We start from the raw sequence: 57,396 nt of genomic DNA on the forward strand, positions 1-57,396 counted from the left end.
CCCCGCGCGTGCCGCCTGTTCCGCCTGCCAGGGCACCGGGCCGTCGAGGGCCCAGTCGACCTTGAAGGTCGCGAAGTCCCACTGGAAGCGCCGCAGGTCGGCCAGGAGCTGGTCGGGCAGATGCTCGGGGGCGATGAGCTCGCCGTAGAGGGCGGGTACCGACACGTCCGCGAGGACCGCCCGGCGGGCCGCGATCGTCTGGCCGTCGGTCGTCCGCACACCCACCGCCCGCCCGTCGCGGACGGTGATCGACGTGACGCGCTGTCCGCAGCGCAGCTGTCCGCCGACGGCCTCCAGGCGCCTGGTCAGGGCCTGGGTGAGGGCTCCCGATCCGCCGACCGGGACGGGAAACCCGTAGGTCTGGCCCAGCATGCCCATCAGCCAGCCGAAGCCTCCGCTGCCGGTCGCCTCGGGGGCGAGGTCGGCGTGCAGCGCGTTCCCGGCGAGCAGCAGCCTGCCGCCCTCCCCCTCGAACTCCTCCTCGCCCATGCGGCGCACCGGCAGTGTCAGGGTGCGGGCCATGCGCAGCCCGCCCGCGGCCCGCAACCGGAGCGCGAGCCTGGCCGTCGCCTTGATCGGAGGGAAGGGGGTGAACAGCGCGCCCAGCAGATCGGGCCGTACCTGCTCCCAGATCTCGTGCAGGCGGTGCCAGGCGGCGCCGTCGCCCGGCGCGAAGGCGTCGAGGGAGGCGGCCGTGGCGTCGATGCGCCGATCCAGCACCGCGCACCGGCCGTCGGTGAGTGGATGGGCCAGCACGCTGGGCGCGTGGCTCCAGCGCAGCCCGTGGTCCTGCAGCCGGAGGGCGGTCAGGACGGGGGACGCGGCTGCCAGAGGGTAGAAGGAGCTGAACAGATCGTTGACGAACGCAGGGTCGACGCCCCGGTCGTGCCGTACGGCGCCCCCCGGCTCGGGCTGTTCCTCCAGCACCAGCACGCTCCAGCCGGCGTCCGCCAGGAGATTGGCGGCCACCAGACCGTTGGGGCCGGCACCGACCACAATGGCGTCGGTCACGTCACGGCCCGCCTTCCGTCACCGCGTCGACCGGTGCCGAGCCGGGGGTGGGCCGTTCGTGGCCGGTCCGCTCTTCGCACAGCCGGGCGAGGCGCGCGAGCATCGTGCGATGGCGCAGCTGGATAAGGGCTTCGAAGGCGAAGTTGTGCCACGTGCCGCCGGCTCCCTGCAAGGGGTGTTCGTCGACGATCACCAGGCAGTACTCGCCCCAGGGCCGTAGCTCGATCGCGATCCGTGCCGTGCCGAGGATGCCCGCGTACGCCTCCAGTTCGAGGCGGGCGCCGGGGTCGCAGAAGCGGACGGTCGTCTCGTTGGACAGCAGCATCGGTCCCAGGCGGACCTGGTAGCGGATCGCCGCCCCGGTCCGCGGCCACGCACCGCGGACGGGGCGGGAGCTGGAGGTGCCGACGACCCATTCCGCGTACCGGGTGGGGTCCGACAGCAGGTCCCATACGACCTCGGGCGCGACCTTGATCAGGCGATGGCGTATGGCCACACGTGCCTCCCGTGCTTCGTCGGCCGACTGGGGCAAGAGCCATCGCCGGGTGCCCTGGATCAGGGGAGCTCAACCGGCGGAGGTGACGGGTCGTGCCGCGGATCGGATTCGTGCCGGTGGATCACGCGGACGGGGGTACACGGGGCGCATGGCATCCCAGACTGATCACTTCACGTCGCTGCCGGCTGCGAGGCAGCTGCGTCGTATGCGGGCCTTCTACACGGCGGGCGTCGTGTTGTGGGCCGCGTCGAGCATCTGGACCGGGTGGGTCTCTCCCGGCAGCCGGCCCATGTGGACGTCCCTGTTGCTCCTGGCCGTGTTCGCCGTCCTGCTGGGGCTGGCCTGCCGATGGCTGCGGGGTCTCAAGAGCGACGGTGAGACCGGGCCGGCACATCGGGCGGCACCGCGGCGGGCCCCCGCGATACGCCACACGAGCGCCTGAGCCCCGTCGGAAACCGGGTCGTCCCTCCTGGGGGCCCGGTTGCGCGTGCCGCCGCCCCGCAGTCGTCGTGCTCGACTGCGGGGCGGTGCTGTGAGGGCTTGCGGACGTTCAGTTGGTGTAGACGGCCGGGGAGCCGCTGACGCTGCTGTCGACCACGGGGGCGTAGGTCGCGGAGAAGTAGCCGTTGGCCGCGCACAGCCCCGATCCGGACACCTTGCTGAACGCCTGGTTGGAGAAGGCCAGGCTGTTGTTGCCGTTGGAGCTCACCGCCGACAGGCTGGGTGCCTGGTAGACGCAGGTGACCGAGCCCAGCAGGGTGGAGAGCACCACCGTGGTCTGGATCGTGCCGCCTGAGGCGGGGGTCACGGTGACGGTGCCGTCGGAGGCGGCGGAGGTGGTGTAGGGCAGGCCGTTGACGGTGATGCTGCGCACGCCCGTGACGCCGAAGACGTTGCTGGTGCAGCCGCTGAACGTCTGCGAGGTCGCGGACTCGGTGGCGGTGCCCGGGGCGGCGGGGTTGTCGGTCACGGTGGCCGAGAGGGTCGAGCCGGTGCAGCTGATGCCGGAGGAGCCGCCGCTGCTGGTGGCGAGGGTGGCCTTCGTGCCGGAGGCGAGCGAAGAGGTGAGGACGTCGCCGACGGAGACGGCGTTGCCGCCGGCGCTGCCGTAGGTGAGCACGGAACCGTCCGCCGAGGCCGAGGTGGCCGGGAGGAGGGCCAGGGTCGTCAGGGCGGTGGTGGCGAGGATGGCGGAAGCCATGTGTCTGCGCATGGAAGGTCCTCTGGTACGGGGGGTGGCGAAGGGGGCGGGGTGCCGCTCCGCCACGGGGCGGGGGAGCGGCACCCCGCACGGCCGTTCCCGGAGGGTGGGAGCGGCGGACCGGTGCGGGTGTGTGTCCGGCCCGGCGTCGGGGACGCGGGCGCACTTGTTGCGGCCTTGCGGGTGCGTGAAACTGACGGCCCCGGTGGCGTGTCGCCGTCGGTCCGGCCGAGTGGAAAACCTGTGAAGGTTGTAAACCTGACGGGTATTCAACGTCAAGGCTGTGCACGCGAGTTGGTGAGGAAGAAGGGTGCGCGATGGCAGAAAGCCCCACGATGCCACCTGTGTTGGTGCTGCCAGGAACGCGTACGGGACGCGACCCGCAGCGCTCCCTGCGGCCCGGACCGCGCAGGGCCTCCGCCGAGGCGGTGGCCGCCAACCAACGCGACCGGCTGCTCGACGGATTCGTCCGCACGGTGGCCCAGGTCGGTTACGCGGGCACCAGAGTCAGCGACATCTGCAAGGCGGCGGGCGTGACGAGGCCGGTCTTCTACGAGCTGTTCAAGGGCAAGGAGGACGTCTTCCTCGCCGCCCACCACCACGGCACCTCCCTGGTCTTCAACGCGATGGAGGAAGCCCACGGCCAGGGTCCCGACTGGCCTGGCCGGGTACGGGCCGGGCTCGGCGCGTTGCTCGGCATCCTCGCCGAGGCGCCGGCGTTCGCGGCCATGGCCATCGTGGAGATAGACGCGGTCGGCCCCGCGGGGCGGGCGGCGCGCGAGGAACTGCTCGCCCGATTCCGGTACTTCTTCGCCGACGCGCCCGAGACCGAGCTGCCCGTGCCCACCCAGGAGGTGGTCGACACGGTGGTCGGCGGTGTCTACTCCGCGATCTACCGGCACATCGCCGCAGGCCGAACCACCGACCTGCCGGCTCTCCTGCCCGTCCTGACCTTCTCCGTCCTGGTTCCCTTCCTCGGCCCGGAACGCGCCGCCGCCCGCCTGGCCGACCCGCCGCCCTCCACCGGCCCGCTGCCGTCCTGCCTCACACCGGACGCTTGATCCGAAGGCGGGGTGCTCCCGCTCGCGATGTCGTCACGACGGCGGCGAGTGCGGCAGCGGGGTGTCGGCGTCGAGGGCCGCCGCCCGGAGGGCTGCCGCCACCCGGCCGCTCGCCTCGGTCGGTGGGTGGGGGAGACGGGCCAGGAGCAGACGCCGCTGCTCCTGGGGACCGCCGCGGACGGGCAGGACGCGGACGCCCGGTGGCGCGACGGAGGCCAGCACGGCGGGCACGGTGGTCAGTCCGCAGCCCGCGGCGACCAACTGCAGCCTGGCGAGCCAGTCGTGCACGGTGTGGGCGATCTCGGGCCGCTCGTCGAGCCCCGGCCACACGCCCATCGACGTGTCCTCCCCCGACGCGGAACCGGTGATCCACCGCTGGCCGCGCAGATCGCCGACGTCGACGAAGTCGCCGCGGGCCAGGGGATGGGTGGCCGGCACTGCCAGGCGGAGGGCGCGCTCGGTGAGTGTCTGCAGAGCCAGGGGAGGCGACTCGGCGTCCGGCGGCCGGAACGGCGGCGCCGAGGCGAGCAGCGCGAGGTCGAGGCTCCCGGCCCGCAGGGCGCGTACCAGCGCCGGGGTGCTGCCCTCCCGGCCGACCACCTGAAGGCCGGGGTCCGTTCGGCGCAGGGCGGCCAGGGCGCGCGGCACCAGCACGGCCCCCGCGCTGGGAAACCAGCCGAGGCGGACGGTCCCGGCCTGCCCGGGCAGGCCGGACAGCTCGCGCGCGGCCGCGTCGATCTCGTCCAGCACCACCGTCGCACGGCGCATGACGACCCGGCCGGCGGAGGTCAGTCGCACGCCGTCGCGCCGCCGCTCCAGCAACTCCGCGCCCGCGGCCCGTTCGATCGCTGCGATCTGCCGGGACACCGCGGACTGGGTGTAACCGAGCGAGACGGCGGCCGCGGTGAAGGTCCCCTGCTCGGCGACGGCACGGAAGACGCGCAGCGCGGTCAGCGACACATCCCTGAAGTCCATGACGTTTACGCATACCACGCGTGCCGAAGTTTCGTTGGACTCATGGATGCGGTGTTCCTAGCGTTGCCGGCATGAACACTTCGCGCATCGCCCTCGTCACAGGCGCCAACCAGGGACTCGGCCGCGCCCTCGTCGAAGGACTGGCGGCCCGCATGAACCCCGACGACCTGGTCCTGCTCACGGGCCGCAGTCGGCAGCGCGTGACGGACGCCGCCGAAGAGGTCGCCGAACTGCCCGGCACCCGGGCCCGGGTCGAGGGCCGGGTCCTCGACGTCACCGACACCGACGCCATCGGCCGGCTCGCCGAGGAGCTTCGATCCAGCCACGGAGGGATCGACGTCGTGATCTCCAACGCGGTCGCCCGCGTGCTGCCGCAGGAGTCGCAGGCGGCGCGGGCGGACGAGTTCATCGACGTCTCCAACACCGCGACGCACGCGATCCTGCGCTCCTTCGGCCCCCTCCTGCGACCGGGCGGCCGGCTGCTCGTCGTGGCCAGCAGCCTGGGCACCCTCGGCCACCTCGACCCACGGCTGCACCACCTGTTCGACGGGGCGAGCCTGGAGCAGGTCGAGAAGGCGGTCGAGTCGTGGCGCAGCGCCATTCACGACGGGACCGCCCAGGAAGCGGGCTGGCCGGTGTGGTTGAACGTGCCCTCGAAGGTCGCCCAGGTCGCCGCCGTCCGCGCCGTCGCCACCGAACGCCGTGACGGCGACCTCGCCACCGGCACCCTGATCGCCGCCGTGTGCCCCGGCATGGTCGACACCGCCACCTCCCGCCCCTGGTTCAGCGACTACAGCCAGGCCCAGTCGCCGGCCCGGGCCGCGGGGGCGGTGCTCGACCTGATCTTCACCGAGCACGTCGATCCCGCCGTGTACGGGGAGCTCGTCCGCTTCGGCAAGGCCCTCGACTGGTACGAGGGCGCACCGCTGCTGGAACAGGACCGCCTGCTCACGCCTTGAGCGCGGCCCGACCGCGCCGGCTCGCGGGTCGGGAGAGGGGGGCGTATCTCAGCCAAGAGGAGACGGGCAAAGACGAAGGAGGAAACGCCTCACGCCTACTTAAAAGGTGCAAACCCAGGGACAGTTCGAAGGCGGAGCAGGGGTGCGCGGGTTCTCGAACCTAAGGGCGATTTTCAGCCAGAGGCGCGAACCTGCATCCGAAACTGCGTTACATCGAGAATCCGGGGTATTCGGCAGCGCGAGCGGCTGACCGGCCGTATCGAGGACGAGGGAGAGACATTCATCATGGCGGCGGCGTTGACCACGGAAGTCGGCACGGGACAGCTGTCGGAGGGCGTCGATGCCTCCCGTATCGCCCCGAAGGACGCCCGCGAGCTGACCCGTCAGTTCCTGGCGCGGCTCGCGACCCTCGAAGAGGGCACGGCGGAATACCAGTACGCGCGCAACACGCTGATCGAGATGAACATCTCGCTGGTGCGGTACGCGGCCGCCCGGTTCCGCAGCCGCGGGCCCCAGGAGATGGAGGACATCGTCCAGGTCGGCGTGATCGGCCTGATCAAGGCGATCGACCGGTTCGAGGTCTCGCGCGAGGTGGAGTTCACCTCCTTCTCGATCCCCTACATCGTCGGCGAGATCAAGCGGTTCTTCCGTGACACCTCGTGGGCCGTCCACGTGCCGCGTCGTCTGCAGGAGGCCAGGGTCCAGCTCGCCCAGGCCACCGAGGAGCTCAGCAGCCGTCTGGGCCGCACGCCCACGGTGGCGGAGCTGTCGCAGCTGATGAGCCTGTCGGAGGAGGAGGTCATCGAGGCCCGGCTGGCCTCCAACGGCTACACCTCCTCTTCGCTGGACGCCGCCATCTCCACCAGCGAGGACGGCGAGAGCGTCCTGGCCGACTTCATCGGCAACGAGGACAACGCGCTGCAACTGGTCGAGGACTTCCACTCCCTGGCGCCGCTGATCGCCGACCTCGACGAACGCGACCGGTTGATCCTGCACATGCGCTTCGTGGAGGAGCGCACGCAGGCCGAGATCGGCAAGCGCCTGAACATTTCCCAGATGCACGTCTCACGGCTGCTGAGCCGCCTGCTGGAGCGGCTGCGCGCCGGTCTGCTGACGGTGGAGTGACACACACGGCTCACACCGATCGATCGCTTTTGAGCCGGTGAGCGTGGACGGCCACGCTCACCGGCTCAGTGCTGCCCGCAGCTCAAGCCCCATGGGGTCACCGTGCCGACCGCCCCTCACATGACGCGTTCCATGCAGACGAGCTGCTCCCTCTCCTCCCAGGACGCGGAAACGGTGAAGCCGAGCCGCTCGTACAGGGCGATCGCGCCGGTACGCCACTTCCACACCGACAACCGCACCACGCCGACCCCGCCTTGCTCGGCATGCGCGAGCGCGGCACTGACGAGGCCCGAGGCGACACCCAGGCCTCGGTGGTCCGGGTCCGTCCAGAGCCTCTTGAGCTCGGCTCGTCCGTCGACGGGGGCGGTGAGCACCAGACAGCCCACCGCCGCGTCCCCGCTCAACGCCAGCAGCACGACATCGTCGACGAACGCGGCCCGCGGATCCAGCACTTCGGCCCTGTAGCGCTCCGGCAACTCGTCCACACCGGCGACGCCCTCGCCCTTCTCGGCCTGCGTCCGCAGATGGTAGGCCGTCAGCAACCTCGCCGGCCCGTCCTGGGGCAGAGGGTCCGGCCCCGGCCAGCGGACGACGGAAACCCCGTGGTGATCGGTCATGCCGTCAGCATCACATGACGCATGAGCTCACCTGTGTGAGACCGTCATCCTTCAGCTGAGCTCCTCAGCCAGTCCGACCACGATGTTCTCGGGGCCGCGCACGTAGCACAGCCGATAGATGTTCTCGTACTGCACGATCTCGCCCACGAGTTCGGCGCCGTGGGTCCGCAGGCGGGCGACGACGTCCTCGATGTCGTCGACGGCGAACATGACGCGGCGGAGGCCGAGGGTGTTCGCGGGGGCGTCGTGCGGCTCGGGGGTGATGGGCTTGGGCCGGTGGAATCTCGCGAGTTCCACGCGCCCCTGGCCGTTCGGGACGCGCAGCATGGCGATGTCCTGCTGGACGTCCTGGAGGCCGATGACCCGTTCCGCGCCCGGCCAGTCGAGTGGGCCCCTGCCCTCGAGTTCCATGCCGAGTTCGACGAAGAACGCGATGACCGCGTCCATGTCGTCGACGACGATGAGGACGTTGTCCATCCGCTGGATCGCCATGTCGTGTCTCCTTCGCGTGGCACGGCCACCGTAGACGCTTCCGCATCCGGGACGGGCCCGGTGGCGGGTCCTCGACATCCGCGGCTCAGGCGACGGCTGTTCGGGCCGATTGCAAAGAACTTCTTACCCAGAAAGCCCCGTACGCCTCGTTGACACGCCATCAGCACTGGCGTTTCACTCGACACTTGTGCATGGCAACGTTGTCAGGCCGTCGCCGAGGCGACCCGGGACCGTTGCCTGTGGCCGGTGCTCCGTGGTTCTCGGGGCGCCGGCAGTTGATGTGCGAAGCACGAACTGCCGCGGAGGCGACCGATGGTGAGACCCCGACGTTCAGCCGCACAACGCAACCGTAAGAGACTCCGTCAACGCCTGGCCGTGGTCTGCGTCCTGGGCATGGCCGCCCTGCCGCTCACGACGGCGGGCAGTGCTCAGGCCGCGGGCACCACGACGCCGGCCCTGGTGAAGGACCCCGCGTCCCTCGTCAACCCGCTCATCGGCACGTCAGGTGCCGTGGACACCTTCCCCGGGCCCGACATGCCGGCCGGCATGGTGCAGTGGGGCCCCGACACGACCCCCCACCGCCCCGACGGCGGCGGCTACGAATACAACGACAACAAGATCTCCGGCTTCAGCCTCACCCACGTCTCGGGACCCGGCTGCCCCGTCGCGGGCGACCTGCCCGTTCTGCCGGTGACCGGTGCGCTGTCGGGCAGTCTCGGCGACACCTCCGTGGGCTTCGGCCACGACGACGAGCAGTCGGGCACCGGGTACTACAAGGTCACCGACGCGAACGGCGTCAAGACCGAGTTGACCGACACCACCCGTGCGGGCCTGGGCCGCTTCACCTTCCCGGCCGGCCGGCAGGCGAACCTGCTGTTCAAGCTCAGCGGCGGTGCCACGCAGGTGGACGGAACGCGGGTCCAGGTGGTGAATGACCACGAGATCAGCGGTGCGATCGACAGCGGTCACTTCTGCGGGGCGAGCAACAGGTACACGCTGCACTTCGACGTCAAGTTCGATCAACCGTTCACCGCGAGCGGCACCTGGGTCGGCGGCACCATCAACCCCGACGCCAAGTCACTGAAGGCGGGCAAGGTCCAGGCCGCCCCCGAGGCGTCCAAGTCGGCGCCGCGGAAGGAGAAGCACTTCACCGTCCCGGCGAGGCCGGCCCCGACGATCCACGGCAGCGGTGACAAGGGCTCGGGTACGCCGTCCCCGGCGCCGAGCGCGGCCACCGCGCACCAGCCCTCCGCCAAGGCCGCCCAGCCGCCCACCACGGGCGCCAACGGCATGTACCTGACCTTCGAGACCTCCTCCACCCCCACGGTGAACGCGAAGGTCGGCATCTCCTACACGAGTGACGCCAACGCCGCGAACAACCTCGCGACCGAGATCAAGAAGTGGGACTTCGACGGCGTCGAGCAGGCGAACCACGACGCCTGGAACGCCGTGCTGAAGAAGGTGCGGATCGGCGGCGGCACCCCGGACCAGCAGGTGCAGTTCTACACCGCGCTCTACCACTCCCTGCTGCACCCCAACGTCTTCTCGGACGCCAACGGGCAGTACATGGGCATGGACAACCAGGTCCACAAGCTGGCCAAGGGCCAGAAGGCCCAGTACGCCAACTACTCCGGCTGGGACACCTACCGCTCCCAGACCCAGCTGATGGCGATGGTCGAGCCCAAGGTCGCCGCCGACGTCGTCACCTCGATGCTCAACGGGTACGACCAGACCGGCCTGCTGCCCAAGTGGGCCTCGAACAACGGCGAGAGCTACGTGATGGTCGGCGACCCGGCCGCCGGCATCATCGCCGACGCATACGCCTTCGGCGCGACGGACTTCGACACGGACAAGGCGCTCGCCGCCCTCCAGCACGAGGCCACCGTCCCGAACAACGACCGCCCCGGCGAGTCGGTACGCGACGCCAAGGGCTACCTCCCCCTCGACGAGAACGACTACGGCTGCTGCAACTTCTACGGCCCCGTCTCCACCCAACTCGAGTACGACTCCGCCGACTACGCCCTCGCCGCCTTCGCCAAATCCCTCGGCAGGACGGACGTGTACGAGAAGTTCGCCGCCCGCGCACAGGACTGGATGAACGTCTTCAACCCGCAGACCGGCTACCTCCAGGCCAGGAACAAGGACGGCCAGTTCGCGAGCGGCTTCACCCCCGGCACCTCCAACGGCTTCGTGGAGGGCACCTCGGCCCAGTACACGCCCATGGTCCCCTTCAACCTGCAGCAGCTCATCCAGGCACGGGGCGGCGCCAAGGCGTACTCGGCCTACCTGGACAGCCTGCTCGACGACATCACCCACCCCGGCAACACCGACGCCGACCTGAGCAACGAGCCCAGCGTCGAGATCCCCTGGGAGTACGACTACACCGGCCAGCCGTGGAAGACCCAGGCGGCCGTCCGCGCCGCCCAGCAGGACCTGTACTTCAATGCCCCGGTCGGCTCCTTCGGCAACGACGACCTCGGCGCGATGAGTTCCTGGTACGTCTGGTCCGAGCTCGGCATGTATCCCGAGACCCCGGGCACCGACACCCTGGCGCTCGGCAGCCCCGTGTTCCCGGTGGCCCAGGTGACCGCCGGGGGCGGCAAGACGGTGCGGATCAACGCGCCTCAGGCCGCGGCCGACGCGCCCTACGTGCAGTCGCTCGACGTCAAGGGCAAGGCGTGGAACGCCTCGTGGCTGACGTACCGGCAACTTTCGGGAGCCGGCAGCCTCGACTTCACGCTGGGCACCCAGGCCAACACCTCTTGGGCGTCCGGCCCGTCGGCGGTGCCGCCGTCGGACACCACGGGCGGCGGCAGGGTGCTGGCCGCCACCGGCCCGTCGAGCGACGGTCTGGTGCTCGAGCCCGGCGCGTCCGGCGACGCCACCCTCGACGTGACCAACCTCGGCGGCAAGCCGGTCACGGTCGACTGGAAGGCCACCGCGCCCTCGGGCGTCACGCTGGACACGTCGTCCGGCTCCCTGACGGTGCCCGCCTCGGGCAGCGCCGAGGCCGCGTTCAAGGTGACGGCGGGCGCGAGCGAGGGAACCTACCCGGTCACCTTCGCGCTGTTCGACCACAGCACCGGCGCGACGCTGAGCGGGGCCGTTCTCCGCGTGGCGGTGGCCAAGGCCGGTGCGCTGTGGCCGTACGACACCAACGAGGGCATCTACCCCGACGGGGCCACCTTCTCGGGCGGCTTCGACAACGGCGGCTGGGCGTTCTCGCAGAACGCGCTGGCGGCGGCGGGCGTCACGAGCGGCTCGACCGTCACGGCCGACGGCATCTCCTACGAGTGGCCGAAGGTGACAGCCGGTCAGCTGGACAACCTGGAGATGGCCGGCCAGACCATCCGGATGCCGGCCGGCACATCGGGGGCGTCGCTCGGCCTGCTGGGCGCGGCGACCAACGCGCCCACCGACGGCAGCGGCGTCTCGGGCACGGTGACCGTCACCTACACCGACGGCACCACCGCCAAGGCGACGGTCGGCTTCTCCGACTGGACGCTCAACGGCGGATCCAGCAAGCCGCTCCCGGCGAACACGACGGCCGTCACGACCGCCTACCGCGACACCGGTGACGGCGGCCGGAACAACGTCAAGACCTACGTCTTCGCCACGAAGGTCCCGCTGGACTCGTCCAAGCAGGTGGCATCGGTCACCCTGCCGGTGACGGGCTCCACGGGCACCGACCACCTGTTCGCCTACGGCTTCGGACAGTAGGGGCCCACGAACCCGTCGACGTATGGTCAGTTGGTCAGTGCACGTCCGCCGAAGGGCGGGCGTGCACACCCGTGAACCACCATGCAGTGACAGGTTCTGGTCAAAGACTCGCCAAGCCGTCGTCCGCGCCCTCCCTTCCATGATCGGGTCTCAGCCGACGGCTATTCGATGTCCGTTTGGGAGGACCTGGTGCCAGCACCGACCCGTAGAAGACGATGGCTCACGATCTGCGCCATCACCGCATCCGCCGGCCTCGTCGCGATACCCGCGAGCGCCGCGCCAGGCGGACACGGCAACCCCTTCGGGGTCCGTGCGCTCGACCGGCTCGCCGCCCAACGCGCCCACCCGGCGGGGACGACGAGTCCGAAGGCGAAGGCCGAGGACGGAGACGGCGGCAACGAGGCGGACGAGATCGCCGAGGGCGCCGACCAGTACGCCGAGGCCCGCACCTCGCCGGGCGTCGTCGCCCCCGGTGCCTACGGCGCCGCGTGGCGCAGCCTCACCAAGCTGCCCAGAACCGGCGGCAGTTGGCGCAACATCACCGACCTGCCCTACAACTCCGACGACTCCCGCTACCGGGACATCGACTCCAACTCCAGCGGCGGCTCGGGCAACGTCACCGGCCGCATGGCGGCGATGGCCGCGGACGACGACGGATACGTGTACGCGGGCAGCGCCGGCGGTGGCGTATGGCGCTCCAAGCGGGGCGGCGGCAACTGGAAGCCCATCAGCGACAAGCTGCCCTCCCAGTCGACCGGCGCCCTCGCCCTGGACGGCGCCGGGCGGCTGTGGTTGGGCACCGGCGAGGCGAACACCAATGCCGACGCCTACCTCGGCAGCGGTGTGTACGTCCTCTCCCACCCGCACCACGGCACCTTCTCCGCCCGCAGCCGGGTCGGCGGCGACGAACTGGAGTCCACCACCGTCCGCCAACTCCGGTTCGGCGGCGGCAAGGTGTGGGCGGCGACCAGCGAGGGCGTGTGGAGCCACTCCACGAAGAAGCTGACCGGCGCCTGGAAGCTGGAGTTCGCTCCCAACCCCGACTACCTGCCGGGCGGTTCGAAGGCGGACGACGACTCGGCCGCGTACAAGAACATCACCAATGACATCGCCGTCGACCCCAAGGACCCCTCGAAGGTGATCCTCGCGGTCGGCTGGCGCAGCGGCGACGACTACAACGGCTTCTACACCAAGGGCGCCAAGGGCACCTGGACGCGGATCACGAGCGGCTTCGGCGATCTGCCGACCGACGCGGACAACGTCGGCACGGTCACCTTCGCCCACGCCGCCGACGACTCCCGCTACTACGCCATCGACCAGTCGCCCGAGCAGATGGCGTCCAACCCGGACAGCGGCCTGGAGGGCATCTACAGCGCCGCCTCGCCGTTCGGACCCTGGACGAAGGTCGCCGACTACAAGCAACTGGCGGCCGACGGCTCGGCGTTGACCTCCAGCGGATACATGCCGGGCGTGCAGGCCTGGTACAACCAGTTCCTGACCGTCGACCCGGCGAACCCCAAGCACGTGTACGCGGGCCTGGAGGAGGTCTACGAGTCGAAGGACGGCGGCAGCACCTGGTCGACCGTCGGACCGTACTGGAACTTCGGCTTCTCCTGCTGGAGCATCGACCCGGCCAAGCAGACCGGTGACTGCAACCAGACCACCCACTCCGACCAGCACGGCGTCGCCATCGGCCGCTACCACGGCAAGAGCTTCGTGTACGTCGGCAACGACGGCGGCGTCTACCGGCGTCCGGTCGACGGTTCCCAGGACGCCTCAGGCCACGCGACCGACTGGACCTCCCTGAACGACGGCACCATCGACGCCCTGCAGTACTACTCGGTCGGCGTCGGCAAGGACCTCGACCACGGCGGCGTCTCCGTCACCGGCGGCCTGCAGGACAACGGGCAGTCCGTCCTGCGCGGCAACGACACCGTGATGGGCTCCAACTTCGGCGGGGACGGCGGCGACACGCTCACCGACCCCGCCAACGGCTGCGACATCGCCGAGGAGTACGTCTACCTCGCCGTCCAGATCACCCAGAACTGCGCCGTGAACGACGGCGGTTGGACCACCGACCCCGCCAAGGCGACCTCGTACAACGTCGCCCCCGCCGACAACGCCACCAGCGAGGCCCGCTTCATCGCCCCGCTCGCGGCGGATCTGAAGGACAGCGACACCTGGGTCGCGGGCGGCCGTCACATCTGGGTGCAGACCCACGGCTACGCCATCCGCAGCGGCTCCGAGTGGAAGAGCGTGTACGACCTCGGCGCCGGCCGCACCGCCACCGCCGTCGCCGCCTCGGGCGGCAAGGTCTACGCGGCCTGGTGCGGCCCCTGCAACAACCAGGGCTTCGCCCGCGGCATCTCCGTCGGCAACGCGGACGGCACCGGCTGGCACGACATCACCCTGCCGGCAGACGGGACCGTACCCAACCGCTACCTGAGCGGTTTCGCCGTCGATCCGAAGAACGCCGACCACGTCTTCCTTGCCGTCAACGGCTTCTCCCGGCACTGGACCGAGGGCCCCGGCGCGGGCGTCGGCCACGTCTTCGAGTCCACCGACGGCGGCACGACCTGGAAGGACATCTCGGCCGACCTCCCCGACGTGCCGACCGACTCGGCGGTCGTCCTGCCGAACGGCGGCCTCGCCGTCGCCACCGACCTCGGCGTCGTCTACCGAGCGCCGGGCCACACCCGGTGGCAGCGGATGGGCTCGCTCCCGGCCGTCGCCGTGCTCCAGCTGAAGCTGAGCCCCGACGGCCGCACCCTGTACGCGGCCTCCCACGGCCGCGGCATCTACACCATCAAGGTCCGCGACTGCGACTGACCTCGCAGACGTCATGAGGGAGCGGTGACCCGTTTTCGGGTCACCGCTCCCTTGCTTGCGAGGCGCGGAACCGAAGCACCGGCTGTCAGGTGTGGCCCTCGGCGGCGACCGCCGCCGCGGCGGCGCGGGCCCGCTCCGGGGCGAGGTAGGAGCCGCCCGGTGAGAGGGGCCGCAAGTCGGGGTCGAGGCGGTAGACGAGCGGTTCCGCGGTGGGGATGTTGAGCGCGCGGACGGCCGGTTCGCCGAGCCGGTCCAGGAGGGTGACGAGGGCGCGCAGGGAGTTGCCGTGAGCGGCGACCAGCAGCGTGGCACCTCGCGCGAGCCCGGGCGCCAGTACGTCGCTCCAGTACGGCTTCACCCGGGCGAGGAGGTCGGCGAAGCTCTCCACGGGCGGGATGGCCTCGCCCGGCAGGGCGGCATACCGCGGATCGGCGCGCACCAGGGCCAGCCGGTCCTCGGACAGCGGAGGTGGAACCGCGTGCAGGGAGCGGCGCCAGCGCTCGTAGAGGTCGGCGCCGGCGTCCCGGCGCATGTGTCGCTTGCTCTGCCCGGTCAGGGCGCCGTACTGACGTTCGTTGAGCCGCCAGGTGCGCCGCACCGGTATCCAGGAGCGGTCGAGGCGGTCGGCGACGATCTGCGCGGTGCGGATGGAGCGGTGCAGGAGCGATGTGTGCACCGCGTCCGGCAGGAGCCCGGCGTCGGCGATCAGCCGGGCCGCGTCGGCGGCCTGCTCCTCGCCGTGCGGACTGAGCCGGAAGTCCGCCCAGCCGCCGAAGACACCGGCGGCGTTGGCCTCGCTCTGTCCGTGCCGCAGCAGGATCAGGGTGCCGCAGGACGGCGGGTCGGCAAAGCGGCTCACGCGCCCTCGACCGCTGCTTGTGCGGCGCGTTCGCGGGAGGCGGCGATCTCCGCGTACGCCTCCTCGCGGCCCTCCCAGTGGGATCCCTCGACGTCCTTGCCGGGTTCGAGGTCCTTGTAGACCTCGAAGAAGTGGGTGAACTCCAGCCGGTCGAACTCGGGGATGTCGGTGATGTCCTGCACGTCGGCGTAGCGGGGGTCGTGGGCGGGGACGCACAACACCTTCTCGTCCGGCCCGTGTTCGTCCTTCATGACGAACATGCCCACGGCCCGGCACTCGATGGTGCAGCCGGGGAAGGTGGGGTCGCCGGTCAGCACGAGGGCGTCGAGCGGGTCGCCGTCGCCGCCGAGGGTGCCGTCGATGTAGCCGTAGTCCGCCGGGTACTGCGTGGAGGTGAACAGCATGCGGTCCAGGCGGATGCGGTGCAGGGTGTGGTCCATCTCGTACTTGTTGCGGGAACCCTGCGGGATCTCCACGGTCACATCGAACTCCACGGCGGTCTCCTTGCGTTGTCGGTGTGATGCGGGCCGGGGCGGCTGTCGTTCACCCTCCTCTCCGGTTACCCGGATATCCACTCCTGGTCGGCGCCCGCGGGCCGGCATCCTCAGTCAATTGGACGTCGTCCGGCCGCCGACCGACAGGGGCCGGACGGGGCAGACCGACGGGGCGGTCAGGGCCGGGCCGGTGCGGGGGCTCCGTCCGGGCGCGGGGAGCCCTGCAAGACCTCGGTGGTGTGCCAGGCGCGATGGCCGTCCGCGACCGAGGGCGCACCCGGCTGCGGGCCGACGAGCGGGCGGCCCGCGAGAGCCGTGACGTGAGTGTGGGCGGCGGGACTGTGGCCGACGAAGCGTTGCGAGACGAGGATGCGGTGGCCGTCGCCTATGCCGAGCACGCCCTTGTCGAAGAGCTTGTGGTGCAGCGAGCACAGGCACAGCCCGTTGTCCACGTCGTCCGGGCCGTCGAACGCCCACCAGCGCACATGCGCGGCCTCCAGCCCGACGGGTACGGCGCCGATCCGGCCGTCGTATCCGCAGAACGCACACCGGTACTCGTACGCGGTCAGCACCAGCTCGCGCATGCGCCGGTCCCGCTGCCTGGGCACGCTCGACATCCGTTCCGTCTCCGCCAACTCCGGCTCCAGGCCCACCGCTTCGCACAGATCGTCGTGCAGGGAGGGAGGAAAGTGCAGGTCGAGCAGCAGCCGCGCCATCCTGCCCAGCAACGAAGGGTCGCGCCGCAGTTCCGCTCTGAGGTCCGGCGCCAGCCGCCCGGCGGCACCGGTCTCCCGCAGGTCCCGCACACCGCTTCCGGGACTGCCGGGCCCGCGGTCGGTCCGCACCTCCCACACGCCGTCGTTGACCAGGTGGTGGAAGGGGTAGGCGGGCGAGGTCCTGCGGGGTGGGCCGAACTCGGTCAGCAGCCGCTGCAGGTCCTCCTCCACCGCGGTGTAGCGCAGTGCGGCGTCGGCGCCGTGCTGGAACCGTCCGAGGGCGTACAGCAGAAGCAGGGGCTTGTGCGGGGCACGGGTGCCGCTTCTGGTCCACTGCCTCAGCTTGGCGGTGCGCTCGAGCCAGTCCATGGCGGATGATCGTAGTGGGCTCTGCCCGTATGCCGTGTCGGCGAGCCAGGGCCCGTCGATGGCAGTGTGGTGTTCACTGGCCGAGCTGTGAGGGAGGCTGACCGAATGGCCGTTGTCGTCTGGGTCGTCGAGGGCACCTGGCCCGCGTGTGTGGACGCCGCGCGTCGTCACGCCGCGGCGGACGCCGACGTCGTGCTGCTGCACGTCACCCCGTCCGACCTGCCGGAAGTGGCGCACGGCGCCTTCGCCGGGCTGCTCGGCCGCGGCCACCGCGAACGGGATCCGGGCACCCGCGTCGAACACCTCGCCGCCGCCTCGGCCGAGCAGCTCCTGCGGGCCGCCGCCGATCGCCTCGACCGGCGCTGCACCCGCACCGAGCGGACCGGCCGCGTCGAACGCGAGGTCGTCGCCGCGGCCGAGGACGCCGACCTGCTCATCCTTGCCCGCGACGGCGACCGCACCCACCTCGGCCCGCACAGCCTCGGCCCGGCCAGCCGCTTCGTCGTCGACCACGCCCCGTGCCCCGTCCTTCTGGTCTGGCCCGAATCCGCACCCGACCTGGCCACCATCCCGCCCCCGCCCCCGCATCCCCCACACCATCAGTAGCCCCTGGATGTCGCGGGTCGGGCCCCCCTTCCACAGACTCTGCCATGACAACGTTGTACAGCCTCTTATCGGCACCCCTGCCCAGGACGTACTCTCACGCCACTCGTGTAGTTCCAACGACCCGGGAACGAGACAGCGTTGCAGGGAAGGGGAGTTGACATGACAGCCGTATCGAAGAGGCGGCGGCTCAGATCCGTACGGCGGCGGCTCGGCGCGGTCACCGCCATGGCGGTCGCCGCCGCGACGGCGTTGACGGGTGCGGGGACGGCGTCGGCAGGAGGCTCGCACGCCGCCCGCATCCCCACGGTCACCTCGGGGGACGCGCGGTTCGAGATCCTCTCGCCGACGCTGATCCGCACCGAGTACGCCGGGGACGGCACGTTCACCGACGCCCGGACGTTCAACGCGATCGGCCGCGACGCCTTCACCCCGGCCGCCTACACGGCCACGACGTCCGGCGGCTGGCTGACCATCAGGACCAGTGCGCTGACCCTGCGCTACCAGGTCGGTTCGGGGGCGTTCAACGCCCGCAACCTGTCGCTGCGTCTGGCGGCGGGCGGCACGCCGGTGACCGCCGCTCCCTGGCAGCGGCTGACCTGCCAAGTCGGCGCGCTGTGCGAGGCGGAGAACCTGCAACTGAACGGTCTGTCCGTGGCCTCGGACCACACCGGCCACACCGGCACCGGCTTCGCCGCGGGATTCGAGGGCACGGGCAGCTCGGCATCCGCTGACATCGATGTCAAGACCTCCGGTGCCTACGAGTTCGACCTGCGGTACGCCAACTCCCGTGGCGGGGACGGCCAGACCCGCACCCGCACACTGACCCTCTCGGTGGACGGCGGCGCTCCGCAGACGGTGTCCCTGCCGACCACGGCCGACTGGGACACCTGGAAGCTGGCAACGGCGCGCCTGGACCTCACCGCGGGCCACCACACGATCGCCCTGACCCGGACCGCCTCGGACAGCGGTGACGTCAATGTCGACAGCGTCGCCCTGGTCCGGCCCGGTGCCCCCTACCCGCCCGTCTCCAGCACGGCGATCACCGACTGCCCCGTGGACACCAGCTGCGAGGCGGAAGCCGGGCGGATCGGCGGTACCGCCGTCACCGCCACCGACCACACGGGATACGCGGGCAACGGGTTCGTCGCGGAGCTCGACAAGGGATCGAGCCTGACGACCCACCTGGTCGGCGTCCCGGCCGACGGCACGTACACCCTGCGCGTGCGCTACGCCAACGGCACCGGAAGCGACGGTCTCCACCAGACCCGTACCGCCGCCGTCTCCTCCGGCGGGGCCACCGCGACCCTGTCCCTGCCCGCGACGGCCGGCTGGGACGACTGGCAGACCGCCTCCGTGCCCATCGCCCTGAAGGCGGGCGAGGACGACCTCACGCTGGACTGTCCCGAAACCGCGAGCTGTCACGTCAACCTCGACACCGTCTCCGTGACCGCACCGCAGCAGCCCGCGCCCGCACCCCACCTCGCGCTCGGCGGCTACCGTCGCGGGCTGGACGGCGTGAACGGCGACGACCGCGCCCCGGTCACCACCCCCGGACTACTGCACCGGGACGGCTGGTACCTCCTGGACGACACCCCCTCGGCGCTCTACGACACCGCGTCGAAGAAGGCCACACCCCGGCCCTCGCACGGCGGCGCGCCCTACCAGGACGGTTACGTCTTCGGCTACGGACACGACTACAAGCAGGGACTGACCGACCTGGCCACCCTGACCGGACCGCCGCAGCTGCTGCCGCAGTGGGCGTACGGCGTGTGGTACTCGGAGTACATCGACCGCACCGCGGCGGACTACGAGAACAAGATCCTTCCGGCGTTCCGCTCCGAACACGTGCCGCTGGACGTGCTGGTGACCGACACCGACTTCAAGGCCGTGAACAACTGGAGCGGTTGGGAGATGGACCCGGGCCGCTTCCCCGACCCGAAGGGGTTCTTCGACTGGTCCGCGGCGCAGGGCCTGCACAACACCCTCAACGTGCATCCGAGCATCCTGGCGTCCGACCCCCAGTTCGCCCAGGCGCAGGCCACGGCCAAGGGCAAGCTGACCAAGGGCGGTTGCGCCGGGGCCGCCTCGGTGGAGAACAACTGCTACACCTTCGACTTCGGCGACCCCGACCAGCTCAAGGCATACCTGGACCTGCACCGGACCATGGACGACCAGGGCAACGACTTCTGGTGGCTGGACTGGTGCTGCGACGCCTCCCAGTCGTCGCAGCAAGGGGTCACACCGGACGCCTGGATCAACCAGCAGTACGCCGACCTCACCGGCCAGACCCTCGGCCGCGGGTTCGTCCTCTCCCGCGCCTACGGTTCGCTGCAGGCCGGCGGCTACAGCGGCCAGCAGGCGCTGCCGACCGGACCCTGGGCGGACAAGCGCACCACCGTCCACTTCACCGGCGACACCGCCTCCACCTGGGGCACGCTGAGATTTGAGGTCGGCTACACGCCGGGGGAGTCCGCCGCGACCGGCATGGCGGCCATCACGCACGACATCGGCGGGCACAACGACACCACAGGGCTGACCGGTTCGGAGACGTACACCGACGGCGGGCAGACCCGCACCACGCACAAACTCCCCGACGACCTGTACGCGCGCTGGGTGCAGTTCGGCACCTTCCAGCCCATCGACCGGCTGCACAGCAACCACAGCGACCGGCTGCCCTGGCAGTACGGCACCCAGGCGCGGAACTCGGCCGACAAGTTCCTCAACCTCCGCGAGAACCTGGTGCCTTACACGTACGGCCTGGCCCAGGAGGCCAACCGGACCGGCGTGCCGATCGTCCGCCCCACCTACCTGGAGTATCCGGACGAGGCGCGGGCCTACGAGACGGCCGGCAGCGAGTACTTCTACGGCTCCGACGTCCTGGTCGCCCCGGTGACCACACCGGGCACGACCGCGACCACCACCGTGTGGTTCCCGCCCGGCCAGTGGACCGACTACTTCACCGGCAAGACCTACCAGGGCGGCACCACCCAGGACATCACCACCGGCCTGGACACCATGCCGGTGTTCCTCAAGGCCGGCACCGTCCTGCCGACCCGCACCCATGACGTCACCGACAACGACCGCAACCCGCTCACCGACGTCACCCTGACCGTCGCCTCCGGCGCGTCAGGCTCGTACCGCCTGTACGAGGACGACGGAGCCACCGCGCGGAAGGGACACGCGGCCACGACGACCGTCCGCTACGGCCTCAAGGGCCGGAACCACACCCTGACGATCTCCCCGGCGACGGGCGTCTTTCACGGCCAGGCGCAGAACCGCCGATGGACCCTGTCCTTGCTGGGAACGGCCCACGCACCCACCAAGGTCACCGCGACCGGCGTCCGGCTCACCCCGCGCGACTACCACTGGAACAGTTCCACCGGCACCCTCACGATCACCCTCCCCAGGCGTTCCGTCCACAGCCCCGTGACGGTGACGTTCCGGTAGTCGACTCGGCGGCGACGACGAGATCGTTGCCGCCCCGGGCCGAACGCGGCACCGGCGGGCCCGACTTGGGCAATCCCGTCGGTGCCGCGTTCGGCTCACAGGAGCCGGCCGAGGGCGGCCTCGGAGGCGCTTCCCGGAGCCGCCTGGTAGGCGATGACGACCTGCTGTTCGGCGCCGCCGACGGTGAGGGCCTGTCGCCGTAGGGAGATTTCACCGACGACCGGGTGCACGAACCGCTTGAGTTCGTCGCGGGAGGGGCGGGCGTCGTGCCGGGCCCACAGGCGGCGGAAGTCGTCGCTCTCCTCCAGTTCGGCGACGAGCGACCGGGTCGCGGGGTCGTGCGGGTCGGCCTCGGCGCGCAGGGCCGCGGCGGTCTGCGCGGCGATCTCCGGCCAGTCCGGGAGGAGCTGCCGGATCCGCGGATCGAAGAACATGTCGAGGGCCAGGTTGTGCCCGGGCTCGTACATGGGGGAGAGGGCGCGGGCCATCTTGTTCGCGGCCAGTACGTCGAAGCGCCGGTTGCGCACGTAGGCGGGCGCGCCGCTCCACGCGTCCAGCAACCGGTGCACGTCCGCGGTGACTTCGGTCTCCGGGGGCCGTACCGGGCGTGGTTGGGCGAGCGCGAACAGGTGCGCGGTGGTGTCGGCGTCCAGTTCCAGCGCCCGCGCGAGCGCCCCCAGCACCTGGGGCGACGGGTGCCGGTCGACGCCCTGCTCCAGCCGGGTCAGGTACGGCTCGCTGATCCCGGCCAGCCGCGCCAGCTCCTCCCGGCGCAGTCCCGGGACGCGGCGGCGGCCGGTGGCGGCCAGGTCGGCGCGGGAGTGCGGCACCCGTCCCCGCCGGGCCTTGAGGAACTCACCCAGGACGTTGTCGCTCGCCATGGTCTCGAAGGGTAACCCTCTCGGGGTGCTGGCTGCCTTCCGGCGGGCCTCGCAGGGTGGAGGCATGACGAAGAAGACATGGTTCATCACCGGCGCGTCCCGGGGCCTCGGCCACATCTGGGCGCGGGCGGCCCTCGACCGCGGTGACCGGGTCGCCGCCACGGCACGCCGCCCCGAGTCCTTGCGGCCTCTCGTCGACGCCTACGGCGACGACGTCCTCCCCCTGCCCCTCGACGTCACCGACCGCGATGCCGCCACGGCCGCCGTGCAGCGGGCCGTCGATGCCTTCGGCCACCTCGACGTGGTCGTCAACAACGCCGGATACGGACTGTTCGGCATGGTCGAGGAGATCACCGAGGAGCAGGCCCGCGCACAGCTCGACACCAACCTGTTCGGTCCGCTGTGGGTGACGCAGGCCGCCCTGCCCTTCCTGCGCGCCCGGCGAGGCGGTCACATCGTGCAGGTGTCCAGCCTCGGCGGGCTGGCCGCCTTCCCTGGCCTGGGGCTGTACAACGCCTCCAAGTGGGCGCTGGAAGGGATGAGCGAAGCACTCGCCCAGGAGGTCGGCCCGCTCGGCATCCGCGTCACCATCGTCGAACCAGGCCCCTACGGCACCGACTGGTCCGGAGCCTCCGCGGTGCACACCCGGCCCATCGCGGCCTACGAGCCCGTCCGCGAGGCACGCCGGTCCGGTGCCACGGCCCGGGCGCCGCAGGATCCGCAGGCCACCGCTGGCGTCATCCTCGAACTGGTCGACACCGACGAGCCGCCGCTGCGCCTGTTTCTGGGCACCTACCCCTATCCGGTCGTCGAGGCCGCCTATCGGCAGCGGCTGGAGACCTGGAACGCGTGGCGACCCCTGGCGGCCAAGGCCTGACGGGCGTCTACAGGCCACGGTGGAGTGAGAGCCGCCCTGCCCCGTGCTCGCGTCAGCCCTGGGTGCCCGTCGGTCGTGACGGAGGCCGTGTGGGAACACCGGCCGTGACCGGGTCGTATCGGATGTGGTCCGGGGGGAGTCCCAGTTCGGTCAGGCGTCGTACGGCGGCGCCGACCAGTCCCGGCGGGCCGCTGACGTACGCCATGTGGCTACCGAAGTCGCCGTGCCCGGTCAGCGCCTCGGTGACCGGCGCCCGGCCGGACCCGCCCGGCCCCTCGTCGATGACGCGCACCACCCGCAGCCAGGCGCAGTGGCTCTCCAGTCGTGCCAGGGCCGGTGCGTCGTACAGATCGTCGGCGGTGCGGGCGCCGAGGAACAGGTGGGCGCGGCGGCCCGGCGGGCGCCGGGCTGCCAGGTCCTCCAGCAGGGCCCTGGCGGTGGCCCATCCGGTGCCGCCGGCCACGACGAGCACGTCGTGCGCGAGGTCGTCCTCCAGCGTGGTCGTTCCCTGGGCCGGTCCCAGGCGCAGGGTGTCACCGACGCCGGTGCGGGTCACCAGGGCGTCGCTCACCCCGTCCGGTCCGGTGCGCCGGATGTGGAACTCCAGTTCACCGTCCGCACCCGGTGCGCCTGCCGGAGAGTACGGGCGCCAGGTGTGCGGCAGGAGCGGCGTCTGCAGGGTCGCGAACTGGCCGGGGCGGTACGGGTACGGCTCCGCGGGCCGGACGCGCAGGACGGCGAGGTCGGGACGGCGGCGCTGGTGGTCGACGACCGTGCCGTTCCAGTACGTCGGCTCGGCCAGCGCCTCGTTCGCCCCGTTGACCATGGCCGCGGCGGCGAACCGCACCATGCGTAGCCACGCTCGCTCCACGTCCGCACCCAGTCGGCCGTCCGCCGTCCGGTGCAGCGCCTGGACGAGGGCCTCCTCGAACAGTCCGTAGTGCACCGGCAGCACTCCGAGTTTGCGGTGGTCGCGGCCGAGCCGGGTGCAGAAGGCGGTCACGTCCTCGGGGCGGTGCAGATTCTCGATCAGGTACCAGAACGCCCTCTCCAGGTGGACCTGTTGGAAGTCCATCGAGTCGGGGAACAGCTTCCGCAGGTAGGGGTGGCGTTCGAACATGGCCTGGTAGAGATGGTCGATGAGGTGGCCGAACGGGGTGACCTGCTCCAGGTTCCGCATGATCACCTCCTGGTCCGCGGCCCCGTCGTAGGCGTCGTCCCCGGGGGAGTCGGCGAAGAACGCGGGACCTGGGGGTGTGCCCTTTCCCGGGTGTGCGGCGGGGGTCAGCAGGCGATCGCGCAGGCGCATGGCCTCCCGGCGAGCGAGCAGGGCGTGGTAGTTGTCGTTCATCCGCGGGCCCCCCTCGTACAGGCAGCGCACGACCCGCTGTCGGCGCAGCCGCCGACCCCCGGCGCAGACACTCCGGAACGCGCCCTGCGGGCGTAGTACCAGGCCATGTTCGACGTCAGGCCGGCGAGCAGCAGCCAGATCACGCCCAGCCAGGATTCCCGGGCGAAGGACATCACCGCGGCGCCCGAGGCCAGGACGCAGACGATGGGAGCGAGAACGGCTGGGCGGACCATCGGCACTGCTTCCTGTCGTTCATTCGGTTTCCGCGAAGCGCGCGCGCCGCCGTCGGTACCGTCGGCACCGGCCTCACCGTCGAGGTGAGGCCGGAGCGCACGTGCGCATCACATCACCGAAGATCGCTCCCGGGGCACGGCCGATGGACCCCACGATGCAGACGAAGGACCCCTTCCGGCGGCGGTCCTTCGCCTCTGTTCCAGACGCATGGTCTGTGCTTACGAGGTCGCTTCCTTGGCTCCCTTGGCTTCCCTCGCTTCCGCGGGGGCATGGAAGCAGGCGATGACCGACTTGCCGTGACGGCAGGACCTGGCCTCCCACTCGTCGGCCAGGGCGTCCACGAGGAACATGCCACGTCCGCCGAGGCGCTCCGTGCTGGCGTCGCGGGGGACCGGCGGCTCGCTGGACGCGTCATGAACGCTGATGTGCAGACACTGTTCGTCCCAGGTCATCACCACCTGGGCGTTGCTGTGGGCGTGGACGTGCGCGTTGGTGACCAGTTCGGAGACGGTGAGCAGTACGGCGTCCACCGTCTCGGGAGCGGTGGTGGTCCACCCCAGCGCCTTCAGATGGTCACGGGCCCAGTCCCGGGCCGCCCTGACCTCACTGTGCAGCGGCAGCGAGCGGGCCCAGCCGACCGCTCGCAGCGACGAACCCTCCTGTGTCGCCTTCCGTTGTTTCCCGATGTGTGCTTCAGGCATGTCCCGTCCTGGGTGAGTGCGCGGCCTCCCGGTGCGGGTCCGTGGCGCCACACGAGCGGGCCGCGTACAGCCCGCTCGTGTGGTGCGCGGGTGACAGCCGGGGCTGTGCAGTGGTGGGCGCTCGGCGGTCAACGGTGGCCACGAAGCTTGCCCAGAAGGCGCTGGGCCTGGGCTCGACGCCGCGGATCGGCCGCGGCCCGCCGCGCCTGCTCGGTCGCGCGCCGGCCCTGGGGACTCCTGGCGAACTGCTTGATGCGCTCCATCATGCCTGGCATGACGCTCCTTCCCTGCGGGGGTTTTGTCCTTCGCTGTCGCTTCGGTTACCCCCGACGGCTCGGCTCAGCCCTGTCTTCCTCGGTGCGGGATGACCGTCGGCCGGTTGTCAGTGCGCCGTGGCACGATCTCCGACGTGACGAAGATCGATGAGGCTTCCGTGCGGGAGTCGGCGCGAGAACACGGCGTACCCGAGCCGGTGGCAGCTGAGTTGGCGCGGCGGCTGCGCCCGTGTGTCTAGCTGGCGCCGCTCGAGGACTTACCTCCCTCCCTCCCTCCGGGACACGGCGCGAGCGGCGGGCCGGGTCGGTGGCCTCCCGCTGCTGCCGAAGGACATGGAATGGCCGGCGGGCAAGGAGCCGCTGGTGATGACCGTGGACTGCGCGTCCCTGCCCCGTGACGTGCTGGACATCCAACTGCCCGACGAGGGCAGCCTGTTGTTCTTCACCCACATCGCCTATCCGCCGGAATCGTCTGCCGTGGTGCACGTGCCGGCCGACGCGGAGACCGAGGAACGTCCCGCGGTCCACGAGATCGACGGTGAGTCATGGCCGATAGAGGTCCACGAACAGCGCACGCTCTACCCGGTGGTGGGGTCGACCGTCGATGACGACTGGACGGACGAAGGCGCGGCCCTGGCATTCGTGGAGGCCCATGACGACGGCGAGGGGCGGCTGGACCGCTTTGTGAAGGCGGTCCTCGACAGCGCTCACGGCGGCACGCCCTTCACGGCTTCATCCAACTCGGCGGATACTCCCGCCCGTGGCAGGTGGCGCCCGACGAGGAGGACCTCGTTCTCTTCGCCCAGATACAGGGCGACGCCGTCGACAACGGCAATCCCTTCCTCAATCTGATCGTCGGCACCCGCGAGGACATCGCGGCAGGCCGGTACGACCTGCTGGAGTACGTCCAGCAGTGCTGATCCGGGGCGCACGGAACGGCACTTCCGATTCCGTCGCCGTACCCTTGCGCCATGCGCATGCGCCCCACCCTGACCTGGACCCCCACCGAGGATCCGCCGCCGAGCACGACGGATCTGCGGCCGGTCGCCGACGCGCTCGGGGCCGGCGGTGTGCTGGTGCTCAGCGGTGCGGGCATCTCCACCGAGTCGGGCATCCCCGACTACCGCGGTGAGGGCGGGAGCCTGAGCCGGCACACGCCGATGCTCTACCAGGACTTCACCGGCAGCGCCCAGGCCCGGCGCCGGTACTGGGCGCGCAGTCACCTCGGCTGGCGGGCCTTCGGCCGTGCCCGTCCCAACGCCGGGCATCGCGCGGTGGCGGCGTTCGGGCGGCACGGGCTGCTCTCGGGCACGATCACTCAGAACGTGGACGGGCTGCACCAGGCCGCCGGCAGTGACGGTGTCGTGGAACTCCACGGAAGTCTCGACCGGGTGGTGTGCCTGGGGTGTGGCGCCCTCAGCCGGCGCCGCGAACTGGCCCGGCGGTTGGAGGAGGCCAATCCGGACTTCGCGCCGGTGGCCGCGGGGATCAATCCGGACGGTGACGCCGATCTCGGCGACGACCAGGTGGGAGACTTCCGGGTGGTTCCCTGCGCGGACTGCGGCGGCATCCTCAAGCCCGACGTGGTGTTCTTCGGCGAGGCCGTGTCGCCCCGGCGGGTCGAGCACTGCCGTGAGCTGGTCCGCGCGGCCGAATCGGTGCTCGTCCTGGGCTCGTCGCTCACGGTGATGTCCGGACTGCGGTTCGTCCGTCAGGCCGCGCAGTCGGGGAAGCGGGTGCTGATCATCAACCGGGACGCGACCCGCGGCGACCGGCACGCCACCGCGCGAGTCGACCTTCCGCTGGGAGCGGCACTCACCACGGTGGCCGACCGGCTGGGCATCCCCCTCGGCGACGAGACGGCGTCCGTGGCCTGAGCCGGTGCGATGCCCGGCCCTACGTGCCCAGCGCCGCCAGCCATGGATGTCCGGGATGCAGGTGCGACAGCCACCCCCCGAGCAGGTCGCGACGCGTCCGGCTCAGCAGGGGCAGGACCCCGTCGAAGTCGGCGTGATCCTTGGGGCGCGGCTCCTTCGCCTTGAACAGCAGCACCAGCTCCGGCACCAGGTAGGGGATGCCGTCCGCCGTCCGCTCGACGATGACGTCGTACGGCAGCCGTAGGCTCTCGTTGCGCCGACAGATCCACGTCCGGCCCTCGTGCGGCTCACGGAAGACGTCGAAGAGGTACCGACCGCTCGCCGGATCCCGCAGCCAGGTCTGGTGGGTGGCCGCGAGCGCCTCGGCTCCCGCCTCCGCCCAGATCCGTCCCCGGCCCACCGCATCGAACGCGTACTCGGGGAAGCGGTCGCGGACCTCGGCGAACCCCGCCGCGGGCACTCCGATCTCCAGATCGCCGTGCGGCCGCGACTGCTCTCCTCGGAACAGGTCCAGCGCCCACCCCGCCACCACGCACCAGGGCGTGCCGACCCCGGCCAGCCGCTCCGTGACCTGTTCGGGCCTCCAGGCGTCGGCCCACCGGGCTTCCAGTTCGCCCGCGTCGACAACAGTGCCGCCGGGCAGCGGGGACTCGGTCATCGGAACAACGTAGTGCCGGAAACCCGTCCAGGTGCGGCTGCGAGACCGGTCCAGCCGGAGCGGAGGTGCCGCGCTGCGGGGGCCCGTTTGAGTCGGGCGCAATCCCGGCATAAGCCTCCAAAACGACGAAACTCGGCACAGTGACGATCGGTACGGAGGCAAGCGGTGGACCTGGAGAGTGTCGCGGACGAGCTGTACGGGCTGCGGCCGCAGGACTTCACCGCCGCGCGGGACGCCCGTGCGGCCGAGGCACGCCGCGCCGGCGACCGCGCGCTCGCGGGAAAGATCGGCAAGCTGCGTCGGCCCAGCCTGGCGGCCTGGGCGAGCAACCTCCTCGTCCGCGAGCGGCCCGAGGAGATCGAACCGCTGCTGCGCGTCGGCGAAGGTCTGCGGCAGGCTCACCACGACCTGGACGGGGCACAGCTGCGCGAGCTCAGCAGGCAGCAGCACCTTGTCATCAACGCCCTGTCCCGTCAGGCCCGCCAACTGACCGCCCAGGCCGGACACCCGGTCGGCGAGGATGTCCAGCGGGAGGTCGAAGGCATCCTCCACGCCGTGCTCGCCGACCCCGAAGCCGCGCGGGAGTGGGCCGCCGGACACCTGGTCAAGGCGTTCGACCAGACCGTCGGCTTCCCGGCCGCACCCGACGGCGCCCGTCCACGACCTGCCCAGGCTCCCCGCGCACGCAAAGAGGCCCGGCCCGCCCAGAGCCGTCAGCAGAAGGCCGATGAAGAGCGGCGCCGACGGCTCGAACAGGCCCGGCAGGACGCGGAGGAGGCCGAGCGCGTCCTCGAAGCCCGGCGGCAAGAGGCCGCTGCCGCAGACCGGCAGGCTGCGGACGCGCAGGCCACCGTGCAGACCGTCGAACAGCGCGTCAGCGAGCTGACCGAGGAACTCGCGAGGCTCGAAGAGCGGCGGCGTCAGGCCGAGACGGCCGCAGGCGAGGCACGCGAGCAGGCCCACGACGCGGACCGGCTTCTGCGGGAGGCGCGGCGTCGTGCCGAAACCACCGCAGCCAAAGTCACCCGCCTCGGCGCACGAGCCGGCGGGCGGCGCACGACGAGCGGGAAGTGAGAAGCCACTACTTGCCCGGTCAGCCGAGACCTCCTCCTGCCGCGATCTCGCCGGACCCCCGCTCGATCAGCCGGGTCGGCACGGTGACGGTACTGGTGGGTGACTCGTCGCCGTCGAGTCGGCGGAAGAGCATCTCGGCGGCCGTCCTGCCCAGTTTCTCGATGTCCTGCGCGATGACCGAGATCCCCGGACTGAGGATGTCGGCCAGGGGGAAGTCGTCGAAGCCCACGTGGGCGACGGTGTCCTGCAGGCCCAGGGCGCGCAGTGCCCGGACGGCGCCGATAGTGACGAAGTTCTGGCTGGTGAAGAGTGCCGTGGGCGGCTCGGGCAGCGCCAGCAGCTCCTTGGCGGCGGCGATGGCGGCGCTCTCGCTGGAGCCGACGTGCCGGACGATCCCGGCGTCGTACTCGATGTGCGCCAGCTCCAGCGCGTGCCGGTAGCCGTCGAAGCGCTGGGCCGCGGTGGAGATGGTCACCTGGTCGCCGAGGTAGGCGATGCGGCGGTGGCCGGACTTCAGCAGGTGTTCGATCGCGGTGACGGCGCCCTGCCGGTTGTCCGAGACGACGGTGTCCGCGTCGAGCAGGCTGGGCTCGCGGTCGACGAAGACCAGGCAGGTGCCCGAGCGCTGCTCGCTGATCAGGTAGCTGTGGTCGCGGCCGGCCGGGACGATCACCAGGCCGTCGACCCGGCGGTCGATGAGAGCCTGGGCCAGCTCCCGTTCGCGGGCCGGATCCTCGTCCAGGCTGCCCACCAGCACCAGGCTTCCGCGCCCGCGGGCCACGTTCTCGACGGTGCGGGTCAGAGCGGCCGAGAAGGGGTTCGCTGCGTCCTCGACGAGCATTCCGATCGTGGCCGTACGGCCGTCCCCGCGGCGCAGGCTGCTGGCGGTGAGGTTGGGCCGGTAGCCCAGCTTGTCGGCCGCTTCGCGCACCCGGGCGGCGATGGCCGGATCGACGGTGGGGACCTCGTTGACCACGCGCGAGACCGTCTTGATGGCCACGCCGGCCAGTGCCGCCACCTCACGCATGGTGGGGCGGCTGCGGGGGGCCCGTGGCGGCGGCTCGCCCTGAGTCATCGTTGTCTCCCACTCGGTTGCGCGTTACCCACTCGTTGCGGACGCATGTCTACCAGTGCCTTGACGGACTCGTCCATACGGGCCCAGTATCCCGGTCAGTCAACGTTGTCTCAGCGTGGACCACGGGACGGCTCCGAAAGGGATCTAGCCATGAACATCTCCTCCAGCCAGGCGTCGAGCCGCCGCAGTCGGCGCACCCGGGCGGCAGCGATCGGGGTCACCGTGTGCCTCGGTGCCACCCTCGCGGCCTGCGGTTCCTCCGACTCCGGCTCCTCCTCGTCCGGTTCGGGCGGCGGCGGGAAGGTGGGTGTCTCGCTGATTCTGAAGACGCTCACCAACCCGTACTTCGTCAGCATGGAGAAGGACGCCAAGACCCAGGCCGCCAAGGACAACGTGAGCCTCACGGTCGCGGCCGGCAACTCCGACGGCGACACCCAGACGCAGATCACCGCCATCGACAACGCCATCTCGCGCGGCGACAAGGGCATCCTGATCACCACCAACGGCGACGCCGTCAACGCCGCGCTGAAGCGCGCCAAGCAGGCCGGTCTGTTCGTGATCGCCCTGGACACCGCGCCCAACCCGCCGAGCGTCGCGGACATCACCTACGCCACCGACAACGAGCAGGCCGGCAAGCTCGACGGCCAGTACGCGGCGGCGGCCCTGAACGGCAAGCCCGCGGTCATAGCGATGCTCGACCTGTTCAACAACCAGGTCGTCTCCGTCGACATCCAGCGCGACCACGGCTTCCTGGAGGGCATGGGCATCGACCCGGGCAGCAAGACGGAGAACGGCAAGGAAGCCAAGTCCGGGAAGTACACCGGCGGCAAGGGCGGCACGTACAAGATCGCCTGCCACCAGCCCACCCAGGGCGCCATCGACGGCGGCCGCACCGCCATGGAGAACTGCCTCTCCTCCAACCCGGACATCAACGTCGTCTACGCGATCAACGAGCCCGCGGGCGAAGGCGCGTACAACGCCCTGAAGGCGGCTGGCAAGGAGAAGAACGTCGCCATCTACGCGATCGACGGCAGCTGCTCCGGCCTGAAGAACGTCACCAGCGGTGAGTTCGCCGCCGACGCCGTGCAGTACCCGGGCAAGATGGCCGCCCTCGGCGTCAGTTCCATCGCGAAGCTGGCCCGCGGCGGCAGCAAGCCCAGCGTCACCGACGGCAAGACGTTCTACGACACCGGCACCGCACTGGCCGCCGCAAAGTCCGTCGGCGGTCTGAAGGTCCAGTCCCCGTCGCAGGCCGCGTCCGCCTGCTGGGGCAACTGACCCCGTCCGTGCCGGGCGCGCCGCCGGTCCCCGACCCCGGCGGCGCGCCCGCGCCACACGTGCCCATGAGTTCGTACGAAGGCCCGCACGCGGAAAGATTCCGGAAGGACCCCCTGTGACCACCCACGTGGACAGTCAAGCCACACCGGCACCGGCGGAGGAGTTCCTCAACCGGCCCGCCACCCCGGCCCAGCGCATCCACTCCGTGCTGCACCGGCAGCCCGCCCTCAGCCCGGCGATCGTCCTGGTACTCGCCGCGATCGTCTTCTCCCTGGTCAACGACCGCTTCTACGCGCTGCAGAACCTGTCGCTGGTCGCCCAGCAGGTGGCCGTCATCGGCTCGCTCGCCGTCGGCCAGACCGTCATCATCCTGACCGCCGGCATCGACCTGTCCATCGGCGCGGTCATGGTGCTCGCCTCGCTGCTAATGTCCAAGCTCGTCGCCGACAACCACCTTCCGGGCGTGGTGGCCCTGCTCGCCGGAGCGGCCGTCGCCGTCGCCGCCCAGGCCGTCAACGGCCTGCTGGTCACCAAGATCAAACTGCCGCCGTTCATCGTCACCCTCGGCACCCTGAGCGTCTTCACCGCCATCACGCTCATCTACGCCAAGGGCCAGACCGTCTCCCTGCAGCCGGGCAACATCCTGATGTGGAGCGGCGAGACGATCTCCATAGGGCAGTTGAACCTGACCTACGGCGTCCTGCTCATGATCGCCCTGTACGTGGTGATCGGTTACGCCCTGCGCTACACCGCCTGGGGACGGCACCTGTACGCCGTGGGCGACGACGTCGAGGCCGCCCGCCTGGCCGGCATCTCCGTCAACCGGGTCCTGCTGAGCGCCTACGTGGTCGGCGGTTTCGCCATCGCCGTCGGTGCCTGGATCCTCGTCGGCCGGGTCGGCGGCGGTGACCCCAACAGCGGTCTCAACGCCAACCTGCAGTCCATCACCGCCGTGGTCATCGGCGGCACCAGCCTGTTCGGCGGGCGCGGAGTGGTGGTCGGCTCGCTGATCGGCGCGCTCATCGTCCAGGTCTTCGTCAACGGCCTCGCGCTGGCCGGCATCGACCCCAACTACCAAGTCCTCGCAGTCGGCGTCCTGGTGATCGCGGCTGTCTCCGTCGACCAGTGGATCCGGAGTGTGAAGTCGTGACGACCACCACCGCCCCCGTGCTCGAAGCCAAGGGCCTGGTCAAGGTCTTCGGCAGGGTCGTCGGCCTCAACGACGTCGACCTCACCCTCTATCCCGGCGAGGTCCTCGCCGTCATCGGCGACAACGGCGCCGGCAAGTCGACCCTGATCAAGTGCCTGTCCGGAGCCCTCGTCCCGGACCGGGGCAGCATCCTCGTCGACGGCAAGGAGGTCGCGTTCAAGCGGCCCCAGGACGCCCGCGAGGCCGGCATCGAGACCGTGTACCAGACCCTGGCGGTCGCCCCGGCGCTGGACATCGCGAGCAACCTGTTCCTGGCCCGCGAGATCCGCCGCAAGGGCGTGCTCGGCTCGGTGTTCCGCATGCTCGACACCGGCGAGATGAAGAAGCAGGCGGCCGACCACATCAAACGGCTGGGCATCAGCACCCTGCAGAACATCAACCAGGCCGTCGAGACCCTCTCCGGAGGCCAGCGCCAGTCCGTCGCGGTCGCCCGGGCGGGTGCCTTCGGCGGCCGGGTCGTCATCCTCGACGAACCCACCGCCGCCCTCGGCGTGCGCGAGACGGGCCAGGTGCTCAAGCTCGTCCGCGACCTGCGCGACCAGGGCCTCGGCGTCATCCTGATCAGCCACAACATGCCCAACGTCTTCGACGTCGCCGACCGCATCCACATCCAGCGCCTCGGCGGGTGCGCCGGGGTCATCACTCCGCAGTCGCACTCCATGGAAGACGCGGTGGCCATCATGACCGGCGCGAAGAAGCTCGTTCCGGAAGCCGGCTGAGGCAGAGGAGCACGACCTCGTGAAGAAGACCCTGTACGCCGAGTTCACCGCCCGTGAGGGGGCGGAGGCCGACGTCGCCCTCCTGCTGCGGGAGTACGCCGCGAAGGTGCGCGAGGAGGAGGGCAACCTCGCCTTCGACAGCTACACCCGAGCCGGCGACCCGCGCGCCTTCTGGATCTTCGAGGTGTACCGGGACGAGGACGCCTTCCAGGCGCATCTGAAGGCTCCCTACGGCGCCCCGTTCAACGCCGCCCTCGCACCGCTGATCGAGGAGGACGCCTCTGTGCTGACGTTCCTCGATCAGCTGGAGTGACGCGGCCCGCTTCGGTCGCATTCGCCAGGGCCCTTCCGGTGTTCCTCCCCGCCCACCGGACAGGGCCCTGGTCCATGTCCGCGACTCCGCAGATCTCCCCACCTGTCTGAGGTCCGATGTATCGGCTTTCATGGGATGTTCAACAGCGCTCAGCTCGAACGCTGTTGGGTAGAATGGATGGTAACGGGCCTAATTGGCAGGGGAATTTGCTGCAGCCCTCTGGACGTCTCCTCCGCTCCGCCTCCAGAATCCATCCGATGTCTCTCGGGTGGTCTCGTCCTGCGGGACGCCCATGGACGCCGCCCCCCACCCCCAAGGAGCCGCTCCGTGTCCGCTGCCCCTCTCAGCAGGCGCTCGCTCATCAAGGCCGCCGCCCTCGCCGGAGGTGCCGTCGCCTTCGGACTGCCGCAGATGGTGTGGCCCGACCGTGCCGAGGCATACACCGTGCCCTCGAAGATGGCCTGGTGGTACCAGGCCCGGTTCGGCATGTTCATCCACTTCGGGTCCTACTCGTACCGCGGTCACGGCGAGTGGGCGTTCTACAACGAGAACTGGGCCAAGGCCGACTACCAGACCCAGGTCAGCGGGCACTTCAGCCCCACGTCCTTCAGCGCCGCCACCATCGCCCGACTGGCCGCGGACGCCGGCATGAAGTACCTGGTGATCACCGCCAAGCACCACGAGGGCTACGCGATGTGGAACACGGACGTGGCGAGCTTCAAGGACACCACCGGCACCAAGGAGTACGACCTTCCGGAGTACAGCGGCTACCAGCCCGATCTGCTGGCGCAGTTGAAGACGGAGTGCGAGAACCGCGGCGTCCGATTCGGCCTCTACTACTCGATCATGGACTGGAACCACTCCTCGCAGACCGCCAACCACAGCACCGTCTACAGCACCATGTCCTCGCAGTCGGCCCGCACCGCCTACATCACCGACATGAAGGCGCAGTTGAAGGAGTTGCTGGACCGCTACGACCCGGCTGTCCTGTGGTTCGACGGCGACTGGTGCGGCAACCCCGCCACCCCTACCCTCGACGACTGGTGGATCAAGTCCGACGGCCAGGACCTGTACGACTGGCTGATCGGCCAGAAGCCCGGCCTCATCGTCAACGAGCGGGTCAAGCGCGACCTCGGTCTCGGTGACTTCCAGTGCCCGGAGCAGACGGTGCCCGGCACGCCGCCGGACCGTCCTTGGGAGACCTGCGCGACCATGAACGGCGCCTGGGGCTACGACGCGTCGAAGGAGAATTCCTACCGTTCCGTTCGGGCCATCCTCCAGGAGTTCATCACGGTCGTCTCCCGGGACGGCAACTACCTGCTCAACATCGGCCCCAAGGCGGACGGCACGGTCACCGCCGGAGCCACGAACATCCTCAACGGCCTGGCCACCTGGATGAGTACCTACGGCGAAAGCGTCTACGGCACCAGCGGCAGCCCCTTGGCCGCCGAGCCGACCTGGGGCAGGTGCACCGCGAAGAGCGGCAGGCTCTACGCCCACGTCTTCACCTGGCCCACCGACGCAGTCCTCCGGATTCCGCAGATCCACAACACGATCAACCGCGTCTACCTGCTCAACGACCCCTCGAAGACGCTCTCCCACACCGTCGGCGCCGGCACCATCGACGTCACGGTGCCGGCCACCGCGCCGAACGCCGATGTGTCGGTGGTCTGCGTCGAGGTCGACGGCATGCCGGCGGTCCTCGCCGACGGCGTCTACCGACTGGTGTCCGCCCGCAGCGGCAAGGCCCTCGACAACGCCAACCGCACCACCGAGGGCGGCGCGGTCGTCCAGTGGACACCCGACGACGGCACCCCGCAGCAGTGGCAGGTCACCAACCTGGGCCACGGCTACTTCAAACTGGTCTGCATCAACAGCAACAAGGCCCTGGACAACGGCAATTCGACCGCCGACGGCGCCACGGTCATCCAGTACACCCCGAACACCGGCACCCCGCAGCAGTGGGCGATCGCGGCGCTGGGCGGAGGTGCCTACCGTCTCACCAGCCGCAACAGCGGAAAGGTCCTCGACAACGGCAACGTCACCACCCAGGGCAGCAGTGTGATGCAGTGGTCGTGGAACGGGGGCTCCCCGCAGCGGTGGACCATGACGAAGATCGGCTGACGTCCCCGGGTCCGGGCGCCCACCTCATCCGGCCGATGTCATGCGGCCGACGCCTGTACTGCGCCCCGCCGCCAGGAGTGCAGCGCCGAGGTCCGCCACCGTATGGGGGTCCGAAAGCGAACGGCCGGTGAGTTCCTCGACGCGGCGCAGGCGGTAGCGGACGGTGTTGGGGTGGACGTAGAGGCGCTGTGCCGCGGTCGCGGCCGAGCCGCCGGCCGCGAACCAGCTCTCCAGTGTCTCCAGCAGGCGCGTGCGTTCGAGACCGGGGAGGTCCAGTACGGGTTTCAGGACCCTGTTCATCAGCTGAGCCGCCTCGGCGGGAGCCGCGGCGACGAGCATGGCGAGCGGATTGTCGTCGAAGCGGGCCACCCCGGGGCCGTCGCCCGGCAGGCCGGCGAGAGCCAGCCGGGCGAAGCGCAGGGCCTGCGGTGTCTCGCGCAGCGAGGAGAAGCCGGGACTGACCCCCACCCGGGCACCGGCACGGCGCAGGATGCGCAGGCCGGTCGGCTCCGCATCCGGTGTTGTGAGGGCGATGAGGCCGATCTGCTGGTCGGGCAGCAGCCGCCAGGCGGACGGCAGGTGGGCCTGACGCAGCGCGGTCTCCACACCCGGCAGGGGCTCCTCGCCGGGGGAGTCGGCCGCCGCCGCGACGACCGCGTAGGGTCCTTGCTCCGGCAGGCCCAGTTCACGGGCCGCGTCCCACAAGGTGATGCGGTCGCCGATGACGCCGGTGAACAGCGCCTCCACCAGTGCCGAGCGGCGGGCGCCGCGCTGCACGGCCAGTTCGGCGGTGGTCTCCCGGTGCGAGGCGGCCACCGCCTGGGCGTAGAGGCCGAACAGCTGCCAGATCTGCGCCGAGCGGTCCACCAGCTGGGCGTCGGGAACCGCGGAGTGGGCGCGGGCCTCTGTGAGGATCTCCGACCAAAGGAACTCGAAGCCGATCCGGTACGCGTGCAGGACGTCCGCCAGCGGCATGCCCTGTTCGGCGCGGATCCGGCCGGTCTCCCGGGCGGGCTCGGCATCGGGCGCGCCGGCTCGGCGCAACTGCCTGAGCACCAGATCGGCGTTGTCGGTGCAGGACCGGCACAGCGAGTCGAACGGGATGAGTGACTCGTTCCGGTAGGCGGGGACGTTCGACCGAATGCGGTCCGCGACCCGCTCACCCAGCCCGGGAAGCTGGTCCTGGATCGCCGCGATCACCTCCGAGAGTTCCATCATCGCAGATTAACGCCCCCTTTTTGTTCCCGGGAACAGATGGAGCCGGGCAATGATGTCACCGCGTCCATAGCTGGAGACATGCGGTCTGAGCACCATGGCGTTCGCGTGTACGACGGATCTCAACGGTGAGTTCATGGAGGCGGGCGTGGCCAATTTGTCGGAGTTCCTGGTGGAGACCGCGGCTGCGCGGCCCGACCGTCCGGCGCTGCGGCTGGGGGACCACACCATCTCCTACGCGGAACTGGACGCCGGCAGCGCCCGCGCGGCCGCGCTGCTGCGCGCCGAGGACGTGCGCCCCGGAGACCGGATCGCCCTGATGCTGCCGAACGTCCCCGAGTTCGTCGTCCTCTACTACGGCGCCCTGCGCGCCGGGGCGATCGTCGTACCGCTGAATCCCCTGCTGAAGGAGCGGGAGACCGCCTACCACCTCACCGATTCCGGCGCCGTGCTGCTGTTCGAGTGGCACCAGGCGCCCGGCGAGGGCACCCAGGGGGCCGCAGCGGCCGGGGTGCGACGCGTGACGGTGGAGCCGGCGTCCTTCGCCGCGCTGCTGGCCGAGCACGAGCCGTCCACCGAGGTGGCGGGCACCGCCGACGACGACGTGGCCGTCCTGCTGTACACCTCCGGCACCACCGGCAAGCCCAAGGGCGCCGCGCTCACCCACGGCGGGCTGCGGCACAACACCGAGGTCATGAAGGTGCACGTCACGCGGATGACGCCGGACGACGTGGTGGTGGGCTGTCTGCCGTTGTTCCACATCTTCGGCCAGATCTGCACGATGAGCGTGGCCGTCCGCAGCGGCGCCTCGCTCACCCTCGTCCCGCGCTTCGACCCGCAGACCGTCCTGGATGCCATCGCCGACGACCGGGCGACCGTCTTCGGAGGCGTGCCGACGATGTACGCGGCCCTGCTGCAGCATCCGGCCGACGCGGACGTGACCAGCCTGCGGATGTGCGTCTCCGGCGGTGCGTCCCTGCCGGTCGAGGTCCTGCACGGCTTCGAGAAGCGCTTCGGCTGTGCGGTGCTGGAGGGCTTCGGCATGTCCGAGACCAGCCCCGTGGTCACGTTCAACCACCTCGACCGTCCTCGCAAGGCCGGCTCCATCGGCACGCCCATCCGGGATGTCGAGGTCCGGCTGCTGGACGACAAGGGCCGGGACGTGGCCGCGGGCGAGATCGGTGAGCTGGCCGTGCGCGGCCCGAACGTGATGAAGGGCTACTGGAACCGTCCCGAGGAGACCGCGGCCGCCATCCCCGACGGCTGGCTGCGCACCGGCGACCTGGCCCGGCGGGACGAGGACGGCTACTTCTACATCGTCGACCGCAAGAAGGACATGATCATCCGAGGTGGATACAACGTCTACCCGCGCGAGATCGAGGAGGTGCTGCACGAGCACCCGGCCGTCGCCCTCGCCGCCGTGGTCGGCGTACCGCACCAGCAGCTCGGCGAGGAGGTCGCGGCCGCCGTGGTCCTGCGCCCGGACGCCCGGGCCACGGCCGAGGAGCTGCGCCAGTACGTCAAGGACCGGGTCGCCGCCTACAAGTACCCCCGTGTCGTGCGCCTGATGGACACACTGCCGATGGGACCGAGCGGCAAGATCCTGAAGAGGGAGATCAGCGCCCGGGCGGCGAGCCCGCGCCTCGCCACGAGCGGGGTCGGCGAGGGCGACGGCCTCTGAGCTGCGGCAGGTGCGGCGGGCGCGTGCCGGGCATCATGGGATGTGCGGCGCGCGCGTGCCGGGGATCAGCCCTGTGCGTCCACGAGCTGGCGCCATGTCCGGTTGCCCACGATGCCGTCCGACGTGAGGCCGTTGTTCGTCTGGAACCACCTCGCCGCCGCCTCGGTGTGGGGGCCGAACTTGCCGTCGACGGACAGCGGCGGACTCCAGCCGAGTTCGTTCAGCCGGCGTTGGATGTTCTTCACGCCTTCCGCGACGGTCCCCGTCCTGGCGAAGGGCTGGTCGGCCTCCAGGCGTTCGTCGCGGCTCGGGTGGTCGGTCAGCCATTGCGCCAGGTCGTCGGGCAGATCGGCCGGCCCGTGCTCCTCGCCGCTCCGCCATCCCTCCACCCGCTGGATCTCCTGGGCGAAGGCGGTCCTCTGGTCGTCGTCGAGTTCGGCCAGTGTGGTGTCGGTGCCGACCTGCAACGCGTCGGCGATGCGTTGTGCGTATGCCTCGGGGTCGTTCGCGCCGTGCCCGGCGGGAGCGTAGGCCCGCATCACGTCGAGCACCGTCTTGCCGCCGCGGTGTTCGAGGTACTGGCGGACGGCCGCGAAGCCCGTGTCCTCATCCGGGAAGATGGCGAATATGTCGTTGTGCTTTCCGGTGTAGGCGCCGTACTGCTCCGCCTCGCCGGAGCTGATGATGTTCCCCGGATTCTGGTCGTTCCACGACGCGGTGCCCCCTGTGCGCATCACTTCCTCGAAAAAGACGTGGTCGATGCCGAGGATGCTGATGACATCGCCCGGTTCCACATCGGATACGTCGGTCCAGCCCATGGTGTCCTCCTGAAGGGAAGTCGGATACGGCGTCGCCCGCTCAGCCTCCTTCCAGTACGTCGAAACGCAGCCCGCTCGACCCGCCGCCCGTGCCGCTGCCCCTGCTGCGCGCGGTCCAGGCGTGTGTCCTGCCGTCCTGCCAACGCGTGTACTGGCGGGCGCGCTCGATCCGGGCTCCGGAGCGGGGCACTTCCTCCTCGTAGAGCCAGTCCGTCTCGCCGAGCAGTTGTCCCAGCGTGGGCTGCGGGGTGCCGTCACCGCGGGCCAGGCCCACCAGACGGAGCCGGACGGACTCGTGGTCGGCGAGGACCTGGGGCACAAGCGGATACCAGTGGGAGGGCACCTCGGTGACCACGCGGTAGCGCGGACTGCCGTCGGGCGGGGGCGGTGCCGGGGGCGGCGCGGTGGCCACCCAGCGGTCGTAGCGGTCGACGCGTTCGTCGGCGTGGTCGGCGACGGACTCCTCCACCGCCCAGGCCAGGTTGGCCTGTTCGTCGCGGAGCAGCAGTACCGATTCGATGGGAGGACTCTCCAGCCCCGCAGGCAGCGCGGCCGGCCGGTAGAACCAGGGCGAGGGCGGTTGCGCCATGCCGGAGGCGGGCGGGATGCCGCCGGCCCCGCTCGCGCCGGGGCCGCCCAGACCGAACAGGCTCCAGACGACGGGATCGTCGGCCGTGGCGTGCCGCAGGGTCGTTCGGCCGCCGAAGACGTCGGTGACGGTGCAGTCGACGACCCTGCTGAGGGAACCGACGGGCTGGGGCAGCGGGACGCAGAACCAGTCGCTGTTGTAGACCGTCGCGAAGGCGATGAGCATCAGCCGGCCCAGATCGGCGGGCGAGGCGTCGACCGAACCGAAGTCGATGCGGGCGTCCTCCATCTCCCAGAACCGGGAGACGGGCATGCCGCCGTACACCGCCGGGGTCGGGACGATCTTGCGCCGGTCGCGGGTCACCGCGGCCTCCGAGACCGGCAGGGGCTGGACCGGGCCGTCGAGAGCCCACCAGTCGAGGTGGCCCCCGCGGTATTCCTCGGCGCGCAGTTCCAGACCCGGGAGGCTGGAGGCGCGGACCTCGAACGCGTACTCCATGCGGCGGGCGTTCCACGACGGCGGCGGCTTCGGGGGCCCCACGGGTGTGTCCGTCGGCACGTGGGCGTGCCACCAGGACAGCCAGGTCGCCGCGGCGGTGGCCAAAGCGTCCAGGGCGGTGGCAGGGGCGTCGAACTCCTTGGCGGCCGTCTCGTCGCGTTCCGCGAGGCGGGCCAGCCAGGGGGCGAGTGCGACCGGGTCGGGCAGCCGCCCGCGCACGGTCGCGGACAGACCGGTCGGCGCCAACGGGCCCTCGGCCGCGAACGGGCACACCCTGGCGAAGGCCGGCAGCAGTGCGATCAACCCGGCGGCGACCAGAGCCCGTTGCCAGCGCAGCGCTCCGGACAGCGTCAGCCGGGCGTCGGGGCCGGTCACGGGCTCGCTCTCGACCAGTTCCTCCAGCACCATCGTCGCCGGGTCGTACGGCAGCCACTCGCCCCCGCCAGCCGCGCCGCTCCGCCAGCCGTCCAGCCGGTGTGTCTCCCGGGCGAGCGAGACCGAGACCGGCGAGGCCGCGTCGTCGCCCCGGAACTCCCCGAGCGCGTACTGCCTGGCCAGGAACCACGCGGCATCCGCGGTGCGGGCGGCGAGAGCCTCCTCCATGCCGGTGTCGCGTGGCAGGGGCTCGTAACGGAACATGGTCATAGCAGCCCCGATCCGTGTGGTGGCATCGTCCACTGCACCGGCAGCAGGCCGCGCAGTTCGGTGAAGTCGTTCAAGTCCATGCCTCTGATCTGGGCGAGTGCGAAGGTCTCCTCCACCACGGCGTGGATGTCCTCCATGCGCCAGCCGCGGCCGCGGTCGGGCGGGAGCGCCAACAGCAACGCCTGCGGAGCGCGGGCGTCGGGCTGGTCGTAGTGGAAGGCGAGCCCGCCCATCTCCTCTCGCGTCTCATGGCCGGCCTGCGGGCCCTGGCCGTCCGCGGACGCCGCGGCGGCGGGCTCGGGCACGCTCTCGGTCCAGGCGTCCACGACCAGGCCGGCGACCTGCCCGGGATCGGCGGGGCCGTCGGTGCGCAGTACCGCGCAGTGGCGCGGGGCCGGACGGGTGCGGGACGGCAGGGGGGCGGGGCCGCGTGCGAGCCACTGCTGCCCGGCGGGCAGTTGGGCCACCGTGGCGGCGCACGCCGTCGTCTCGGCCAGCACCTCGGCGGCCGTCAGCGCGTCACCGAAGGTCCGGGCCCTGGGCCGGACCCGCTCCATCTCCAGCAGCCAGTCGGCCACCGTGTCCTCCTCGGCTGCCTGCGGAGGCCCGGACAGGGCCGCGCCGGCAGCCGTCGCCGCCAGCCGGAGCGTCGGCAGCAGGGGCAGGGACCGGCCGACCACGGAGGAGACGGCCGTACGCAGCGCCGTGACCCACTCGAGGACGGCGGACCGGTCCTCGGGAGGCGGTCCGGGGAGGTCGGGCAGCGGGGTCGCTTCGAAGCGGTCGAGGACGGCGGCGGCGTGGGCGCGCAGGGTCTCCGTCCGGTCGTCCGCGGACATGGTGGCCGGTGGCGCCGCGTTCGGGAGCCCGCAGTCGGCGAGAGTGTCCAGCTCCTGGGCGACCTGCTGCGCCGTCCCCGGCAGCGACTTGATCTCCTCGCGGAGTCCAGCCAGCGCGGATGCGACCGTCCCGTGCCAGGCGGTGACGCGCGCCGCGAGCTCGGCCAGGTCGGCGTTGCCCCAGTCGTCGCCCGCGTCGGCATCCAGATCCGTGACGAGCAAGGGGCGGCCGGCGCGCAGCACGTCGGCCAGGCCGCGGCACAGCAGCCGGAGTTCGGCGAAGCGGGCCGCACCGGAGTCGGTGACGCTCGCGCCTGCCGGTGCCTGTCGCAGCAGCCGCTGCATCAGCGTGCCGTACGTCCCCGCGGGTGCGGCGCTCGTCCGGTCCGTCTCGGCCGTTCCGGCGTCCAGCACCACGTCCAGGGCGCAGAGTCCGAGGTCGGCGAGGCCGACGGTGGTGGGCGCGGCCCGGTCGCCGAGGCCGAAGCTCCATCCGGAGGCTTCGCCCAGTCGGTGCTCGCACCAGCGTTCCAGCGCCGGTTCGAGCGCGGCCAGCGGCCGGTCCGTGTGCCAGCCGCCCGTCCCGGTGATGGGAGCGAGCAGTCCCAGGCGGTGGCTCAGGGCGACGGCGGCCTGCGGGGTGCGGACGACCTCGAAGTCCTGCGGGAGGTTCTCGCCGCGCGAGATCCCGTCGGCGGCCGAACCGGAGCGCATCGGGTTGCCCGCGACGAGATGGTGGACGCTCTCGGCGAGCAGCAGGTCTCCGACCGCGTCCACGGCGTCTTCCAGATCGGCCACCAGCGGGCTCGCCCGGTCCAGCAGCGGCCGTGTCGCGTCGGTGAGCTGCGAGGTGAGGGAGTCGAGGTCCTGCAACTGGCCGCCGTGTGCCGTCCAGTCGGCCAGCAGGGCCTGGCCGTCGACCACGTCCCGGGCGGCCATCGCGGTGACGGCCTCCTGGCTGTGCGGTGCCTCGGGGTCGACAACGTGCGCGCTGGGGTAGGCGGCACGGAAGAGGGCGATCAACTGGTCCAACTGGGCGTCGTGCAGACCGCGTTCGAGACGGTAGCCGAGCAGTGCGCCGAGGGACTGGCCGGATCGGACGCCGTCCACCAGGGCGAGCGCACGGCGCACCCGGCTCGCCCGCAGATCGATGCCGAAAGCCTCCGCGTGGGCGTGGCTGAGCCACCCGGAGCGCAGCACGGCGGCGGTGGTGGCGTGATGCATGGAAGGGGCTACGAGATAGCCGTCGTCACGAGGTTCCTGGTCGTCCCGGGGTTGGCCGTTGCCCTCGGGCGCCGCGTTCGCGCCGTCCTCCGTGGCGTCCTCCGGGTCGGTCGGTACGGGCTGCTGCGCCGAGTCCCGAGGTTGCAGATCGGTGACCCAGCCGTACGCCCCGAGGTGGGTGCCGTCGGGGCGGTCGGCGCGCAGGCGGGTCAGCCGGGCAGTGGCCACGGACGTCATCCAGGCGTCCAGACGGTGGGCCTGGGTGTCCAGCACTTCGCACAGCAGCCGTTCCAGGCGGGGCAGGTCCGTGCCCGCCATGTCCTCGGTCGCGGCGAGCTGCCGGAAGGCCATGGCCGCCCAGTCGTAGAACTGCGGGACAGCGCCGGGCTGGGCCGTGACCTTGCCGTCGGTCAGGGCGACCAGGGGATCCACCGCTCCGCCGGAGTCGAAGCGCTCCTCGAGCCGGAAGCGGTAGAGCCACAGGACCATCATGGCGAGGTGGTACCAGAGCCCGATCCGGCCGCTCCCCACGTTGTCGAGGGCGGGGGCCAACTCGCGCATCCGTTCGCCGAGCTCGGCCGGGATCTCCTGATGGAGGGAGGTGAGACGGGCCTCTTCCCCCCACAGGTCGCAGAGAGTACGCAGCGGACGGCTCTTCAGCACCTCCTGGAGTTCCGGCGTGGTCTCGCCGGCGACGGTGAACTCCAGCGGCAGTGGCAGCGCCTCGGGGTCGGGCGGCTGCTGCCAGGCGAAGCCGCTCAGGTACGGGATGCCGCCGATCGGGTTGTCGGGGGCCGGCTGGAACGGCGGGGTGACCGGCTCCTGCTGGACGAAACGCAGTCGGCGGGAAGCGGGGAGCCGGTGCAGGATGTCGTTGATGACCTGGTCGGAGTCGCCCCCGCCGCCGACCCTCGGGCAGCGCCAGCCCTGGGACTCGGCGAAGGTGCGGAAGCCCTGGATGTGGTCGAGGATCCTCAGGTCGACCTCGGTGCCGTGCCACAGGTCGATCGAGGTGACCGGCAGGATGCCGTACGGCTGCCGTCCGACGCGCAGCGTGGGCAGCGGGCCCCGGGCACGTACGTACTCGGCGAAGTGTGACACCAGGAAGACCAGGTCGACCTGCGAATCACCGTCGTAGTTCATCCAGTTGGTGGACGAGGCCGCCATGGCGCCGATCGCCGCGTGCAGTTGCAGCAGCAGGTCCTGGTCGTCGTCGCACAGGCCGTCGGTCGTCTGGGCCAGTACGCGCCCGGCGGAGGGGCCGAGGGCCCGGGCGACGCGGGCGGCGGCCTGCGCGCTGCCGGGGACGAACGCGGCGCGCTGGCTGTCGGCCTGCTCGGGGCTCGGCGGAGGCATGCGGGTGCGCCACGCGGACCTGGTCGCCTCGGTGTTGTTGGTCGGTGTGCCGTTGGGCAGCACGGACAGGCCGTCGGTGCAGCGGTGGGCGTCGAGCAGGGAGCCGATCAGCGCGGAGGTCTGCTCGGAGGTCCCGCCGCGCACCCCGGTGACGGTGACCAGGGGGAAGTCGGTTCGCATGCCCCCCTCGACGGGGACCTTGACGCCCATGCCCACGCGGACGGCCTCCTCGAAGTCGCAGAGCCAGGCCGGGGGAACTGGACTGTCCGGGCCGGGTCCCACGTCGAGCGCCTCGGGGATGGGCGCGCCCTCCTGCCGCCAGACCAGGCCGATCTGCCCGTCGCCGACGATCTCGTAACCGGAGAACACCAGCCGGTCGGGGAGCACGGTGCTGCGCGAGGGCCGGGTCCAGGCGCCGTCGCGTTGCGGCGGCTGTACCGACCAGGGTTCCGGGGAGGGCGGGTCGCCGCCGGCCGGGGTCTCCGTGGACGGGGGCTGCTGCAGCCCCGGTCGCAGCGCCTGCACCGCCCACGCGGCGCGCCCGGGGCCGATGGTGGTGACGAGTTGGCTCCAGGCGGCCTTGCGGCGTTGCTGGTTGGGTCCAGCGGCCCAGACCTCGCGCCAGTAGGCTTCGGCGGCGACACGTTCCGCCGGGGTGAGGGCCGGTTCGTGGGAGTCGACGTGGATCTCGTCGGGGTAGGCACGGATCCACAGTTCCAGCGCGGCCTCCCCGGTGTTGCGGTAGACCGTCTCCAGACGCAGCGGGAGCAGCAGCAACGGGTCGGAGGCGCTCTCGTGCGGCCAGAGCTGCGGCTCCTCCTGGGCCAGCTCGGTGTACGCCTCGCGGGCCGCCTGGTAGGAGGTCTCGTCGGTGGCCGCCTGCTGGCCCTGTGCGAGGTGTTCGGCGTCCAGACCGGTCTCCCCGGACTGGATGCGCTTGTCGTACATGGCGAGTCCGGCGCGCGACCAGTCCCGGGCGAGCCGGGCGTCGCTGACGGCGCGGTGGGCCTTGGCCAGATCCGGGTTCACGGTCACCGCGGTGCTCCGATCAGGTTGCGGGCGGAGGTGACGACCCGGAAGGGCCGCTGCAACGTCACCATGGCGATCGTCGCCGCGTTCCATGCCGACGGCGGATGGTCGCGTTCCTGGTCCGGCAGCGCGGGCATTGCTCCGAGATCGGCGAAGCCTCCCTCGCCCACGGGCCAGATGAGGTCCGACCAGTGCTGGTACTCCTGCGCGGTGGTGTCGAGACCGAATCGCATCCGGTAGCTGTTCTCGGCGAGCACGAACCACCAGTCGTGGATGTCGCCGGGCAGGTCGAAGGCGTAGGCGCAGGTGCGTTCGTCGAGCGTGAGCACCATCTTCGGGCGCTCCCAGGTGTCCTCCGCCAGGTCGCCGCTCTCGGTCACGGACCGTGCGGGCACGGCCGCGACGATCATGTTGGGGTAGCGGTGCACCAGCCGGCCCCGGATGAGCAGTACGTCCACACCGCCGGCGTTGCCGGTGAGCTGGGCGGCCAGGCCCAGTTCCGGCAGCCAGCCGTGCACCGGGGGGATGTCCGGCTCGCCGTCCGGACGCGGCCAGAAGTGGGTGAAGGGGCTGCCGCGCAGGTCGGTGGGGTACTCGCGCCAGCGCATCTCGTGGTTCATCTCGTCGTTGACGCCGACCATGAAGGAGGCGATGAAGGGCGCGTTGGCGCGGAGCAGGACCGCCCGGTCGTCCGGGATGTCGGCGGATCCGGGCAGGAACCACTCGGGAGCGGTGTCCTTGAGGGCCATGGCCAGCGGCGCGGGGAAGTCGGGGCAGGCCATCACCGGATCGGCGACCGTCGGCGGCAGGTCGAGCGGGGTCTCGGACGTCGGGGTCACGGTGCTGTCCAGGCGGGCGGTCAGCAACGGGCCGGGGTCGAGGGCCTGGGCGAGTCGCCCCTGCAGCCCGTCCGCGTCCACGGGCACGCCGAACTCCAGGATGTGTGCCGCCGGATCGTCGTCCATCGAGGGCTGCGCCGGCAGGGCGACGTCCTGTTCGGGGACGTTCAGCGCCTGGTCCGCGGAGTGCTCGGCGAACGAGGCGGCCAGTTGGTCCGCGATCTGCGGCCCTATCGGACCGGACAGCGCCCGGAACCTCCTGAGCTCGTCGGCGCCGAGGTCACCGTCGGGCTGTACGGCCAGGGTCGGACCTGTGAGCATCGCGCCCAGCGTGTCGGCCTGAGCGCCGAGGTCGTTGGTCCGGGCCGAGAGTGCCATCGCCGACATGACCTTGATCCGGTGGGTGTCCCGCAGGGTCGCGGTGGCGTACAGGGCGCTGTCCACCGTGGTGGCCAGGTCGGGTGTCTGCGTCTGGGCCGGCGGCGTGGACGGCTCGGGCCGTGTCACCATCGCGGCCGGAAGCGGGGGCAGGAGGTCGCCGGTGAGGGTGCGCCGGACGTACGACTCGGTGTCCAGTTCCGCCCGGCGGGCGACCGGGCCGCGGTGCCGCAGCAGCCGCTGCAGGGCCGGCGTGACCAGCGCGTCCGGGGCGGGGCTGACCGCCACCTCGGTCCGCAGCGGCAGCCCGCTGTCCGTCCGCAGGCGCTCGCTGACCGGGGCCGCCATGCCGAGGGACTCGGCGGGCGACAGGTTCTGCACGGACCGCCGGTGCACGGAGGCGGAAACCTCGCCGCAGAAGGCGGCCAGGCGGCGCAGCCGGTTGGCCTCGCGCACCACGCCCACCTGGTCCCAGGCTCTGGCCATCAGCCATTCCTGGTTGTCGCGCACCCAGCCGGTTCCCAGAGCGGCCGCGATCCGTGTCTCGGGGTCGAGGTTCAGCTCGGCGAGCCAGCCCCGCTCGCCCTCCTCGACCCGATCGCGCACGACGGGGTGACCGCCGTACAGCGGCGGAGCGACGGTGTCCCCGGTGCCCTGCGCGATGTGCTCCCGCACGCGCCGTGCGAAGTCCGCGAGTGCGGCGCCGGCCTGCTCGGGAGGGCTGTCCACCAGGCTGAGCACACCCTGCACGGTGATGGTCTGCCGGGCGCCGGGCGGCCCGTCCGAGGCGAGCGCGGCGCCGTTCGGCCAGGGTTCGGCGATGTCGACCGTGCGGCCCGTCAGCACGGCGCGCTCGTCGTCGGACAACGGTACGACGGAGGTGGCCAGTTGCTCGAAGTCTCCCGGGTCGCCGGTGCGGAACTGCCAGCTGTGGTAGACGGGCAGCCGGACTGTGCCCTGGTCGTGCCGCCAGGCGTCGCCGTGCTGCTCGACGTCGGTGAATCCGCCTTGGAGGCCGGCGGTCACCCCGCCGGCGAAGGCCGGCACGACACAGGCCGTGTAGGCGGTGTCCGCCCTCAGGTGCAGCGGGCACAGCAGCCGTGACGTCAGCGGTCCGGGCCGGCCGGCGGGCCGTTGGACATGGGCCCACTGCCAGGACTGTTCGAGCGGGGGCAGCAGTGCGGCGTCCACGTCGACGAAGGGCAGGGGCAGGCCGTTCTGCAGCGGATGGCCGTCCGTTTCGATCGCGGTGAGTACGAGCCAGGGCCGCAGCCGGTCGCCGGCGGGCCGTGCGGGCGTGAACAGCCACGGCAGTTCGGGTACGTCGAACTCGATGCAGGGCATGTAGTTCGGCTCGGTGTCCTGGATGCCCGGCGGTGGATCGACCCGTAGGACGTGCCGGGCGTCGATGCCGACGACGCCCTCGGGGCCGAGCATGCGCAGCGCACCGCCCGGCGCCGTCATGTCCACCGTGCGGCCCGGTCCGGCCAGGGACAGCCGGGGTTCGAGAAGCGCCGGCCCGTTCGGTACGTCGCTCTCGATCGAGGCGCCGACGGAACTCTGCATGAACGGGGCGAACTCCAGTTCCTCGGCCATCAGCCCGACACCTCCCACGCCTCCACCGCGCGCATCCCGGGCTCACCGGCCAGGTTCCTGCGCAGTTCGGCCGAGGTGGCAGCAGGGCCGGCCGGTTCGTCGGCCGCGACCATCGCCCAGGTGTCCGCGGCCACGACCGGCGGTTCGGCGGACACACGCAGGCCGACGGTCACGGCCGGCCACCAGTGGGCGTCCCGGACGGAGCCCGCGGCCGCCGCCACCTGCTCGGATTCCATGAGGGCGGCGATCCGGACGGCCCGCAGCAGCCCCTCGGGCCGCAGCGCGGGCACCGGATCCTGGACGATCCTGGTCTCCCAGTCGAGGCCGGCCCTGACGAACGCGCCGTCGGCCGGCCCCGAGGTGTCGGCCACCAGGCGCACACCCGACCGGTAGGTCTCGAACGCGGGGCTGCCGAGCAGTTCGTCGTCGCTGCGCTTGAAGAACCGGCCGGGAGCGAACGCGTCCACCGTGGTCCCGCCGGTCGCGTTCGCCGCGCCGAGGGTGGCGGAGGCCATGTCCCAGCGCTCGGCGGGCTCGACGGCCGAGCGGCCGTACCGCTGGATGTCCACGCCGAAGGGCAGTACCCGCTGCCGGGCGGCGAGGCTGCCGTGCGGGTGCACCCGACTGCCGTCGCCGATCAGCCGGTTGGCGGAAGGGGACAGCAGTACCGGGGAACGCCGCAGGTCGGTCGGCGGGTGCGCGCTCCACGCGTCGGGGCGGGAGAACGCCTCCCTGAGCCGGGCTTCCAGGTCGGCCGGTGGGGTCGGCAGGGCGGGCGGCGGGTTGCCCCAGCGCTGGTCGAAGTCGAAGGAGGCGCTGAACAGGAACAGGTCGATGCTTCCCCGCCCCACCGCGTGCCAGGGAGCGGGTCCCTCCAGGGTGAGGTCGAACGCGACGCCCAGCAGAGTCTCGCCGAACACCTCGACCGCCAGCGAGCCACGCATCTGGGCCGTGAACGACAGGCTGGGCTCCAGGTGGATGAGCACATCGAGTCCGAACTGGCCGCGCAGCCCGCAGTCGGCGATCTCGGCGACCAGGGAGAGCTGTGCCCCGAACTGCACGGTGTTGCTGGTGACCGCGAAATACGCCTGGCAGCGCAGCTGGATCCAGGGCACCGGCGAGAGGTTCATGGACAGCCGGTGCAGTGCGGGCACGCCGCGCGGTATGGGGTACGCCGGGTGGAAGCCGCCCGCACTGAGGACGAAGGTCGAGTCGGCACCGCCACGGCTCAGGACCAGGACGTCGCCGTCCAGGGGCACCCCGGCCATGTGCGAGCCGGTGAGACTCGCCATGAGGAAGGCGCTGGGCTCGGCACTGTCGTACTGCCCGGCGAAAGTGGCCTTCAGATCGATCAGGGGCACCGCCGGGTCGGGCACGGCGACGCGCAGGATGCCCAGCAGCGACAGGCGCACGGGATCGGGCACCTCGGCCATCACGGCCGTCGACAGGGAAACCATCCGGTCGCCCCACGAGACCTGGAACATGGGCCCGACGACGATCCGCCCCGGCGCGGTCGGGAACAGCGCCGACAGCCGGGGAACGACCCGCAGCGCGGCCTTCACCGGATCCGGCGGGAACAGCAGGTCACCGGCGGTGCCGTCGGCGATGGCAGCGATCAGGGCATCTCGGTCGACCGTCTTGTTGACGCCCACCACCCCGCCCACGCCGCTGAGGGAGAACCCCAGGCCGAGCTGCAGCCCGGGGTCGGGGAAGGTCGCGCCCATGAGCGCGATGAACGCCGGCCCGCCCGGCGCCGCCAGGTCCAGCTGCCCGAAGGCGGTCACGGTCGTGGCGGGCATGGCCGCGCTCAGGACGCCGGAGAACGAGCGGAACTGCTGTCGCTGCAGCCTGCCCCGCAGTCGGACCGGGGGGAGCGGACTGTCGATGTCCACGGTGGTGGGCAGCTGGTCGTCGGCCAGCCGTTCCAGATCGAGCCCGAACATTCCAGCCATGCCGTGCCTCGCCGTCAGCGGCCCGGGGGCAGTCGGCTGCCCTCCGGGAGGAGGTCGAAGAAGTGGTGCTCGGCCGCGGGTTCGTACCGTACGAGGCCGACGTGACGCGGAATCCGGGAGGAGGTCACCCACTGGAACGCCGCTTCGCCGGCCTCCGTCAAGGACTCGGACACCGTGCCGTGCCAGTAACCGGCGTCGGCGAGCGGATCACCCGTCGGCTGTGCGGGAGAACCGGAAGAGGACAGACCGACGGGCAGGTACAGCCGGTCCACGCCCTTGTCCGCGCAGACTTGCGCGAGCAGCGTGCCGGTGAGCCCGTTCTCGTCGTCGCTGCCGAGGGCGAACTGCGCCAGGACCACCCGCAACGGCAGTTCGCCCACGCAGGGCCAGCTCTGCTGGTAGCTCGCACTCTCGGGCGGAAGTCGTTCGCCGCTGTCCCCGGGCCCGTACGGGCCTCCGGCTCCCTCACCGGGATCGGGCCGGGCGGCCCCGTCGAAGTACGCCCACCGCCAGCCCTCACGACGCCCGTCGGCGTTGCCGGCCACGGCGCCTTGGGCCCAGGCCCGCGCGTAGGCGGGGCTGCGGACGAGCGGCGTCGCGGGTACGTCCGGAGGCGTGCTGATGCCCGCGTCGTAGCCGTTCTGCCAGCCCCTGATCCGGATCGGCATGAACTCACCCGTCTCCGGGGGGACTTGGTAGGGATTGTGCTGCGCCATCACGGGCCTCCTCCGGCCGCTCACCAGCTGGGCTTCGCGACGCTGCCGTAGGACCAACTGGAGCCCTTCGACATCTCGAAGTGCAGATGCGGTCCAGTCGCGTTGCCCGTGGCACCGACCTTGCCGAGCTGCTGTCCGGCGGTGACCTTCTGACCGTCCTTCACCTGTCGCTGTGACAGATGGCAGTAGGTGTAGACATGGCCGTTGTCGGCGTGCAGTCCGATCCACTGGCCGTACGCCCCGCCGTTGCCGTTCGACCAGGCGACGGTGCCGTTGCGCACGGCGACCACGGGGACGCCCGTGTTGGCGGCGAAGTCCTCGCCGGTGTGACGGCCGACGCCGTCGGGCTTCCAGGCGTAGGGGCCCCGTGCGAAGAACGCGAAGGTCACCTTGTGGTTCGGGACCGGAGAGGGGACTCGCCCCTGGCCGGGGCTGTGCGCTTGGGTGCAGTCGACGGCGAAGTGGGCGTGGTGGCCGAGTGTGGTGAGTGAGGTGCAGCCCGGGATGCCGTCGGCGTCGTGGCCGGTGAATCCCTGGGCGAGTTGTTCGGCGCGGTAGGCGGCTTTGGTCTGTTCGCCGAAGAAGCCGGTGGGGCCGCCGGGGATGGGGTGGCCGCGGGCGATCAGGGCCTTCTGTACGGTTCGGATGTCCTCGTTGGTCTCACCGAACCGGACTCTGGACAGCGCGACGGTGACCATGACGGGCTCCTTAGTAACCGCGGGGAGGCCGGTGGGGATCTGCTTGCTGCACCCGCGCCGCGAAGTTCGAGCCGGCTCGGTCCACGTGGTACCGGTCGCGGACGTAGTTGATCGTGGCGCACATGTCCGCGACCACGTCGTACGGTGTGGTGGCCGTGCCCGCCTGGTGGTAGGCGGCGAAGGTGGTGGGGATGCACTGGGTGGCGCCCCGGGAGCAGTTCTGCGGGTGGCCGTCGGCCACCTTGGGGCCTCGCGCGTTGACGTCGTTGAGGTTCACCCGGTACTTCGGGTTGTTGTAGGCGGACTCCCGCCCGGCGATGGTGACCAGTGCCGGGACACCGAACTTCTCGTCCATGCCGGTCAGTTGGCAGGCCTTTTGGGCGTAGCGGCGCATGGCGGCCTGTCCGAAGTCGTCATGGGGGTCGTGGTAGGTGACCTGGCCGAGGGCAAGCCGCCCGTTTCCGCCGGGGCTGTGCGCTTGGGTGCAGTCGACGGCGAAGTGGGCGTGGTGGCCGAGTGTGGTGAGTGAGGTGCAGCCCGGGATGCCGTCGGCGTCGTGGCCGGTGAATCCCTGGGCGAGTTGTTCGGCGCGGTAGGCGGCTTTGGTCTGTTCGCCGAAGAAGCCGGTGGGGCCGCCGGGGATGGGGTGGCCGCGGGCGATCAGGGCCTTCTGTACGGTTCGGATGTCCTCGTTGGTCTCACCGAACCGGACTCTGGACAGCGCGACGGTGACCATGACGGCTCGCTTCCTTTCGTGCCGTCAGTCCCAGGGGGTGACGGTGAGCCGGATCCGCGCGTCCTCCCCGAGGATCGGGGCGGCGGTGGCGGGGAGTTCGATGTTGTGGACCCAGACACCGGGAGCGGGGTTCTCGTCGCCGAGGGTGCTGCCGCCGTCGGGTCGGTAGTCGCTGATCGGGCCGCTGATCGTGGAGTTCCAGGTGGCCTGGAGGGTGGGCATGGCGGCCGGGTCGTCACCGCCGCCCACGTCGACGACGAGGATGTCGTCGAAGTCGGCGGTCTGCTCGAGGTGGTCGTTGAAGCTCAGCAGCCCGTCACGGCGGTGCAGCGACAGGATGCGCAGGTGCAGGGCGTACCGCATGGTGCCCGAATCGCCGGTTCGCAGGCCGCTGTTGAGGAAGGTGTTCACCAGTGGGACGCATGTCTTGCTGTCGGCGGTGCCCGCCGCGGTATCGGACAGCTGGATGGGGCACCACTGGGCGCTCGTCCGTTCGTGCGTGACGATCTGCAGGCCGCGCACCGACAGCCGGACCTCGGACTGCCAGGTCGTGTTGCCGCGCTGCGGCAGGTGGAAGCCGACGAGTTCCGCGTTCACCTCGCAGTCCCCGAACAGGAAGCGCCGCAGGTTCTGGTAGCCCTCCTCGGAGTTGACGAGTCCGTAGGATCCGCTGTGGCTGCGGTGCACATATGCCTGGTGTGCGCCGGGTACGTAGGCGTTGTCGATCTGCACCAGACCGTCGCTGCGGGGCCCGACCGTGGCGGCCGACAGGCCGTGCGCCACCTCGTAGTCGGTCGGGTCTGTGCCGATGAGGCAGAAGACCCGGCCGAGAGGGAAGGCGAAGGGCCGGTCGGGGGGCATCGCGCGGGCGTCCCAGTTGTGCGGCGGCCCGTCGGGGTCGGTGAGCGCCTTCGGAGTCAGGTACTGGTACATCCGTTCCGGGCCGAAGATGTCCGCGCCGTTGATGCCGGTGACGTCACGCAGCCGCTCCAGCACGCCGAAGCCGACGTCGAACGCGATACCGCCGTGCGGGGTGCCGTAGGTGAACAGCTTGCCCACGTAGTCGGCCGGATCATGGCCGAGATCCGGGATGATCTTCTGGATCAGGCAACGGCACACCAGCCCGCCCATGGAGTGGGCGACCAGATGGACCCCGGGCGCACCGGACTTCTCCTTGAGCCTCTCGATCAGGGTCAGCAGGTTCTCCGCAGCGGTCTCCAGCCGGAACTCCCGAGGGCCCACTCCCCATGTGGTCGCCGATGTGTCGTAGAAGCGGTGGATCCAGATGGAGTCCGGTGGGATCGTGTCGTGGGTGGCCAGGTAGAGCTCCTGACCCCCGTCCACGAGGATGTGGTAGCCCTCGTCCAGGTGCAGGCGCAGCAGGGGGCTCTCGAACTGGTAGAAGGACGGTTCGTCGTCCGGTCCGATACGGACGTGTGTGGAGCCCTCGTTGAACCCGTAGAAGGGGTCCGTCACGGCCTTGTCGATGCCGGCGGTGTTGCCGGCGTATCCGCGGACGTAGACGATGGGCAGTTTCGTGGCCGGTGCCATGCCGTCCTCCCGTTCAGCATTCACCCACGCCCGGAAGCCAGGCGGCCGGGTGGTCGATGAAGATGTTGGACACGTATCCGTTGAGCAGCGGGACGAAGGACCAGGCGTCGTTGACATGGCCCGCGGTGCTGACCGTGTCGCCCCTGGTCTGGCATTGCACCGTCACCTGTGTCGGGCCGGGCAGCACGGTCACGACGGGTGCGTCGAGGCGGGGCTCCGCGCGTACGTTGACTCCGGTGCCCCAGGTGACGAAGTCGGTGGTCGCGGCGTCGCCCCCGTTGTCCGGGGTCTCGCCCAGGACGGGCAGCTTCCAGTCCTGCGGGTCGTCGCAGAGCGGATCGGCCACCACCGACAGGTGGAAGTGCTTCTCGTGCGGATTGACCCCGTCGTACGGTCCCCACTGCCAGTCGCGGCGGGTGGCGATCCGACGGTTGGCTATGACGTACTTGATCCGCGGGTCGCGGCTGTCCAGCAGCTGGTCTGCGACTTCCTGGATGTCGAGGCCGTGGGCCGGATCGTGCGTGAAGTCGCGAGCGGTGACGATCCCGGGCCCATACCAGGGATTGTGGTCGCTGTCGCGCGTCTGGTGGGCGGCGTCGCCGATGCCGCCGTCGGAGAGTTTGCTGCGTCCCGGAAAGCTCGCGTCGATCTGGTGCAGAAGGGTCTCCAGGCTGGCTGCCACGCGCCACGACATGGTGACCTCCGAATGGAGTCGGTGTTGAGTCGGGGGAGAAGCCGGTCGAGGTCGACTGCCGTGGGCGCACGATCTCGTCGATGGCCGCTGTGGCGGTCACGTCGTCCTTCGGCCGCGTCGAGGGTCCCGCGAACGAGGCTACGGACGTGCCGTCAGCGCGCTGTCAGCCCGTCGTCAGCGACCCGTCATCCCTCGACCCGTCACCCTTCACCGGAAGACTCGTCACCCTTCACCGGAGGAGGACGATCCCGTGCTGAGCCAGCATCCGCGTGAACTGAGCAGACGGTTCGACGCCCAGTTCCTCGCGCAGCAGCCGTTGGAACGAGCGGTATTGACGGACCGCCTCGATGAGATTGCCCTCCGCGAGGTGCGCCGACACCGCGGCCCGGTGGGCGCTCTCCCGCAGCGGCTCGGAGCGTACGCTCGCCCACGCCGCCTCCAGAGCCAACGCCGACTTCCCCTCTCGTACGAGGGTCTCGGCCAGCGCGTCGAGTGCGTGCAGTCGCAGCTGCCGAAGGCGTTCGCGCTCCAGCAGCACCCACTCCTCGTCCCAGCCGGGCAGCAGTTCTTCCGCTGCGAGCAGTCCCGGCGGGAGCTGGGCGTCGAACGGGCGGGCGCAGCCCTGCACGACATCGAATGCGGTCTCGACCAAGGCGTGTACGTCGACGTGCAGGCTCGTGCCACTCGACAGCGAGTCCCCGCTGCACCGGATCAGCGCCTGGTCACAGCGGGGCAGCTTCCACAGAGTGGTGCGCAGACTGCCCCTGGCGTGCTCTTCCGTGACCTCTGGCCACAGCGTCCCGGCCAGGACGGTGCGGCACACGCGCCGGTGCAGTCCGACGAACGCCAGCAAGCGCTGGCCGTTGCGGCTCAGTTCGACAGGCTTGGCGTCACACTCCAGCCGGAACTGGCCGAGCAGGCGCAATCGGGGAGGGGACGTCAACTTGATCGCCTCGCTCACCATGGCGTGGGCAGCGGATCGGCGGAGGCCGGTCACTCTCGCCGGCCTCGTGTCGCAGCCTCTCAGGAGCCTTGTCATCAATTTCAGCCGGTGCGACCGGACCCTGCAACTCATGCGCCAATGGGTTGGTTAGAGCATAAACCGTTGAACCGTCATCTCAATTGGTTGCAACTGAAACGACAACGGGTCGAACAAGCCGGAATTCCGGGTTTGCGGACCAAAGGCTCCGGGACCAGACTCGAGACAAGGGGCGGTGACGGACACAGGCTATGCCGACGCACGGTCCCCTCGGAATCTGACAGGACGGGCACCAGGGCGCCCGTCGGCGAACTGATGGCGTGTCATCCATTCGGGAAGCCGGTTGAGAAGTCATGACAGCGATAGACGACAAGTGGACACAGGTGGCGTGGATCGGCCCACCGGTGGATGCCGGGGGCGGTGCGGCGGAGATGCCTGAGCCCGACGGGCGCGGCCGGTCTCGCGACTACCAGAACGGATCGATCTTCTGGTCGCCCCAGACCGGAGCCCACGAGGTCCACGGCAGCATTCGGGTCTGCTACGCGCGCATGGGCGGGACACGCGGATTCCTCGGCTATCCCCTCACCGACGAGACGGGCACTCCTGACGGCGTCGGCCGCTACAACCATTTCGAGGGCGGCTCCGTCTACTGGACACCGGCGACGGACGCGCACGAAGTCCACGGTGCCATAAGGGACCTGTGGGCGAGCATGGGCTGGGAACGCGGCTACCTCGGGTACCCGGTCTCCGATGAGAGCGGCTCACCGCAATCCCGCTACAGCCTCTTCGAGCACGGGCGCATCTCCTGGACGCCGTCAGGTGGCGCGGTAGCCGTTCACAGTCAGTCCTACGGCGACGACAACGTGGGGGAGGCCGTCTGAGGCGATGACGCGGCGCGGCCGCCGCCCGGACCCTCGATGACCGGGCCGGCCGGCGGCCGCCGCGCTCCCTGTCGTGCCGCCTCAGTTTCGAGCCTCCTCTCTCAAGCCTCCTCGAAGACCAGGTCCTCGGGTGCCTGGGTCAGCCGCACGATCTGACCGTTGGTGACTTCGACGACGTTGTTCAGGCCGGTGCAGCGCTTCCCGGTGGACGTGATGGTGAAGCGGTCCTGCACTCCGGCGAGATAGGCCGGGAAGCAGGTCAGCGAGCCGTTGTCGAGCTGGAGGTAGTCGACGAGACGCCGGAACAGCTTGGGCAGGATGACGACGTCGTCGGTGAGCGAGGACAGGGCCGTGACCTTGGCCCCGGTGGTGGTCGTGTCGCTGGGCCACAGACCTTGCGCCGGCGCCGTGCGTGCCTGCTGTACGGCTGCGGTCAACTCGGCCCGCAGGCTGGGGAACAGGCTTCGGTAGAAGGTGGGGTAGGCCAGGCCGGTGGCGAGCAGGTGATGGTTCACCGTCGTCCGGAGCAGGTCGGCGCCGACGTCGATGTCGGTACCGCTGGGGCCCTCGGGGACGCCGCGCCCGACCAGAGCTACACAACGGCCGTGGATGTCGGCGCCGTTGGTGAGGATGAAGCCGGGCACCGTGTCGGGCGTCGCCGCCGTCACGGTCTCGTCCGGTCCCTGTTGGACGTTCGTGAACCCCAGCCAACTCTGGAGTTCGTCACGTGCGGCATGGGCGAAGTGGAGAGGTTGGTGCACACGGCTCGGCCCGTAGTGCGTTTCCAGTGCGTCGATCGCGTCCAGGCGAAGCGTGGCGCGTCCCAGCACGTCGTGTTTGACGGCGCGCCCTCCACTG

General features: G+C 70.9%; 48 protein-coding genes (2 of these 48 only partly in view). 19 read left to right on the forward strand and 29 right to left on the reverse strand.

Going from position 1 to position 57,396, the window contains the following annotated elements; translation table 11 throughout:
* Positions 1-1,011: the 5' portion of a phytoene desaturase family protein gene (locus ACIGDI_RS38930; RefSeq protein WP_399906948.1), read on the reverse strand. It extends 609 nt beyond the left edge of the window; the window shows 1,011 of its 1,620 coding nt (coding positions 1-1,011); it begins with the start codon at positions 1,009-1,011; its stop codon lies off the left edge, out of view.
* Between the two features lies 1 nt (position 1,012).
* Positions 1,013-1,507, reverse strand: a complete 495-nt coding sequence (locus ACIGDI_RS38935; protein WP_399906950.1) for an SRPBCC family protein — start codon at positions 1,505-1,507, stop codon at positions 1,013-1,015.
* 148 nt (positions 1,508-1,655) lie between these two features.
* On the opposite strand from ACIGDI_RS38935, the gene ACIGDI_RS38940 reads away from it, so the two are divergent.
* Positions 1,656-1,949 (forward strand): hypothetical protein, encoded by a 294-nt coding sequence (locus ACIGDI_RS38940; RefSeq protein WP_399906952.1) that lies wholly within the window; start codon positions 1,656-1,658, stop codon positions 1,947-1,949.
* A gap of 108 nt (positions 1,950-2,057) precedes the next feature.
* Here the strand turns inward: ACIGDI_RS38940 and ACIGDI_RS38945 are convergent, their stop codons facing one another.
* Positions 2,058-2,720: a Tat pathway signal sequence domain protein gene (locus ACIGDI_RS38945; RefSeq protein WP_399906954.1), complete on the reverse strand. Its 663-nt coding sequence runs from the start codon at positions 2,718-2,720 to the stop codon at positions 2,058-2,060.
* A gap of 305 nt (positions 2,721-3,025) precedes the next feature.
* Between ACIGDI_RS38945 and ACIGDI_RS38950 the strand changes: the two genes are divergently transcribed.
* Complete coding sequence (locus tag ACIGDI_RS38950) at positions 3,026-3,769, forward strand: TetR/AcrR family transcriptional regulator (protein ID WP_234490601.1); 744 nt, start codon at positions 3,026-3,028, stop codon at positions 3,767-3,769.
* A 33-nt stretch (positions 3,770-3,802) separates the two neighbouring features.
* On the opposite strand, the gene ACIGDI_RS38955 is transcribed toward ACIGDI_RS38950, so the two are convergent.
* Positions 3,803-4,744 carry a LysR family transcriptional regulator gene (locus ACIGDI_RS38955; protein WP_399906956.1) on the reverse strand — a complete coding sequence of 314 codons (942 nt, stop codon included), beginning with the start codon at positions 4,742-4,744 and terminating at the stop codon, positions 3,803-3,805.
* Between the two features lie 71 nt (positions 4,745-4,815).
* Here ACIGDI_RS38955 and ACIGDI_RS38960 point away from each other — a divergent pair, with 71 nt between their 5' ends.
* The gene (locus ACIGDI_RS38960; RefSeq protein WP_399906958.1) at positions 4,816-5,703 is read left to right on the forward strand and encodes an SDR family NAD(P)-dependent oxidoreductase; all 888 of its coding nucleotides are present in this window, start codon (positions 4,816-4,818) and stop codon (positions 5,701-5,703) included.
* Between the two features lie 285 nt (positions 5,704-5,988).
* Positions 5,989-6,828 (forward strand): SigB/SigF/SigG family RNA polymerase sigma factor, encoded by an 840-nt coding sequence (locus ACIGDI_RS38965; RefSeq protein WP_399906960.1) that lies wholly within the window; start codon positions 5,989-5,991, stop codon positions 6,826-6,828.
* Between the two features lie 116 nt (positions 6,829-6,944).
* Here the strand turns inward: ACIGDI_RS38965 and ACIGDI_RS38970 are convergent, their stop codons facing one another.
* Positions 6,945-7,445 (reverse strand): GNAT family N-acetyltransferase, encoded by a 501-nt coding sequence (locus ACIGDI_RS38970; RefSeq protein ID WP_399906962.1) that lies wholly within the window; start codon positions 7,443-7,445, stop codon positions 6,945-6,947.
* Positions 7,446-7,496: 51 nt separating this feature from the next.
* A complete protein-coding gene (locus ACIGDI_RS38975; RefSeq protein WP_399906964.1) occupies positions 7,497-7,937 on the reverse strand; it encodes a VOC family protein in 441 nt (146 codons plus the stop codon).
* Between the two features lie 393 nt (positions 7,938-8,330).
* On the opposite strand from ACIGDI_RS38975, the gene ACIGDI_RS38980 reads away from it, so the two are divergent.
* Together ACIGDI_RS38980 and ACIGDI_RS38985 are read left to right on the forward strand one after the other, a co-directional pair.
* Positions 8,331-11,657: a lectin gene (locus ACIGDI_RS38980; protein WP_399906965.1), complete on the forward strand. Its 3,327-nt coding sequence runs from the start codon at positions 8,331-8,333 to the stop codon at positions 11,655-11,657.
* A 189-nt stretch (positions 11,658-11,846) separates the two neighbouring features.
* On the forward strand, positions 11,847-14,486 hold the full coding sequence (locus ACIGDI_RS38985; RefSeq protein WP_399906967.1) for a glycosyl hydrolase: 2,640 nt from the start codon (positions 11,847-11,849) through the stop codon (positions 14,484-14,486).
* Positions 14,487-14,571: 85 nt separating this feature from the next.
* On the opposite strand, the gene ACIGDI_RS38990 is transcribed toward ACIGDI_RS38985, so the two are convergent.
* From ACIGDI_RS38990 to ACIGDI_RS39000, 3 genes are all read right to left on the reverse strand, one after another.
* Positions 14,572-15,345 (reverse strand): 2,3-diphosphoglycerate-dependent phosphoglycerate mutase, encoded by a 774-nt coding sequence (locus ACIGDI_RS38990; RefSeq protein WP_399906969.1) that lies wholly within the window; start codon positions 15,343-15,345, stop codon positions 14,572-14,574.
* Positions 15,342-15,839, reverse strand: a complete 498-nt coding sequence (locus ACIGDI_RS38995) for an inorganic diphosphatase (RefSeq protein ID WP_399906971.1) — start codon at positions 15,837-15,839, stop codon at positions 15,342-15,344. Before ACIGDI_RS38995 ends, ACIGDI_RS38990 begins: the two co-directional genes overlap by 4 nt.
* Before the next feature lie 176 nt (positions 15,840-16,015).
* Positions 16,016-16,924 carry a phosphorothioated DNA-binding restriction endonuclease gene (locus ACIGDI_RS39000; protein ID WP_399906973.1) on the reverse strand — a complete coding sequence of 303 codons (909 nt, stop codon included), beginning with the start codon at positions 16,922-16,924 and terminating at the stop codon, positions 16,016-16,018.
* Positions 16,925-17,029: 105 nt separating this feature from the next.
* Here ACIGDI_RS39000 and ACIGDI_RS39005 point away from each other — a divergent pair, with 105 nt between their 5' ends.
* Positions 17,030-17,530, forward strand: coding sequence for a universal stress protein (locus tag ACIGDI_RS39005; RefSeq protein WP_399906975.1), 501 nt, complete (start codon positions 17,030-17,032; stop codon positions 17,528-17,530).
* A 225-nt stretch (positions 17,531-17,755) separates the two neighbouring features.
* A complete protein-coding gene (locus ACIGDI_RS39010; protein WP_399907104.1) occupies positions 17,756-20,977 on the forward strand; it encodes a TIM-barrel domain-containing protein in 3,222 nt (1,073 codons plus the stop codon).
* A 95-nt stretch (positions 20,978-21,072) separates the two neighbouring features.
* On the opposite strand, the gene ACIGDI_RS39015 is transcribed toward ACIGDI_RS39010, so the two are convergent.
* Positions 21,073-21,858 carry a helix-turn-helix domain-containing protein gene (locus tag ACIGDI_RS39015; RefSeq protein WP_399906976.1) on the reverse strand — a complete coding sequence of 262 codons (786 nt, stop codon included), beginning with the start codon at positions 21,856-21,858 and terminating at the stop codon, positions 21,073-21,075.
* Between the two features lie 64 nt (positions 21,859-21,922).
* Between ACIGDI_RS39015 and ACIGDI_RS39020 the strand changes: the two genes are divergently transcribed.
* Complete coding sequence (locus tag ACIGDI_RS39020; RefSeq protein WP_399906978.1) at positions 21,923-22,735, forward strand: SDR family NAD(P)-dependent oxidoreductase; 813 nt, start codon at positions 21,923-21,925, stop codon at positions 22,733-22,735.
* Positions 22,736-22,787: 52 nt separating this feature from the next.
* Here ACIGDI_RS39020 and ACIGDI_RS39025 read toward each other — a convergent pair whose 3' ends face one another.
* The 4 genes from ACIGDI_RS39025 to ACIGDI_RS39040 form a co-directional block, all read right to left on the reverse strand.
* The gene (locus tag ACIGDI_RS39025) at positions 22,788-24,086 is read right to left on the reverse strand and encodes a globin domain-containing protein (RefSeq protein WP_399906980.1); all 1,299 of its coding nucleotides are present in this window, start codon (positions 24,084-24,086) and stop codon (positions 22,788-22,790) included.
* Positions 24,083-24,319: a hypothetical protein gene (locus ACIGDI_RS39030; RefSeq protein ID WP_399906982.1), complete on the reverse strand. Its 237-nt coding sequence runs from the start codon at positions 24,317-24,319 to the stop codon at positions 24,083-24,085. Before ACIGDI_RS39030 ends, ACIGDI_RS39025 begins: the two co-directional genes overlap by 4 nt.
* Before the next feature lie 219 nt (positions 24,320-24,538).
* Positions 24,539-25,021, reverse strand: a complete 483-nt coding sequence (locus ACIGDI_RS39035; RefSeq protein WP_399906984.1) for an ATP-binding protein — start codon at positions 25,019-25,021, stop codon at positions 24,539-24,541.
* A 128-nt stretch (positions 25,022-25,149) separates the two neighbouring features.
* Entirely contained in the window at positions 25,150-25,287 is a 138-nt protein-coding gene (locus ACIGDI_RS39040) for a hypothetical protein (RefSeq protein ID WP_272178683.1), read from the reverse strand.
* A gap of 342 nt (positions 25,288-25,629) precedes the next feature.
* On the opposite strand from ACIGDI_RS39040, the gene ACIGDI_RS39045 reads away from it, so the two are divergent.
* Positions 25,630-26,148, forward strand: coding sequence for a hypothetical protein (locus ACIGDI_RS39045; RefSeq protein ID WP_399906985.1), 519 nt, complete (start codon positions 25,630-25,632; stop codon positions 26,146-26,148).
* Between the two features lie 119 nt (positions 26,149-26,267).
* Positions 26,268-27,173: an NAD-dependent protein deacetylase gene (locus ACIGDI_RS39050; protein WP_399906987.1), complete on the forward strand. Its 906-nt coding sequence runs from the start codon at positions 26,268-26,270 to the stop codon at positions 27,171-27,173.
* Positions 27,174-27,192: 19 nt separating this feature from the next.
* Here the strand turns inward: ACIGDI_RS39050 and ACIGDI_RS39055 are convergent, their stop codons facing one another.
* A complete protein-coding gene (locus ACIGDI_RS39055; RefSeq protein WP_399906989.1) occupies positions 27,193-27,831 on the reverse strand; it encodes a nucleotidyltransferase domain-containing protein in 639 nt (212 codons plus the stop codon).
* A gap of 165 nt (positions 27,832-27,996) precedes the next feature.
* Here ACIGDI_RS39055 and ACIGDI_RS39060 point away from each other — a divergent pair, with 165 nt between their 5' ends.
* The gene (locus ACIGDI_RS39060; protein ID WP_399906991.1) at positions 27,997-28,905 is read left to right on the forward strand and encodes a hypothetical protein; all 909 of its coding nucleotides are present in this window, start codon (positions 27,997-27,999) and stop codon (positions 28,903-28,905) included.
* A 19-nt stretch (positions 28,906-28,924) separates the two neighbouring features.
* On the opposite strand, the gene ACIGDI_RS39065 is transcribed toward ACIGDI_RS39060, so the two are convergent.
* The gene (locus tag ACIGDI_RS39065; protein ID WP_399906993.1) at positions 28,925-29,980 is read right to left on the reverse strand and encodes a LacI family DNA-binding transcriptional regulator; all 1,056 of its coding nucleotides are present in this window, start codon (positions 29,978-29,980) and stop codon (positions 28,925-28,927) included.
* A gap of 150 nt (positions 29,981-30,130) precedes the next feature.
* Here ACIGDI_RS39065 and ACIGDI_RS39070 point away from each other — a divergent pair, with 150 nt between their 5' ends.
* The 5 genes from ACIGDI_RS39070 (at position 30,131) to ACIGDI_RS39090 (ending at position 35,624) form a co-directional block, all read left to right on the forward strand.
* Positions 30,131-31,258, forward strand: coding sequence for a substrate-binding domain-containing protein (locus tag ACIGDI_RS39070; protein ID WP_399906995.1), 1,128 nt, complete (start codon positions 30,131-30,133; stop codon positions 31,256-31,258).
* A 115-nt stretch (positions 31,259-31,373) separates the two neighbouring features.
* On the forward strand, positions 31,374-32,408 hold the full coding sequence (locus tag ACIGDI_RS39075; protein WP_384817310.1) for an ABC transporter permease: 1,035 nt from the start codon (positions 31,374-31,376) through the stop codon (positions 32,406-32,408).
* Positions 32,405-33,187 (forward strand): ATP-binding cassette domain-containing protein, encoded by a 783-nt coding sequence (locus ACIGDI_RS39080; RefSeq protein WP_142148495.1) that lies wholly within the window; start codon positions 32,405-32,407, stop codon positions 33,185-33,187. The genes ACIGDI_RS39075 and ACIGDI_RS39080 overlap by 4 nt, the downstream gene beginning before the upstream one ends.
* A 19-nt stretch (positions 33,188-33,206) precedes the next feature.
* Complete coding sequence (locus tag ACIGDI_RS39085; RefSeq protein WP_399906998.1) at positions 33,207-33,500, forward strand: putative quinol monooxygenase; 294 nt, start codon at positions 33,207-33,209, stop codon at positions 33,498-33,500.
* A 327-nt stretch (positions 33,501-33,827) separates the two neighbouring features.
* Positions 33,828-35,624, forward strand: a complete 1,797-nt coding sequence (locus tag ACIGDI_RS39090) for an alpha-L-fucosidase (RefSeq protein ID WP_399907000.1) — start codon at positions 33,828-33,830, stop codon at positions 35,622-35,624.
* 24 nt (positions 35,625-35,648) lie between these two features.
* On the opposite strand, the gene ACIGDI_RS39095 is transcribed toward ACIGDI_RS39090, so the two are convergent.
* Positions 35,649-36,839 carry a PucR family transcriptional regulator gene (locus tag ACIGDI_RS39095; protein ID WP_399907002.1) on the reverse strand — a complete coding sequence of 397 codons (1,191 nt, stop codon included), beginning with the start codon at positions 36,837-36,839 and terminating at the stop codon, positions 35,649-35,651.
* Between the two features lie 148 nt (positions 36,840-36,987).
* Between ACIGDI_RS39095 and ACIGDI_RS39100 the strand changes: the two genes are divergently transcribed.
* Positions 36,988-38,520, forward strand: a complete 1,533-nt coding sequence (locus tag ACIGDI_RS39100) for a long-chain fatty acid--CoA ligase (protein ID WP_399907003.1) — start codon at positions 36,988-36,990, stop codon at positions 38,518-38,520.
* Positions 38,521-38,585: 65 nt separating this feature from the next.
* On the opposite strand, the gene ACIGDI_RS39105 is transcribed toward ACIGDI_RS39100, so the two are convergent.
* The 11 genes from ACIGDI_RS39105 to ACIGDI_RS39155 form a co-directional block, all read right to left on the reverse strand.
* Positions 38,586-39,338 carry a peptidoglycan-binding protein gene (locus ACIGDI_RS39105; protein WP_399907005.1) on the reverse strand — a complete coding sequence of 251 codons (753 nt, stop codon included), beginning with the start codon at positions 39,336-39,338 and terminating at the stop codon, positions 38,586-38,588.
* A 40-nt stretch (positions 39,339-39,378) separates the two neighbouring features.
* Entirely contained in the window at positions 39,379-41,070 is a 1,692-nt protein-coding gene (locus ACIGDI_RS39110; protein ID WP_399907006.1) for a hypothetical protein, read from the reverse strand.
* Positions 41,067-45,524, reverse strand: a complete 4,458-nt coding sequence (locus tag ACIGDI_RS39115; protein ID WP_399907008.1) for a hypothetical protein — start codon at positions 45,522-45,524, stop codon at positions 41,067-41,069. The genes ACIGDI_RS39110 and ACIGDI_RS39115 overlap by 4 nt, the downstream gene beginning before the upstream one ends.
* Positions 45,521-48,331, reverse strand: coding sequence for a hypothetical protein (locus ACIGDI_RS39120; RefSeq protein ID WP_399907010.1), 2,811 nt, complete (start codon positions 48,329-48,331; stop codon positions 45,521-45,523). The genes ACIGDI_RS39115 and ACIGDI_RS39120 overlap by 4 nt, the downstream gene beginning before the upstream one ends.
* Positions 48,331-50,283 carry a DUF6603 domain-containing protein gene (locus ACIGDI_RS39125; RefSeq protein ID WP_399907012.1) on the reverse strand — a complete coding sequence of 651 codons (1,953 nt, stop codon included), beginning with the start codon at positions 50,281-50,283 and terminating at the stop codon, positions 48,331-48,333. Before ACIGDI_RS39125 ends, ACIGDI_RS39120 begins: the two co-directional genes overlap by 1 nt.
* 14 nt (positions 50,284-50,297) lie before the next feature.
* Positions 50,298-50,999, reverse strand: coding sequence for a hypothetical protein (locus tag ACIGDI_RS39130; RefSeq protein WP_399907014.1), 702 nt, complete (start codon positions 50,997-50,999; stop codon positions 50,298-50,300).
* Between the two features lie 20 nt (positions 51,000-51,019).
* Entirely contained in the window at positions 51,020-51,697 is a 678-nt protein-coding gene (locus ACIGDI_RS39135; protein WP_399907016.1) for a peptidoglycan DD-metalloendopeptidase family protein, read from the reverse strand.
* A gap of 10 nt (positions 51,698-51,707) precedes the next feature.
* Complete coding sequence (locus ACIGDI_RS39140; RefSeq protein ID WP_399907017.1) at positions 51,708-52,433, reverse strand: peptidoglycan-binding protein; 726 nt, start codon at positions 52,431-52,433, stop codon at positions 51,708-51,710.
* Positions 52,434-52,457: 24 nt separating this feature from the next.
* On the reverse strand, positions 52,458-53,984 hold the full coding sequence (locus tag ACIGDI_RS39145) for an esterase/lipase family protein (RefSeq protein WP_399907019.1): 1,527 nt from the start codon (positions 53,982-53,984) through the stop codon (positions 52,458-52,460).
* A gap of 13 nt (positions 53,985-53,997) precedes the next feature.
* A complete protein-coding gene (locus ACIGDI_RS39150; RefSeq protein WP_399907021.1) occupies positions 53,998-54,666 on the reverse strand; it encodes a hypothetical protein in 669 nt (222 codons plus the stop codon).
* A 241-nt stretch (positions 54,667-54,907) separates the two neighbouring features.
* Positions 54,908-55,642 (reverse strand): BTAD domain-containing putative transcriptional regulator, encoded by a 735-nt coding sequence (locus ACIGDI_RS39155; RefSeq protein ID WP_399907023.1) that lies wholly within the window; start codon positions 55,640-55,642, stop codon positions 54,908-54,910.
* A 368-nt stretch (positions 55,643-56,010) separates the two neighbouring features.
* On the opposite strand from ACIGDI_RS39155, the gene ACIGDI_RS39160 reads away from it, so the two are divergent.
* The gene (locus tag ACIGDI_RS39160) at positions 56,011-56,538 is read left to right on the forward strand and encodes an LGFP repeat-containing protein (protein WP_399907025.1); all 528 of its coding nucleotides are present in this window, start codon (positions 56,011-56,013) and stop codon (positions 56,536-56,538) included.
* Positions 56,539-56,639: 101 nt separating this feature from the next.
* Here the strand turns inward: ACIGDI_RS39160 and ACIGDI_RS39165 are convergent, their stop codons facing one another.
* On the reverse strand, positions 56,640-57,396 hold the 3' portion of the coding sequence (locus ACIGDI_RS39165; protein ID WP_399907027.1) for a thermonuclease family protein. The gene runs 107 nt beyond the window's last position; the window shows 757 of its 864 coding nt (coding positions 108-864); its start codon lies beyond the right edge, outside the window; its stop codon occupies positions 56,640-56,642.

The organism is Streptomyces sp. NPDC085900 (assembly GCF_044540925.1).
Lineage (GTDB): Bacteria > Actinomycetota > Actinomycetes > Streptomycetales > Streptomycetaceae > Streptomyces > Streptomyces gilvifuscus.

Coding starts and splice junctions, on each gene's coding strand:
- ACIGDI_RS38940 (WP_399906952.1), top strand. CDS start 1,656: ATGGCATCCCAGACTGATCACTTCACGTCGCTGCCGGCTGCGAGGCAG.
- ACIGDI_RS38945 (WP_399906954.1), bottom strand. CDS start 2,720: ATGCGCAGACACATGGCTTCCGCCATCCTCGCCACCACCGCCCTGACG.
- ACIGDI_RS38950 (WP_234490601.1), top strand. CDS start 3,026: ATGGCAGAAAGCCCCACGATGCCACCTGTGTTGGTGCTGCCAGGAACG.
- ACIGDI_RS38955 (WP_399906956.1), bottom strand. CDS start 4,744: ATGGACTTCAGGGATGTGTCGCTGACCGCGCTGCGCGTCTTCCGTGCC.
- ACIGDI_RS38960 (WP_399906958.1), top strand. CDS start 4,816: ATGAACACTTCGCGCATCGCCCTCGTCACAGGCGCCAACCAGGGACTC.
- ACIGDI_RS38965 (WP_399906960.1), top strand. CDS start 5,989: ATGGCGGCGGCGTTGACCACGGAAGTCGGCACGGGACAGCTGTCGGAG.
- ACIGDI_RS38970 (WP_399906962.1), bottom strand. CDS start 7,445: ATGACCGATCACCACGGGGTTTCCGTCGTCCGCTGGCCGGGGCCGGAC.
- ACIGDI_RS38975 (WP_399906964.1), bottom strand. CDS start 7,937: ATGGCGATCCAGCGGATGGACAACGTCCTCATCGTCGTCGACGACATG.
- ACIGDI_RS38980 (WP_399906965.1), top strand. CDS start 8,331: ATGGCCGCCCTGCCGCTCACGACGGCGGGCAGTGCTCAGGCCGCGGGC.
- ACIGDI_RS39000 (WP_399906973.1), bottom strand. CDS start 16,924: ATGGACTGGCTCGAGCGCACCGCCAAGCTGAGGCAGTGGACCAGAAGC.
- ACIGDI_RS39005 (WP_399906975.1), top strand. CDS start 17,030: ATGGCCGTTGTCGTCTGGGTCGTCGAGGGCACCTGGCCCGCGTGTGTG.
- ACIGDI_RS39010 (WP_399907104.1), top strand. CDS start 17,756: ATGGCGGTCGCCGCCGCGACGGCGTTGACGGGTGCGGGGACGGCGTCG.
- ACIGDI_RS39015 (WP_399906976.1), bottom strand. CDS start 21,858: ATGGCGAGCGACAACGTCCTGGGTGAGTTCCTCAAGGCCCGGCGGGGA.
- ACIGDI_RS39020 (WP_399906978.1), top strand. CDS start 21,923: ATGACGAAGAAGACATGGTTCATCACCGGCGCGTCCCGGGGCCTCGGC.
- ACIGDI_RS39025 (WP_399906980.1), bottom strand. CDS start 24,086: ATGAACGACAACTACCACGCCCTGCTCGCTCGCCGGGAGGCCATGCGC.
- ACIGDI_RS39030 (WP_399906982.1), bottom strand. CDS start 24,319: ATGGTCCGCCCAGCCGTTCTCGCTCCCATCGTCTGCGTCCTGGCCTCG.
- ACIGDI_RS39035 (WP_399906984.1), bottom strand. CDS start 25,021: ATGCCTGAAGCACACATCGGGAAACAACGGAAGGCGACACAGGAGGGT.
- ACIGDI_RS39040 (WP_272178683.1), bottom strand. CDS start 25,287: ATGATGGAGCGCATCAAGCAGTTCGCCAGGAGTCCCCAGGGCCGGCGC.
- ACIGDI_RS39045 (WP_399906985.1), top strand. CDS start 25,630: ATGGAATGGCCGGCGGGCAAGGAGCCGCTGGTGATGACCGTGGACTGC.
- ACIGDI_RS39050 (WP_399906987.1), top strand. CDS start 26,268: ATGCGCATGCGCCCCACCCTGACCTGGACCCCCACCGAGGATCCGCCG.
- ACIGDI_RS39055 (WP_399906989.1), bottom strand. CDS start 27,831: ATGACCGAGTCCCCGCTGCCCGGCGGCACTGTTGTCGACGCGGGCGAA.
- ACIGDI_RS39065 (WP_399906993.1), bottom strand. CDS start 29,980: ATGACTCAGGGCGAGCCGCCGCCACGGGCCCCCCGCAGCCGCCCCACC.
- ACIGDI_RS39070 (WP_399906995.1), top strand. CDS start 30,131: ATGAACATCTCCTCCAGCCAGGCGTCGAGCCGCCGCAGTCGGCGCACC.
- ACIGDI_RS39095 (WP_399907002.1), bottom strand. CDS start 36,839: ATGGAACTCTCGGAGGTGATCGCGGCGATCCAGGACCAGCTTCCCGGG.
- ACIGDI_RS39105 (WP_399907005.1), bottom strand. CDS start 39,338: ATGGGCTGGACCGACGTATCCGATGTGGAACCGGGCGATGTCATCAGC.
- ACIGDI_RS39110 (WP_399907006.1), bottom strand. CDS start 41,070: ATGACCATGTTCCGTTACGAGCCCCTGCCACGCGACACCGGCATGGAG.
- ACIGDI_RS39120 (WP_399907010.1), bottom strand. CDS start 48,331: ATGGCCGAGGAACTGGAGTTCGCCCCGTTCATGCAGAGTTCCGTCGGC.
- ACIGDI_RS39125 (WP_399907012.1), bottom strand. CDS start 50,283: ATGGCTGGAATGTTCGGGCTCGATCTGGAACGGCTGGCCGACGACCAG.
- ACIGDI_RS39130 (WP_399907014.1), bottom strand. CDS start 50,999: ATGGCGCAGCACAATCCCTACCAAGTCCCCCCGGAGACGGGTGAGTTC.
- ACIGDI_RS39135 (WP_399907016.1), bottom strand. CDS start 51,697: ATGGTCACCGTCGCGCTGTCCAGAGTCCGGTTCGGTGAGACCAACGAG.
- ACIGDI_RS39140 (WP_399907017.1), bottom strand. CDS start 52,433: ATGGTCACCGTCGCGCTGTCCAGAGTCCGGTTCGGTGAGACCAACGAG.
- ACIGDI_RS39145 (WP_399907019.1), bottom strand. CDS start 53,984: ATGGCACCGGCCACGAAACTGCCCATCGTCTACGTCCGCGGATACGCC.
- ACIGDI_RS39155 (WP_399907023.1), bottom strand. CDS start 55,642: ATGGTGAGCGAGGCGATCAAGTTGACGTCCCCTCCCCGATTGCGCCTG.
- ACIGDI_RS39160 (WP_399907025.1), top strand. CDS start 56,011: ATGACAGCGATAGACGACAAGTGGACACAGGTGGCGTGGATCGGCCCA.